The following is a 57671-nucleotide window of genomic DNA, read 5'->3' on the forward strand; positions in this document are numbered from 1 at the left end:
ATGCCAGCAACTTGCTCGCTTTGATCAGGGTGCACCATGAATACGATTTCGTAATGACGCATTGGTTGCTCCTTACGGATTATTAGCTTCCACGTTTGGCTCGGTCGTCCAGAGGAAGCAAGGAACGAATAAAAAAGACCGAGAATTAAGGACCGCGAATGTTACAGAAAGGACGGAAAATAAGCAAGCAATTTTAGAGGTTTAAGAGGCTAAGCAATACCCCTCAATGCTTAGCCATCCAAAAAGCCTTGTTATTCATCAGCATAGATCTTTACAGTTAACTCACCATGGCAATCTACCGAGGCGCGGTACATACCTGAGCTATTCATACCAAAATGAACATCACCTTGAGCATCCACTGCAATTAAGCCACCCTCGCCACCCATGGTTTTCAGTTCACCTTGAATTACCGCTTCACACGCCGTATGAACGTCTTCTTTTAGATAGCGCATTCGCGCCGCGACATCACCGGCAACGGTTTTACGGATAAAGTACTCACCCATTCCGGTGGTTGATACCGCAACATTGCCGTTTTCAGCGAAGGTACCTGCGCCGATAATCGCAGTATCACCAACGCGGCCGTACTTTTTATTGGTTACACCACCAGTACTTGTCGCGGCAGCCAAGTTGCCATGGCTGTCCAGTGCCACCGCCCCTACCGTGCCGTATTTTTTGTCATCTGGATATTTCGATTCAGACAGGGCAAACAATCCTTTCTCTTTCATCGAAAGTAATTGTTCGTAGCGACGCTCAGTAAAGAAGTAATCTTGCTCGGTATATTCGTGTTGATGTTCAAATGCAAACTTCTCCGCGCCTTCACCGATTAATAACACATGATCGCTATCGCGCATCACATCTCGCGCCAGCTCAATGGGGTTACGAATATGACGAACGCCAGCGACTGCGCCTGCATCCATAGCCGCGCCATGCATCACAGAAGCATCCATCTCAACCATTTCATCATGAGTTAATACCGAGCCTTTTCCCGCATTAAAATGTGGCGAGTCTTCCATCACTTTAACCGCTGCTACTGTTGCATCTAGAGCGTCCCCACCCGCTTCCAATATCGCAGCGCCCGCCTGAACTGATTGAGTCAGTGCTGCCAATATCTCTTGCTTCAATGTCTCAGTCATCTGTTCACGCAATATGGTTCCAGCGCCACCATGAATCGCAATTGCAAAAGGCTTAGTCATACCGTTCGTTCCTACTTCCCTACTGTTTAAAACCAAAAAGACCTCCCATAGGGAGGCCTTTCAAAACTCAACGATTAGTGAGAACCACAACCGCCGCCACCGCAGCAACCGTCTTCTTTTTTCTCACCGTGGTCGTCACCACCACAACAGCCACCTTCTTCACCGTGACCTTCGCCGCCACAACAGCCGCCACCTTGGTGAATATGACCATGTTCAATTTCTTCTGCCTTAGCTTCGCGAATCGCAACCACTTCAACATCAAACGTTAGTGTTTGGCCTGCAAGCATGTGGTTACCGTCAACCACAACTTCGTCACCGTCTACTTCCGTTACTTCAACAGGGATTGGACCTTGGTCTGTATCCGCTAGAAAACGCATGCCCACTTCGATAGTGTCAACGCCTTGGAATACATTCGCTGGTACACGTTGTACTAATGCGTCATTGTGTTCACCGTAAGCATCCTCTGGAGAAACAGTAGCTGTGAATTTATCACCCGCTTCTTTGCCTTCAAGTTCCTTTTCTAGACCAACGATTAGGTTGTTGTGACCGTGTAGGTAATCTAGAGGTGCTTCTACTGTTGATTGATCAACGACAACACCGTCTTCTGTTTTTACTTGGTACGCTAGGCTAACTACTGCGTTCTGAGTAACTTTCATGTGAGCTCCAAAGGATTGGCCTTGAGAGATCATTAAAGCAAAGCCTTTTTGCGAACAGCAAACCGACTCAAATGATCATCTCATCAAAAATTAATCCGCCTTTAAGCGGCGTGTTCGCATATTATGGGGTCAGAAATAAGAAACTCAATCATTCAGGCTTAAAAATTCCGATTAATTCCTCATCACTGCGTTCAGTTTTCTCTACAGCTTTTGGCGTGCGTTGTTCCTTGAACTCACACTCTACACACTCCACCCACTCAACATTGTTGTCTATCCACCAGCGCAAACTGTCTTGCTGGCTACACTTAGGGCAGCTTGCCCCCGCAATAAAACGTTTCTTGGTACTGCTCATGTTACTTCCTAATTCAGACCTTCAACCGCAATAGCTTTAACTTCAACGTTAATCCCAGAAATTACGCGATTGGCGATCATTTTCCATTTCACGGCCAAAGATTTCTTCGAGTTCTTTACGAGCTTCTTTCGATCTTTGTGCCAATTCTTTATCTTCACTGTGTTGAGGCAACAACTCTTTAAGCATGGCATTATCCAGCTTTCTAAAGTGCGCTTCTGCGCGCTTTGCCTCATAAGGATGAAATCCTAGCTCCACTAATGCCTGTCGACCTAAATCTAGGGCGCCCAAAAATGTCTCTCGCGAATAACATTGCACGCCATGATTCATAAGCTGATAGGCCTCTACTCGACTTCGAGCCCTCGCTAAGACTCTAAGCTTAGGAAAATGGTTATGACAAAGGTCCACCACTTCCATGATCTCCTCAGGAGAATCGGTACAGATAATGATAGCCTCGGCTTTATCGGCGCCCGCCGCTCTTAACAAATCCACCTGAGTCGCATCACCATAAAACACCTTATAACCGTATTTTCTTAACAGGTGAATTTGGCTCGCATCACTTTCTAATACGGTAACTTTGACCTTATTGGCGTACATCAAACGACCGACAATTTGTCCAAATCGTCCGAAGCCAGCAATGATCACTCTAGGCTGTCGATCCTCAACATCGGTTTTAATGGTGGTTTCTTCTACATGATTGAGTGATTTCTCAAACCATTTTTTCTGTCCCATAAGCAGCAATGGTGTGGTTACCATGGACAAACTCACCACAACTAGCAGAAAGGCAGACTCTTCGGCAGGCAATAGCCCTTGCGCACTCGCCGCCGTAAAGATGACAAAGGCAAACTCACCGCCTTGGCTTAAAATCGCCGCCATTTTACTGCGCGATTTCGGTCCGATACCAAACAAACGGGCCAGTACGTACAAGATAAGCCCTTTGATAATGACCAAAGACACCACAGCAAACAGCACAGCGAGTGGTTCAGAAATCAGTAATCCAAGGTTTACCGCCATACCCACCGCGATAAAGAATAACCCTAGCAGCAGACCTTTGAATGGCTCAATGGCGATTTCCAACTCATGCCGGTACTCACTTTCGGCCAGTAACACCCCTGCTAAAAACGTACCTAAAGCCATGGATAACCCAAGCTTTTGCATAAAGGCAGCAATACCAATCACTAGCAGCAATGCGGCCACGGTAAACAACTCACGCACACCGCTCATGACGACATAACGAAACAGAGGACGAATCAGAAAGTGGCCGCCCACCAGCAAGCCTAAAACGCCCGCTAACATCCAAATAATGTCTGCCCAGTTGCCCGCTGTGTTGCCTGCTAATAGTGGCAGTAATGCCAACATTGGAATAACCGCAATATCTTGAAACAGCAGAACGGCAAAGCCGGATTGTCCAGTCTCGCCGCCTCCTAGCCCTTGCTCTTCAATAACTCGAAGGGCTATCGCAGTAGATGAAAGCGCGAGGCCCATTCCTATCGCTAAACTGGTTTGCCAAGAGAGATTAAATAAAGAAGCAATCGCAGAAAGAATCAAAGTAGTGACGACAACCTGTGCACCACCTAAACCAAGGATGGGAACTCGCATCTGCCACAGCTTCTTAGGATTCAGTTCCAAGCCAATTAAAAACAGCAGCAGTACGACACCAAATTCGGAGAAATGAAGTATTTCATCCACATCGCTAATAAGCCCTAGCCCCCATGGGCCAATGGCAACACCAGCCAACAGATAGCCGAGAACACTGCCCAATCCAAGGCGCTGGGCAATGGGAACCGCAACCACAGCAGCAGAGAGGAAAATAACACCGCTTTGCAAGAAATCGTTAGTCATCGCCATGTTCCACCTCCGCACCTTGCAGCGTGGACATCATCAAAGATTCATCAAACGGATGCATTAACCATTGGCGGTACAATTCCGCATGTTGATATCGCTCCATATCACCGACACGTCGTGACCAATAGAGCACCAGCGGCTCCATCCACTGCATTTTACACAGGGCAGCCGTTAGCTCGAATGGCTGCAAAATCTGCTCTAACGGGTACTTGTTGTAGCCCGATTGACTAAAGGCAGACTCTTTACCTCCGGTAGTAATGACACTACGCCAGTACTTACCTTCCAATGCGCAATCATCACCGAAGGCAAAGCCTTTACCCAGCACACGGTCAATCCACTCCTTTAACAAAGAGGGGCAAGAGTACATATAGAGAGGATGCTGAAGCACAATTACATCGTGATCGAGCAAAAGCTGGTGCTCAGCTTTAACGTCAATAAAGAAGTCAGGATACAGAGCGTACAGATCTCTTAGGGTGACATTATCAAGAGATTCAATCTTCTTGAGCATTACCTGATTGGCAATCGAGTTTTGCGGCTCTGGATGGGCATAGATGACCAGAACCTTGGGGGATGTGTTGGTGCTTTCGAGTATGGAAGTCATTCCTAGACGTCTATCCTTAAACCTAGCGATACCCTTAAAGCTTAAGGGTAGATAGATATGATTGTTATTTAAATCATTCTATTTTTGTTATCAGTTTGTTCCATCATAACCCAAACTTACGCCAAGGTGCAGGTTAGTTTGCGATGAGTAGGATCGGATAATGATCGACATTTAAACACTTTGCCCCTAGTATTCGTTGGTCAAAAACTCAATAACAAGCTAGCTGTATTCATATGATCACCTTCTCTGATATTCAATTGCTTCGAGGTGGTAAACCACTCCTCGATCAAGCCTCTGCAACCATTCACCCAGGTGATAAAGTAGGTTTAGTAGGTAAAAATGGCTGTGGTAAATCCACGCTCTTTGCTCTGCTAAAAGATGAGCTTTCCATCGATGCTGGCTCGTTTAGCCAACCTGCGCATTGGGAGTTAGCTTGGGTAGCACAGGAAACCCCTGCGTTAGATCGCAGTGCTATCGAATATGTCATTGATGGTGATAGAGAATATCGTGCACTAGAACAAGCTCTGGTTGAAGCCGAGAAACAAGACAATGGCACACTAGTGGCAGAGCTTCACGGTAAGATTGAAGTGATTGGTGGCTACAGCATCCGTGCACGTGCCGCTGAACTGCTTGATGGCCTTGGCTTTAGTCAAGCACAAATGAGTTGGAGCCTAACACAGTTCTCAGGTGGTTGGCGCATGCGTTTAAACCTCGCGCAAGCTCTGCTGTGCCGCTCTGATCTACTGCTACTCGACGAACCAACCAACCACTTAGATCTAGACGCCGTCATGTGGCTAGAGCGTTGGCTGCAAAACTATCCGGGTACCTTGGTTCTGATCTCACACGACCGAGACTTTTTGGATCCGATCGTTGGTCGCATTATCCATATCGAAAACCAACTGCTAAATGAGTACACGGGTAACTATTCTTCGTTCGAAGATCAGCGTGCGCAAAAGCTGATCTTGCAACAAGCGCAATATCAGAAGCAACAAAAGCAGATGGCTCACATGCAAAGCTATATTGACCGCTTCCGTTATAAGGCGTCTAAAGCTCGCCAAGCACAAAGCCGTATTAAAGCATTAGAACGCATGGAGAAGGTGCTTCCCGCTCAGTTTGATAATCCATTCAGTTTCGAATTTAGAGAGCCAGCCGCGCTTCCTAATCCTATCATTATGATGGATGACGTCTCGGCCGGTTACGACGATAACGTCATATTAGAGAAGATTCGTCTAAATCTCGTTCCCGGTAGCCGCATTGGTCTGCTAGGTCGTAATGGCGCAGGTAAATCGACACTGATTAAGCTGCTCTCTGGAGAGCTCAACGCAAAGGGTGGCGATCTCAACTACTCGCAAGGCGTGAAAATCGGTTACTTTGCTCAGCATCAATTAGAGACACTTCATCCGGAAGAAACACCTTTACAGCACATGATGCAAATTGCGCCTCAACATACCGAGCAGCAGCTTCGTGACTACTTAGGTAGTTTTGGTTTCCAAGGAGAAAAAGCACTGGAAAAAGTCGCGCCTTTTTCTGGGGGTGAAAAAGCACGTCTGGTGTTGGCTCTGATCGTTTGGCAAAAACCAAACTTACTACTACTCGATGAACCGACCAACCACTTAGATCTTGATATGCGCCAAGCGCTAACTTTGGCACTGCAAACCTTTGAAGGTGCGATGGTTATCGTCAGTCACGACCGCTATTTATTGCGCGCGACCACCGATGATCTTTATCTTGTGCACGATCGCCAAGTGGCACCATTTAATGGTGATTTGGTGGACTACTATAAGTGGCTCACCGACCAGCAGCGACTAGAGCGCAAAGAAGCCCAAGAGAACGAGCCAGAGAAAAGCTCTAACAATAGCGCAGCAGCGAAGAAAGAACAGAAACGTAAAGAAGCTGAGTTTAGAAAGCAAACTGCACCAATTCGCAAAACACTGACAAAACTTGAAGAAAAAATGGATAAGTTATCCGCCCTTGTCGCTGAGGCAGAAGAGCAATTGTCCGATACTTCTCTGTATGATGCGGAAAATAAAGCTAAACTCAATGAAGTACTTGCCAAACAGGCTTCTAGCAAATCCGAGCTCGAAGACGTAGAAATGGAGTGGATGGCCCAGCAAGAAGTTCTTGAGCAAATGGAACAGGAATTTAATCAGTAATGACAACAGAGCACGTATCTTCCACACTCACCCTAGAACACCTTTGGCAGTTTAGCCTGCAATATTACGGTGTGCGTGAAGTGAAAGAAGCGTGCTTAAATTTGCAAAATCAATTTCATGGTAATGTGAATCTGCTACTGTTGCTGAAATGGCTCGACGAACAATCGGTTCGCTTTCAATCTGAAGACTGGCATCTAGTCCAGTCTTGTTTAGGGCGAACCGAACAGCTCCTGCACCAATATCGCGATATCCGTCGCCAACTCAAACACAACGTAGTTGATAGCCTTTATCGTGAAGCCCTAGAATTTGAACTCAGTCTGGAAAAACAACAGCAGTCCGATCTTGTTGACTGTATCAATAGCCTTGCACTGATCCCCCAAGATCACGAGCCACTAGTACTGATCTACTGTCGACAACTTGGCGCCGAACATCTGGGATTGATCTTCGCTAAGCCTATCAGCGAACTCCCTACCAGATAAACACTACACAAGAAGCTGTCAGCGCCGCCATGCTAGAGTTAAAGCGTCGCCACGCAGTGGGAGTCGACAGCCAACGACGAATAAAGGTGCCAAAACCAACCCACACAGACGAAGTTTGTAGCTGAACCACTAGAAAAATCACCGAAATGCCAATCAAGGACCACCAATAATACTCACCAGCAATGGCAAATGAACTGACCGCCGTAACTGACATAACCCACGCCTTAGGATTCAGATATTGAAACAACATGGCTTCCAAGCATGTCATGGGCTTTGCCTGCTGAGCACCATCTCCTTTGTTAATACCAGCGGTTAGAATGCGCCAAGCCAAATACAACAAGTATGCACTACCAAGCCATTTCAAAATTTCTTGCACCACTGGGTAAGTCTTAAACACCACACCTAAACCCACACCATTGAGCAAAATGAGGCTAATCAAGCCAAATCCAATACCGAAAAAATGAGGTATCGAGCGCATGTAGCCAAAGTTCGCGCCTGAAGCTGTCAACATGACATTATTTGGGCCTGGGGTCCCAGTCATGACAACGGCAAAAAGTGCCACAGACAAGAAAAATGACCAATCCATATGATTCCTCCAAAAATTGTACCGATACAATTACAAAAATTACGTTGCTTTATTGTTAATTGGCGACCAAAATAACCCTAACAAACGATCAAAACAGACGCAAAAGGTTTATTGTCACCATGACAATCGAAACAATTACGGTATACAAGCAAGATCCAACACCGATCTACAAACAGATCGCCGATCAGATCGCACATCAAATTGAGTCAGGAGAATTGGCAAGCAATAGCAAGTTACCGACCCATCGTTGGCTTGCTGATCAGTTGCATGTCACGGTTGGCACCATTACTCGCGCCTATTCTGAAATCGAGCGTCGTGGCTTAGTTGAAGCTCGAGTAGGTGCCGGAACTTATGTGGCAGATACCAATAAACCCAGCTGGGCGTTTGAAGAAAGCAGTGTCGATCCGAATGAATACAATTTTGGTTATAACATTCCACCGCAGCTGGATCGCAGTGACATGCTGAAGCAAGCGATGCAGAGGATCTCCACCTCTCCGGCTCATTTGAACCAACTAATGATCTATCAGCCTCCTTCTGGTCTGGATGCGCATCGTTCGATTGTCACTAAGTGGTTAAACAGCAAAGGCATTAAACTGCACGCCCACAAGCTACTATTTAGCTCGGGGGCTCAACATGCCATTCAAATGGTTTTAGATACTTTCACCAGAGCAGGTGATACGGTGTTGGTTGAAAAGTACACTTATCCAGGCGTCATTAGCCTAGCGCGCCAGAACCAATTGACCCTAAAAGGGGTTGAGATGGATGAGTTTGGTGTCACTCCAGAATCGCTTGAAGTCTGCTGTCAGCGCTATTCACCACGATTTATTTATCTCACGCCGACACTACAAAACCCGACCACGGCAATCATGCCTGAAGAGCGTCGACTCGATATTATTCGTGTGTGTGAGCAGTACAATGTTTACATCATTGAAGATGAAATCAACGGATTGCTACTCGAATCTCCACCAGCCCCTATGGTTAATTACGCCCCAGAACGCGTGGTTCATATTGGTGCTTTCTCAAAATGCCTCGCTCCCGGGTTGAGGGTGGGCTATGTCCATGCACCAGAAAAACTGTATCAAAAGCTATTGGTGACGCTACAAACTCATAGCTGGATGATTAGCCCTCTACTCACCGCACTAACCTGTGAAATGCTAACCTCTGGTGACGCAGAACGTAACTTAATGCTCATACACAGAGAGATGAAAGCGCGTATTGATATTGCGACACGTGCCCTCGATGGTTTTGAGCTAGGCTATCAAACAGGTGGGTTTCATATTTGGCTAACCCTCCCAGAAAACTGGCGCCTTAGTGAGTTCGTTAGCAAAGCCCAAGAGATGGGTATTATCGTTAAATCCGGTGAACTGTTTGCCCCACCCGGTGGCTCGGTAGCGCCGGCAGTGCGTTTGTCGTTAAGCTCGCCACAAACGATCGAACAACTTCAAATCGGCGTAGACAAATTAAAAGCCCTGTTATTATCCAACACAGTCGATGAATTCACCCTATGAGTACTGCTAAATTTATTGCCGCCAAAGGACTTGGTAACCCGCACATACAAACCTTGATTCCTCGCTTCGTAAGAAGAAAGCCTTTGTTTGAACCAATTTGGGAAACGTTGGACACGCCAGATGGCGACTTTGTTGAGCTTGCATGGAGTGAAGAGCCTCATTCATCAAGCGCGAAAAGCAAACCTGTTTTTGTTCTGTTTCATGGGCTAGAAGGCTGTTTCAATAGCCCTTATGCCAATGGCTTAATGCACGCTTTTGCTCAGCAAGGCTGGCTCTCTGTTATGATGCATTTTCGCGGCTGCGGTCCCAACCCGAACCGGCTAGCTCGTGCCTATCACTCTGGTGAAATTGGTGATGCTAGGCAGTTTATCGAGCTTTTGGATCATCGTTACCCAAATGCCAAGAAGGCTGCTGTAGGCATTTCGTTAGGGGGCAACATGCTGACGAATTATCTTGCTCACTACCAGAATGACAGCAAACTGGATGGCGCAACGATTGTCTCTGCACCGTTGGATCTCGGTGCATGTGCTCGACGAATTGAGCAGGGCTTTTCCAAGCTATATCGCTCATACCTACTCAGCTCAATGAAAAAGAACGCGCTAAACAAACTGCATCTTCTCAGTGATGTATTAGGTCTTACGGCGGAAAAAATCCAAAACATGCGCAAACTGTACGAGTTTGATGACCTAATCACCGCACCACTGCATGGTTTTCGGGATGCTGAAGACTATTACAATCAATGCTCTGGATTACAAAGAATGTGTGACATTACTGTTCCCACTCAATTTATCCACGCAAAGGATGACCCATTTATGAGCCATGAAGTCATTCCAAACTTCGCCCTCCCTGCTCATATTGACTATCGCCTACACGAACGTGGTGGCCATGTGGGTTTTATGTCTGGCAGTCTGCGTCAACCTAAGTTTTGGCTAGAAGAAACCTTGCCAAACTACTATCGCCACCTACTCCACTCGTCCACATGACGGTATACTCTCCCGTATCATAGAGTGATGAGGTATTTATGATTATTCCATGGCAACAAATCGCAGCAGAAACGCTGGATAATTTGATCAAAGAATTCGTATTGCGTGAAGGTACTGACTACGGCGACACTGAGTGGTCGTTGGACGATAAGGTATCGCACGTCAAAGCTCAACTAGAGAGCGGAGAGGCTGTAATTGTCTTCTCCGAATTACATGAAACCGTCGATATTCAGCTACGTCGTTCGATGTAAATGACGTGAGCATGACAATCTAGTGCTATAGTAAAACGCTATTGAACCTAAATGAGCAAACAACGTCTAAATAGTTCATAGGGTTAGCAAAACAAAATTATAACTATCATTACACAGGAAGTGTTATGTCTGCAAAACACCCCATTATTGCGGTGACCGGCTCTTCTGGAGCAGGTACAACAACAACGTCAGAAGCGTTTCGCAAAATGTTCAACATGATGAGCGTGAAGCCCGCTTTTATTGAAGGTGACAGCTTTCACCGCTTTACTCGTCCAGAAATGGATATCGAGATCCGCAAAGCCAAAGAGCAAGGAAAACACATCAGTTACTTTGGCCCGCAAGCAAATGACTTCCCTGCGTTAGAAGAATTCTTCCGCAACTACGGACAAAATGGCACAGGTCAGTTTCGTCGCTACCTGCATACGTTTGATGAAGCTGTACCATACAATCAAATGCCTGGCACATTCACGCCTTGGCAAGATCTGCCTGAAAATTCCGATGTACTGTTTTATGAAGGCTTACACGGTGGTGTTGTCGACGGAGAGGTAAACGCAGCTCAACATGTCGACTTACTTATCGGCATGGTGCCGATAGTCAACTTGGAGTGGATTCAGAAATTTGTTCGTGATACTCGCGATAGAGGGCATTCCAGAGAAGCGGTTACCGACTCTATTGTCCGTTCAATGGATGATTACCTTAGTTATATTACCCCGCAATTCTCACGCACTCATATTAACTTTCAACGCGTCCCTACGGTGGATACCTCCAACCCACTCAACGCCAAAGGCATTCCAAGCTTAGATGAAAGCTTCGTGGTGATTCGTCTACGTGGTATCAAAAACGTCGATTTCCCTTATCTACTGGCAATGATAGATGGCTCGTTCATGTCGCGACATGACACCATAGTGGTACCGGGCGGTAAGATGAGTTTTGCGATGGAATTAATCGTCAGACCAATACTTCAACAGCTCATAGAAACTGGAAAAATAGGTTAGCTTTCACGCTTTAACCGTAGATGATTTTTTATACCGTGATCATGTGCACAGTTTTGTATAGAAAAATGGTCTGATGACACGATTAAAATCAAGAAAAATGGCGCAAAAAAGGATACTATTTCTAGGAAACAGAAGATCGCTTGCGCCATCTTCAAAGTGCTTTTATGCTAGTAAGTCTTAACCAACGGGCTTGCTAACAAATATGGAAAGCAGCAAGCATACCCTGCAGAGGAAGTAAGATATATGGTTCTAGGTAAACCTCAAACCGACCCAACGTTAGAGTGGTTCCTTTCACACTGCCACATTCACAAGTATCCTTCTAAAAGCACGCTAATCCATGCGGGCGAGAAAGCGGAAACTCTTTACTACATCGTAAAAGGTTCTGTAGCGGTACTGATCAAAGATGAAGAAGGCAAAGAGATGATCTTGTCTTACCTTAACCAAGGTGACTTCATTGGTGAACTTGGCTTGTTCGAAGAAGACCAAGAACGTACGGCATGGGTACGTGCAAAATCTCCTTGTGAAGTTGCGGAAATCTCATTCAAGAAATTCCGTCAGCTGATTCAAGTTAACCCTGATATTCTAATGCGCTTATCTGCTCAAATGGCAAGCCGTCTACAAGTGACTAGTCAAAAAGTAGGTGACTTAGCGTTCCTAGACGTAACAGGCCGCATTGCTCAAACGCTACTAAACCTAGCGAAGCAACCAGACGCAATGACTCACCCAGATGGCATGCAAATCAAGATCACTCGTCAAGAGATCGGCCAAATCGTTGGCTGTTCACGTGAGACAGTGGGACGCATTCTTAAGATGCTAGAAGAGCAGAACCTAATCTCTGCTCACGGTAAGACTATTGTTGTTTACGGTACTCGTTAATTTCTAGCGACGTTACTTTTACAAAAGCTAATAGCTAAAAAGCCACCGCGAGGTGGCTTTTTTATTATTTATTGGTGCGTACTCTCAAAAATCTTATCCGCAGATGCCGCAACGAAACCTTGATAGTAACTGCCGTCCGCCATTTGATATCGCTTAGCAAACTCATAGAAGCCGCCAGGGATAGTCTGTTCACAATCGGTGAACATCACTGGAACTTTATCCGCCATTGTTGAAGACTGCTCAAGTAACACCTCTGGAGAACCTTTCACTTCGCCGCCAGATTCATTGATAGCAAAACCGGCCTCACGAAGGTGTTGGTTTACTTCTACGACTTCCTGAAAACGATCCAGCTGATTTACGCTCACCGTAAAGTGGTTAGCGCCATAACCGTGGGCAGCCAACCACGATGCATACTCGCTCTCTTCGGCTAGCGTCTGAAAATCAGCGTAACTCAAGTCCCATAGACGCCCACCATAAAGGAAGTCTGCGCTATCCAACTTCGCCGCTTCAACTTGAGCCACCAGTTTAGCGACAATATCTTGCAGCTGCTGCGAACACAGTTCGACTCTAAGCTCACTAATAAACACTTTTGGTAATAGAGCATTACTATGCTCTAAATGAATCGCAGAGAGCTTCTTAGCCTCAAACACATAATCACCAGAGACTTTGTAGCCAAGAGCGATAAAGTGCTTTGCCAACGAATCGATGCCCAGAGGGCCGACATTAAAAGTACGTAGCGCAATGTGGTCATTAATCAGCGCTTCATCCTCTTTGAGCAGAGCATGGACTTTATCAGCAGAAGGGCAAAGACGGCGAATATAGTCTTGCCATAAATGGTTAAATAGAGCGTCTACAGTCATAACAGAAGTTCCTTAGAGTTCAATACCAGGGCTTAGCGTTGCAGGAAGCACGGTATTGTCTCCTTCCATGGACGCCATAGGGTATGCACAGTAATCGGCCGCATAGAAAGCACTTGGTCTTAGGTTACCTGATGCACCAGGTCCTCCGAATGGCGCATCACCACTCGCTCCAGTAAGCTGACGGTTACGGTTTACAATGCCTGCACGAATATGGTCAACGAAGTACTGCCACTCTTCATCGCTTTGCGAAATCAAACCTGCCGACAAACCAAAACGAGTATCGTTTGCGAGTTCTACTGCTTGTGGTAGCGTTTCATAGCGTACTAGCTGTAATAAGGGACCAAAGTACTCTTCATCTGGTAGCTGATCGATATTCGTTGCATCAATCAACGCAGGCGTAACGAAAGCGGCTTGTAGGCGTTTCGCTTCCACTAAGCTATTACCACCTAGCTTCAGGAGCTCTGCTTGTGCCGCAATAATATGGTCAGCTGCCTGTTCAGAGATTTGTGGCCCCATAAATGGTGCTGGCTCAGCGAAAGGCTCATCGATACGAATCTTACCAATTGCAGAAATTAAGCGTTCAACCAGTTGATCACCTTTTTGCCCAAATGGCACATAAAGGCGTCTTGCACAGGTACAGCGTTGTCCAGCACTGATGTATGCCGATTGCAAAATGGTATAAACCGCAGCATCAATATCCCCAAAGTCTTCACTGATCACCAGCGGGTTATTGCCGCCCATTTCTAGCGCTAACATCTTGCCCGGTTGCCCCGCGAATTGCCTATGCAGAATGTGTCCCGTATTGGCGCTACCTGTGAACAGTACGCCATCAATGCCTTTAGAATCAGCAAGCGCAATGCCCGTCTCCTTGCCGCCCTGAACAAGATTAATGACACCAGAAGGAAGACCAACCTCTTCCCAAAGTTTCATGGCTAACTCGCCTACAAGTGGCGTCTGCTCAGATGGTTTAAAGACCACAGTGTTCCCTGCTAGTAACGCAGGCACAATGTGACCGTTAGGTAGGTGACCTGGGAAATTATAAGGCCCAAAGACAGCCATGACACCAAGAGGCCTGTGACGGAGGACGATTTGGTTGCCAGCGGCTTCGCGTTGGGTCTCGCCGGTACGCTGATGATACGCACGGATAGAAATCGCAATTTTGCCAGCCATCGCTCCCGCTTCAGTGCGCGTTTCCCATAACGGTTTACCCGTTTCTTTGGCGATGGCGATGGCAATATCTTCACTACGTTCTTTCACTTTCTCTGCGAAAGACAAAACGATGGCTTCACGCTCTTCAAATGGACGCTTCTTCCACTCGATAAATGCCTGACGAGCAGCTGAGACGGCGCTTTCAACCTGTTGAGCAGTAGCTGACTGACCTTCCCAAATAGTTTGATTGTTGTATGGGGATAGTGACTGAAAAGTGTCACCTTGGCCTGCAACCCAGTTACCTGCGATCCATTGAGTCATAGTGAAGTTCCTTAAATTGAATGAGATAAGAGCAGCAGAACTTCCGCTTCTCTTAAAGCGTGGTGGTAATCGACCACCATCTTATTATTTGACTGTTATTGAGCCAGCATACGCACCATATCGCCCTCGGCGACATTCAGTGCTTGTACTGCTTCTGCTGTGAGCAATACCTTGCCACTTTCTGGGTCGTATGCCGCTTTGGCCGCCACCGCTCGGAAGTTCTCAAACGAGGTATTTGCCACCAAATAATCTTGAGAGCTCGAGTGCTCTGCAATCGCTACTTGAGCTCGGAAAGAGTCGCGAACCGCTTGAATATTGCGAAGGTCACATTCAACCGTAGGGCCTGCATCGAAAATGTCGACATAGTTACGGCAAGTAAAGCCTTCGTTTTCAAGAAGCTTCAAGGCCGGACGCGTATTCTCATGCACCTGCCCAATCACCTCTTGCGCTTCTTTGCTGAGCAAGTTGATATAGATAGGAAGCTTTGGCATTAGATCTGCGATAAAACCTTTTTTACCAATTCCGGTCAGATAATCTGCCAAGGTAAAATCGATAGAAAAGAAATGCTCTTGTAACCACTTCCAAAATGGAGAATTACCTTCCGCATCGGACACACCGCGCATTTCAGCAAAAATCGTTTTAGAGAAACGTTCTGGGTGCTCTGCCATCATCAAAAAGCGGCATTTAGACATCAATCGACCATTCAATCCGCCACGGAATTCAGGGCGTAAGAACAAGGTACAAATCTCACTGCATCCAGTGTAATTATTCCCAAAGGTCAGAAGCTTAACGACATTGTTGACGTTGAGTTTTGGTGACGAGTGCACCACCGTACTAATGTGATAAGAATAGAAAGGGACATCCCAGCCAATCGCACCTTCTATACCTGTGGTACCCGCCACTTCACCAGTTTCTGTATCAACACCCACCATCAAATAACCTTCGTCGGTCGGTGTCGTCACATCTTGCTTGGCAAAACTGTATTCAGAATGGGTAATTCGGTTAGTAAGAAGCTCTTCATTCACAGGAAGAGAAGTAAAACCGTGTCCTGATTCTACCGCGCAAGTATGCAGCGCGTCGTAATCAGACATAGAGATAGGACGAACAACAAGCATCAATAATCCCTCCTGACGCAAACTCTCCCGGCACATCCAAACATCCGAGAGAGTATTTAATTGCTAACTAAGTTTACGACGCCACTAAGGTGCTGATCGCTTTATCTAGTTTAGCTAATCCTTCTTCAACTTCTTGTTTGGTAATCACTAGTGATGGGGTAAAACGAACCACATTTGCACCCGCAACCAAGACCATTAGGCCTTGTTGGCCTGCAGCTACTAAAACATCACGAGCACGACCTTGCCACTCTTCATTCAGCGCAGCACCAAGAAGTAGGCCTTTTCCACGAATTTCGCTGAAAATACCGTATTTTGCGTTTATTTTTTGTAGACCATCGCGGAACCACGCTTCACGCTCAGCGACACCAGCCAGAACATCTGGGCTCGACACTACATCCACAACCGCTTCTGCTACCGCACACGCTAACGGGTTACCGCCGTAAGTAGAACCGTGCGTCCCCACTTTCATGTGTGCAGCAAGTTTCTCAGTCGTTAGCATAGCGCCAATCGGGAAACCACCACCAAGAGATTTCGCCGTGCTCAAAATATCGGGCGTTACACCTAGACCTTGGTAGGCATAAAAGTGACCAGTACGGCCATTACCCGTTTGCACTTCATCAAAAATAAGCAGTGCATTATATTTATCACATAACTCACGAACCGCTTGAACAAACTCAGGCTGAGGAGAAACAATACCACCCTCACCTTGTAGCGGCTCCATCATCACTGCACAGGTTTTCTCTGACATCTGAGCTTCAAGCGCAGCGATATCATTATAAGGAATGTGTGATACGTCGCCCGGCTTAGGACCAAAACCGTCAGAATAAGCAGCTTGACCACCAACAGTGACCGTAAAGAAAGTACGACCGTGGAAACCTTGGTTAAAAGCAATGATTTCTGACTTTTCAGTACCATGAACATCTGCCGCCCAGCGGCGTGCTAGTTTCAGCGCCGCTTCATTGGCTTCCGCACCTGAGTTAGCGAAGAAAACTCGTTCAGCAAAGCTAACTTCCGTCAGTTTTTTCGCCAAGCGCAGTGCTGGCTCGTTGGTCATGACATTACTCAGATGCCAAATCTTGTTAGCTTGTTCAGTAACTGCATTTACCATCGCCGGATGGCAGTGGCCTAAACAACTCACGGCAATACCACCCGCGAAGTCGATATATTCATTCCCCTGCTGGTCCCAAACGCGAGCACCCTCGCCTTTTACTGGAATCATTTCCATTGGGTTGTAGCAAGGTACCATTACCTCATCAAACCACTCGCGAGTTACCGCTTTTTCCGTTGTCATAACACATTCCTTCTCATTACAGCATGTGGGAGAAAGGCGCTTCACTCTTCCATTTTAAGTTACGGACCAAGAGCGATCCCTCGAACTCATAAAGAAAGAAAAGATTTTCTATCGCTTTTCCACAGATGCAGCATTGTATTTACAATTATTTAACCATAGCAATAGTGAAAAATACTTTTTAAGTAGCTAAAGAACAAAACTCACCGCTGCCTCATGAGTATTTATGCATCAAAATTGAATGGGAATGAAGCGTTTTTTCCTGCATCCACCAAGAAAGTCAGCAAATAAGGTTTTGCTCACTTTGACATCAGTAAAGACGAATAATTTTTCAATTTAATAAGTAAAACTTATGATGGATAAGAAAACAGAAAAGAGTGATCAAGATCGACTATTTTTGAGACAGGAAATTGTTAAGAAGCTCGTGACCTTGTTCAGTTTTGATAGATTCTGGGTGAAATTGAACCGCATGTAGACAAAGCGACTTGTGCTGGTAACCCATAATTTCGTCGAAATCGCCACTCTCTAACTCAGTCCATGCCGTTATTTCAAAGCAATCTGGAAGCGATTCTTTTTCGACGATTAATGAGTGATAACGGGTAACAGTTAATGGGTTATTGAGGCCAGCAAACACACTTTTGTTGTTATGACGAATGGGTGAGGTTTTACCATGCATCACTTCACGAGCACGGATCACCTTACCACCAAAGACCTGAGCGATCGCCTGATGACCTAAACAAACACCGAGTAGTGGCAATTTACCTGCAAAGTGCTTGATCACCTCTAAGGAGATTCCTGCCTCATTAGGTGTACAAGGTCCTGGAGAGATAACTAAATGAGAGGGGTTTAACGCTTCAATACCAGCAATATCAATTTCATCATTGCGCACCACTTTTACTTCGGCACCCAGTTCAGAAAAATACTGAAACAGGTTAAAAGTAAAGGAGTCGTAATTATCAATGATGAGTAGCATAGCGCTCGCTGTGGTATTGAGTTTGCGAAAAATAAGGCGGTATTTTGCAACAAGATGGCAGAAAGGCAAGTAAAAATGGGGAGAAAAAAAGCAGCAAGGCTGTAAACACCTTGCTGCAGAGGATAATTATCCTTGTTTACGTCGACGTAGACCTAACAGCAGCATCGCTGATAAACCCACTAAGCCAACCGAACCACCACGCATATTCAGATCAATTACCGCAGGATCATGGTCAGAAGAACGATAATGGTCTTGATACTTAGGCAAATCACCTTTGTATTCATCGTTATAGTCAAACAGCGTCGACTCCGCCGCATTGATGTGCCACTCAGTGGCATCAACGACACGCTTCGACAAGCTTGGACTAATAAGGATATGGTCGAGCGCGCCGACTTCATCATTGTATGAGTAACTCCAACCTTGTGGATGCATCTCTCCCAGTACGTTGACGTAACCATAGCTGTGGTCAATGACCGCACCGTCATCACCAAATTGCTCTTGCTCACCAATAAAGGTATTGCGAGCAGCACGAATGGTTTTGCCATACTTCTCTTGACTGTAGTCAGTCAGAATTAGCAGTGGATCTTCTTTTCCATACGCATTGAAGTCACCCAAGACAACTTTATGTCCTTTAATCGCTTCCAACGCATCACCTAACGCAACAGCCGCTGCGACACGGAAGTTTTCACATGACCCTTGCTGATCAGTATCTTTGCCTGCTTGACCACCTTCAGCAACAGGAGCTGCATCTTCCCAACATTTAGAGCCTTTTGATTTGAAGTGATTGACCGCTACCGTCAGCTTCTCCTTCGCCCCTTTCACCTTAAAGGTTGGTGCCAGAGTATTACGTTGATAGTTCTTACCGTCTTCAATGACTTTGCCATCGTCATCCAGCACTTCAGGCGCAACCTGACGAGGCATTTCCAGTACATTAACTTGTTTTAGTTTCACTTGCTTAGGACGATAAATAACGCCAGTTGTAATGGCATCGCTACCCACTGCATCAAGCTTATCAATGACACCATCTTGATTGCTGTCTACCGAAACGAAGTCATAGTGCAATTTCTTGTTATCTATACGAGCGTTAAGCTCTCTGACTAACTGAGCAATGGCTCCATTGTCACCAAAGCCGTTGTTCTCTATTTCCATCAAACCAACAATGTCGGCATCAAGCTTGATAAGCGCATTGAGTATTTTCTCTTGCTGGACTTCAAACTCAGCAAAGTTGCTAGCACCTCGATTGCTGCCGAAGCGGTTTTCATCACCACCGAATGGCGAGGTAAAGTAGTTAAGAACGTTAAAGGTCGCAACACGTAGGTCTTTCTTGTTCCATGGCTGCTCTGCAAGCTCAGGAACTTCAGTGCGCGGTGTATTACGAACGAAGTTATCAGCAGAAATAGTATTCGTCACAAACAGGCGGTAATCACCGTAGCTGTACCCAATGATCCCTTCAATATCGAACAAGGTATCGTTGATACGAATGTAATCTTCAGTGCTGCCATCTTGGTCCACGTCGGTACGACCAAATTCTGGGTAGTACGGCACTTTGCCATTTGGTGCTGCCGTTGGTGACTCAACAAATAGTCGACGTAAGCCGTTATCTTCGCTTTGCGCTTTAGCTTCATCAGAACCTGCGGCAAACTGCTGATTTGGATGTAGATTCACGCGTTCATGCGCCAATACCATATTGTTGCGACGTGCGCCATAGTCATAGCCAAAGGTGCGACTAATACGCATATCAAGCGCTTTTGGTAGGCGTACTAGCATGCCTTCGTAACGCTCTAATGTCTGCTCAAAGTTCTCATCGGACTCAAGCACTTCAATTGCTGTCGCTTGTGGGGCAGCTTGTTCTCCTTGCTTAAACCAATCTTGTTCATTGAGCTTAAGCTGAGTCTGTCCATAGAACTCTTGGATTTGACCACGAACACAAACCACATCGCCAGCAGCTAGGCTTGGATTTGCTTGAGTGTAAACATACAAACCATTAGACGTTAACGGGTTATGATCATCCTGCAATGCCTCTAAATAGAAGCCTTGATTAATGCCCGTGCTTACCGCCGAGACCACGCCTTGAACAAAATACTGTTCACTAGTGATGTATGGGTAGCCATTGATATAAGGAGAACTGCTACCTTCACCCTGAATCGCTTGAATGTCAGTAAAGGTTGGTGCAGAACCGTTGTCGAGACATTGGAAAGGTGCTGGTGGTGTTAGGTCCTCCAACTGACCTAAACCGGTAACATCGTTCTTACTCAGTGTTGCCCATTGTTCTGGTTGGTAAGTCACCGATGGTTGATGATAAGGCGTGTAACGCACTAAGGTTTTATCTGCACCAAAGTTGTCGCCCATCGTGCCAATCATATCGATGATTTGGCCATTGCTATCCATCAGTGCAATCGGGTCGTCACCATTAAAATTCAATACTTGATCAGAGGTTGAAAGCGTTGCGACACCCAGAATGGCATCGTCTGCGCGAGAGTTTGCGAACACAAGTACTGACTTAGCTGGAATGACATAACTAGAGAGATCTAGTGTGCTCCAACTGCCGTTCCCATTTGGCGATTTAGCCAGTTGGTAACCCACCAACTGAACTTCTGAGTCACCAGAGTTGGCTATCTCAACTGCCTTGTTATAACCACTTCCCTCCACATATTGCGAAAGAAAGATCTCTGCGTTGGCACCTCCGGCTAATGCGGACGCTATCGCTAACGCTAACCACTGCTTTTTATTTGTGCGTGTCATCATTCACCTCGAATTAACTGGCAATGTTATCCCTTGCCTTTATTGCACTTTGTTGAATATAAAAATGATTATTTTCGAGACGAGTGTTGTCATTTAGAGTGCAAATGAACAATGAATATTCAGTTAACTGAGATACAGCTCTCATTCAAAGTTTGAACAATTTAGCCTGTGCCAAAAATTCAACAGGAAACGTTAGTAAGAGAATGCAGTGCGATAACACAAAAAAAAGCCCTTTGGCGAACCAAAGGGCTTTTCAATATCTGGAGTATAACTTGTGCTATGGGCGAGTCACAAAACCTACCGCTTTGTAGGCTTCAGCCAGTGTCACTGCTGCACGAGCAGAGGCCTTTTCAGCGCCTTGGCGCATGACTTCATCCATATAAGTACGGTCGGCACGAATACGGTGGTATTCCGCTTGAATTGGCTCAAGCATAGCAACCAGCGCTTCACCGACATCTTTCTTAAACGGACCGTACATCTCCACACCAGCATATTGCGCTTCAATTTCTTCAAACGTTTTGCCCGTTGCTGCAGAGTAAAGGCCCATTAGGTTAGAGATGCCCGCTTTGTTTTCCCAATCGTTGGCAATGCGTGGCGGTGTCTCTGCATCGGTTTGCGCTTTATTGATCTTCTTGATGATCGACTTAGGCTCCTCGAGCAGAGTAATCACGTTCTTACGGTTATCATCCGACTTAGACATCTTCTTAGTCGCATCTTGTAAGCTCATAACACGAGCGTTCACCGTTGGAATATAAGGCTCAGGAATAGTGAAAATCGGCGCTTCAGGGCTGTAGATATTGTTGAAACGAGTCGCGATATCACGCGCTAACTCTAAGTGCTGCTTCTGGTCACTACCCACTGGTACTTGGTGTGCACCGTAAAGCAGAATATCTGCAGCCATTAGCACTGGATAATCATAAAGACCAACGTTAACGTCATTAGCGTAACGCTGTGATTTGTCTTTAAACTGAGTCATACGATTCAGTTCGCCCATTTGGGTATAACAGTTAAGAAGCCAACCAAGTTGAGCATGCTCAGGTACGTGTGACTGTACAAATAACGTGCTCTTCTTCGGATCAACACCAACTGCAAGGCAGATTGCGAGTGCGTCTAATGTCGCTTCATGCAGTGCTTTTGGATCTTGACGAACCGTAATCGCATGAAGGTCAACAACGCAGTACTGGCAATCGTAATCATCTTGCATCTGTTGCCATTGACGTAGAGCACCCAAGTAGTTTCCGATACTTAGTTCACCTGACGGCTGAACACCACTCAATACGATGGGTTTGCTCATGATAATGATTCCTTCGACTTCTTAACGAGATAATTAGGATAATGAAAAACCGCGTAATTCCTTACGCGGTTCTAGCAGTGTACTCATTGGCGAGTATATTTCTAGTACTTTACTTGGCTTTTCACTCAGCAATGCACTTTTTGTCGCGATTTAGCCGTCAATTCCTACGGCTTCAAGCACGTTCGACACGATATCAGCAACAAAGTCAGGGTTCGCATTGGCAATAGGTTCACCGTGGTTGTAACCATAAGTGAGTCCGAACACTTGGCAACCTGCGTTACGCGCCGCCAAGATATCGTTTTTAGAATCCCCGACCATCAACACTTGTTCGGCAGATAACTGCTCTTGCTCCATCAACCAATGTAATGCAATTGGATCCGGTTTGCGTTTCGGGAACGCATCGCCGCCCAGTACATGCTTAAAGTACTTATCGAGCTTATGTTGCTCTAGCAATTCTGGAACAAACTTCGATGGTTTGTTGGTGAGCAGAGCTAAAGTAAAGCCATTCGCCACCAAGGTATCCAAGGTTTGATGTACAGCTGGATATAAGTGACTTAGCTTATGCCCACTGGCTTTATAAAAGTCATCAAACAAAGTACGAGCCTTCGCGAGCAACTCCGGCGACAGCTCAGGGTCAACAGTGATGCTTTGGCTTAATGAGCGACCAATTAAAATATCGGCACCGTTACCTACATAGTCACGAACTTGCGCTTCGGTGACACTCGGATAACCTAACTCTTGAACCGCCTGATCAGCCGCTAATGCCAAATCTGGTACGCTATCGAGTAACGTCCCATCTAAATCAAAAACAACGAGTTTAATTACGCTCATGTCTACTAATTCCAAATCTATTTGCTGTTTACTTTTGCCAGTTCAGCACGCATCTCGTCGATAACTTCTTTGTAATCTGGACGATTAAAGATAGCGCTACCGGCAACAAACATGTCTGCGCCCGCTTCGGCAATTTCTCGAATATTATCGACTTTCACGCCACCATCAATTTCTAAGCGAATGTTACGACCAGAAGCATCAATGCGTTTACGAACTTCACGTAACTTGTCTAACGTCGACGGAATGAAAGATTGACCACCAAAGCCTGGGTTCACTGACATCAGTAGAATCAAGTCCACTTTGTCCATGATGTAATCAAGGCAAGAAAGAGGCGTTGCTGGATTGAGTACTACACCAGCCTGACAACCGTGTTCTTTAATAAGCTGCAGTGTACGATCTACGTGCTCAGACGCTTCAACGTGGAAAGTAATCATACTCGCACCAGCTTTAGCAAAGTCAGGAACAATGCTATCGACAGGTTTAACCATTAGGTGAACATCGATTGGAGCGGTAATGCCGTAGTCGCGTAGTGCTTTACAGATTGGCGCACCAAACGTCAGGTTAGGAACATAGTGATTGTCCATCACATCAAAGTGAACCACGTCAGCACCCGCAGCGAGTACTTTTTCAACGTCCTCACCTAGGCGAGCAAAATCTGCAGAGAGAATGGATGGAGCAATTAAAAAGTCTTTCATACCTAACCTCAGTTGAATTCAAAGCAAGCGAGTATCGCCAAGTTCGCGCAATTCTACCGAAGCGGTTGATTAAATCCTAGCCCTTACCAAGCAGTTATTGATCTTGCGGCTCAAATAACGCCAATAATTCGTCAACCTTATTACGACCTGCGCCATTACGGCTGATGGTTCGCTTAACCTTGACCACATTCAGTTGCGCACCGTGATATAGACGGCGTGTCAAAGTAGTGTCGTGGTTAGAAATCAGCACCGGAATACCACGATCAAACGCAGCATGCTCAGCAACGTCAGCAAGTGCAGCTTGGTCATCAAGACTAAAACCATTACCCGCATAAGAGGTAAAGTTGGCCGTGTTCGATAGTGGTGCGTATGGCGGGTCGCAATATATAACGCTGCCTTTGCGCGCTCGTTTAAAAGTGTCGTGATATCCCTCGCAAACAAACGTGGCTTTCTTCGCTTTCTCAGCAAAGAAAATCAGCTCATTTTCTGGGAAATACGGTTTTTTATAAGAGCCGAAGGGCACGTTAAAGCCACCTTTTTTGTTGTAACGGCACAAGCCGTTAAAACCAAAACGGTTCATATAAAGAAAGGCGACGGAGCGAAACAAGACGTCGTCAGTCTGATTAAACTGGGCGCGAATATCCAAATACACTTCTTTGCGATTGTGTTCAGCAGTGAATAGGCGCTTTGCTTCAGCGACGTAGGTCTCGGGATCTGTTTTTAACAGATTATAGAGGTTAATTAAATCGGGATTGATATCGGCAAGTAAATACTGATCGTAGTCCGTATTTAGGAAGATAGACCCTGCACCAACGAAAGGCTCTACCAGCTTTCTTGCGTCTGGCAAATGCTTTTGAATGTCTTCAACCAAGCCATATTTTCCACCAGCCCACTTAAGAAAGGCGCGTTGCTTTTTCATTACTTGCTCTATCTACTGCCACCCCAAAAATTAAGGCTGGGGAATATATCATAATTCAATTTGTTATGTTGACCTTTCTAGCAGAAAGGTCAGCGAAAATCACCCACAGTGTTCACTGGAAGGTTACTCTTTCCAACGAGTAATTTCTCGCTGTACTTGGCTAAGAGATTTTGGCCAAGGTCCAAGAGACTGGATTTCTTCCGGTAACGCCTCCGCTGCATCACGTGCCGTTTGAATACTTGGATACACATCGTAAGTCACGATGTACCACTTCTCATCTCCACGCAACGTTGGATAAACACGGACTGGTTTGTCAAACGAGTGTTGGTTCAAAAACAACTGAACGTCTTTTAGCTCAGTCATCGCGGCGATTTGTAACGTGTAGTTGTTTGCAGGTAGGGCATTGAGTTCTTCACGAGCGAAGGAAAACGTAATTGGAGTCTGCAGTTTCTGCGCACTATCCACATCAACTACTTCCACTTTTGGTGTGACCACATTTTGAACCTCAGCCGCTTTTGCCACTGCGACAGCAGTATTGTCATCTAATAAGGCATCTACAACGTCCGAGGTAATTACTACGCGCTCACCAGATTCTGCTACACCGACACTCGCGGTTTCTGATGTTACCGAAGGTGGTAGCGAAGCGGTATCATCCGTGGGCTCTAACTGGGACGGCATTTCTTTGTTAGCCCCTTCCGCTTGTTCTTCAGTAGCGGCATCGACGGGCCCATCTAAGGTAGGAATCACCGTTTGCTCAATCGGTACTTCGCTAGGCTCTGTGCTCTGCGGCGTTGGCGATTTTAATAGCCAGCTGTAACCTAAAAATAGCAGCAAAACGATAACTGCCACAGTTGCTGCAATCTTAGCAGGTGAACCAACCAATGAACGAATAATCACCTTCTTTTCCATTTTTTGCTCTCCTAACGCCAAAATTTCACCCGGAAGCGGTTTAATGCTAGTAAACGCGCTTTTGACTCTTTTTTCAACGCTTTCATCAATATAGCGCAGCACAAGAGTATCAAAAAAACGCTCAGCCTCCGCGTCGGTCAGTTCATCAACATCCAACTCTACCGGTTTACTATCAAGGCCATGACTCAATCGCGCTAGTCGAGAACTGAGCGAATCGCTAGCACTGAATAATACGATACTGATGTTCTGTTTAGTGACATGCAAAGAGGCGGTATACAACAGCCATAGCTCGGCGAGTAAGGCTTGTGAGATGTACTGAGCATCATCGACAACAATCACAATATTGCTCGCCTCACCCTCCAGAATACGCTCAACACTGTCATGCAGTGAGTCGGTAGCGCTGTACATTGAATGAGGAAAGAGTTGACGAAGAATATTACTGCGGTTCACTTCATCATCTTGATTCGCGAAACAGGTAATCAGTGATTGGTTTTTGCCATGTGCCCAGGCTTCGAGATAGCGGTGTGCAAGCCAAGTTTTTCCGGCGCCAGACTCACCTTTGATAACGACAAAACTCGACGCAAATTGAGTCAGTAGCTGCACACGCTCTAGTAGTTGGGTCTGCGAATCTAATTCCAATACTCGCAGCTCATACGACAAACTCATTCTGATCCTATCTACCTAGTCATTAAACCTAAAAAAGGCCCCATTACGGAGCCTCACATCTAACTTACCTTCAATAGCATCGACAATATCGAACTACTGTCGGCACAAGTCGATAGCTTGTTTGATGATGTCACTCGGAACGTCAGAAACCACCTGAGCAATACCAACAGACGTTGGTAGCACAAGGCGTAACTTACCCGATAAGACTTTTTTATCACGCATCATATGCTTGATAAAGTCTTCAAAACTCATTGATTCTGGAGTGTGTACAGGCAATTTAGCGCGCTCTAGCAAAGTGATAATACGGGTCACTTGCTCTGCGGTTATATCACCAAGCAAATGCGCGGTATGGGCGGCCATAGCTGTACCGGAAGAGACTGCCTCTCCATGTAACCATTTACCATACCCTAGTTCTGCTTCAATCGCATGACCAAATGTATGACCTAGATTCAATAACGCGCGAATACCCGACTCTTTCTCATCTTGAGCCACAACCTCAGCTTTAATCTGACAGCAGCGAGCAATAGCATAAGTCAGGGCTTGTTGATCCAATGCATAAAGCTTATCGAGGTTTTGCTCTAGCCATTCAAAGAAGGCTTCATCATAGATGATGCCATACTTGATCACCTCAGCAACACCCGCGGCGAATTCACGCGCTGGTAAGGTCTTAAGACAGTTGGTATCAATGATGACAGATTGAGGCTGATAGAAAGCACCAATCATGTTTTTGCCAAGCTCGTGGTTAACGGCGGTTTTGCCGCCCACAGATGAGTCGACTTGGGATAATAGCGTGGTTGGGATTTGAACAAAATCCACGCCACGTTGATAGCAAGCGGCAGAAAAACCGACAAGATCGCCAATCACACCACCACCAAGGGCAACAACTACTACATCACGACCATAGTTACCTGACAGTAAATGTGTCATAACCGTATTGAAGGTGTCTAGTGTCTTGTATTGCTCACCATCAGGCAGTTCGAGTAATGAGGTTTTGCAACCTTTGTTATCAAGCTGCTTCAGAATAGCATCAGCGTAGAGGGGGGAAACGGTGGTGTTAGTGATAACAACCACTGATTTTCCATCTGGAATTTGGGCAAATTGAGCCGAGTCATTAAATAACCCGGCACCAATTGAAATTGGGTAGCTACGCTCACCAAGTTCGACCGTAATCCGTTCCATGGTTTGCTCTCCTATTGAAGAAAGAAAGTTAGACTTGACCTTCTTCTAGCATTTTTACGATCTGGTTGGCTACCACTTTTGCACTTTGATCATCAGTACGAACCACATAGTCCGCCACATCTTTGTAAAGATCATTGCGCTCGTCCGCTAAAGACTCAAGTACTTCGCGCGGGTTGTCCGTTTGAAGCAGCGGGCGTTTTTTGTCGCGATTTGTGCGAGCAAGCTGTTTTTCGATGGTTGTTTCCAGATAGACAACAATACCACGCGCAGAAAGGCGATTACGGTTGTCTTTACTTTTAACTGAACCACCACCTGTAGCAAGTACAATACCTTGCTGTTCGGTTAGATCGTTAATAACGGTTTCTTCGCGTTTGCGGAAACCTTCTTCACCTTCAACGTCAAACACCCATGCGATGTCTGCGCCTGTACGCTCTTCAATTACTGTATCAGAGTCAACAAACTCCATGTGTAGTTGTTGAGCTAGGTGTCTACCGATTGTACTTTTGCCGGCACCCATAGGGCCAACAAGAAAAATATTACGTTTCTCAGCCATGTTTAGCATTAATTTACAACGTTAATTCAATGACATCGCCACAAGAAAAGACCGAAAAGGAGCCTCGGAAAAAGGGCTTGTGGCACCAATTCCTCACAGATAAGTCGTGATAAGACCCGAAATTATCAAGGTAAGGTGCCTTGAATGCAACTTTATTTTTAGTCCTTTTGAATTATTTGATACTTTACAGATAGTTACTGAGTAATAATCTTAGGAGTTACGAAGATCAGTAACTCATTCTTACCGATGTTTTCATAGGTTCGTCTAAATAATGCCCCTAACCCCGGAATATCACCAAGAACTGGCACTTTATCTACCTTGCTGGTCATGGCATGTTGAAAAATACCGCCTAGCACCACAGTTTCGCCATCGTTAACCAGAACTTGAGTCCCTATCCTTTGAGTATCAATCGCCACAGTTTCACCCTCTAGGGTTTTCAGCACTTCACCAACCCTGTCTTGAGTCACATCTAAGTCGAGAATAAGTCGATTGTCGGGCGTGATCTGCGGAGTCACCGTCAAGGAAAGCACCGCTTTTTTGAACTCAACTGCTGTCGCTCCACTCGATGTCGATTTCAAATAAGGAATTTCTGTTCCCTGCTCTATATAAGCAGACTTCTTATTGGTAGTGATAAGACGTGGACTGGATATGATTTCGGCTTTCGATTCACTTTGTAATGCGGACAACTCTAGATCAAGTAACGTATTTGAGCCGAGGCTTGCTACTTGAAATGCGATACTGGCGGCATTGTCAGACAGCGCCCCCAAGTTAACATTAAGGAAGTCATCAATGTCCACTTCTCCCCCACCGATGCCAGACGAAGCAAGGTTGCCTTCTATCGTACTGCCGATCGTGGTGTCACCATTTATCGATGTATAACCCCACCGTATCCCCAACTCTTCAATATTACCCTCTTTGATAGTGACCACTCGCGCTTCAATTTGTACCTGTTTCACGGGTATATCGAGTGAGGCAATAATCTCTTTAATCACGCGAAGATTTTCAGGCAGTTCTCGCACCAATAAGGCGTTGGTGCGCTCATCGATAGCAACTGAACCTCGTTCAGATAACATACTGACATCACTATCTCCACCAATCATGGCCGCTACATCCGCCGCTTTAGCATAGTTAATATTAATGATTTCCGATTTTAGTTGACCGATTTGCTCGGCCAAGCGACTCTTTTCTAACGCCTGCTTCTCTTGTAAATCTAACTCTGTTTTAGGGGCCACCATGATGATGTTGCCCTTGACCCGTTTATCTAACCCTTTTACTCGCAGGATAATGTCGAGGACTTCCGTCCATGGCACGCCATCTAAACGCAAGGTTAAGTTGCCTTGGACACTATCGGATGCCACTAAATTGAAGTGGTTATAGTCAGCCAGAAGCTGTAATACACTGCGCACAGGAATGTCTTGGAAATTGATTGAAGTGAGCTTGCCACTATGACTACCAAACAATTTTTGTTCATCACTTTGTTGCTGAGACAGAGGTAAAATTGTCACTTTCAGTTGTTTACCATGCATCGTATATTGATATTGAACTGCCATAGCGGTCTCGACAAAGATCCGAACATCGGGACTATCATCAAATAGTTCTATCTGATTCACTGCGGTAGAAAAATCCGTGACATCCAAAATCGCCAGCTTGTCTGACGCTATTTGGGTTTGCTTTACCACAATCTTTATTCCTTGCGACTCTGCGCTAATATCTACGACACTGCCAACATGAGAAAGCTCAACAACGACTACTGCGCGCTTCTGTTTATCCAGTTCAAATGAGACATCAACAAGTTGATTAGTTTGGGGCGTGGCGATCAAATCAGTACTGATGATTAACGCCCACAAATAGACAGTCCCCCTCCAAGTGGACAACATTTTTCTCGCCACTGTTTGTATCTCCATTACTTCAGTGCCAATGTAATTTGCCTTTGACGCCAACACCCTAATCCATCGGGAAGCGTCTCATGAATAATTAGCTTATCTGCTGTTATCTGTTTAATTAGGCCGCTGTTTTCACCTATGTATTGTCCCGCGCTAACTGTCACTATTCGATTTATAGGTAAAGCCACTAGTCCTCTGCGCTGCTCCCCTTTCCCCATCACTCCTTTCAATTGCATGTCATTAAGCGAGTAACGCTCTAAAGGCACTTTGCTACGGATCTTAGGCTGCCAGCAAGATAAGTTGGCCACAGATTGAGAGTGATTCTGAATCATTGCAGGCAAGTCAAAAGGCGAGCTCCGATTTATGGGCGTAAACTTAATAACCTCGATAGTAGGGAAAAAAGGCGTATCGGCTTGTGTTGTTTTCGCTTCTCGCAACACCTGAGTAACGAACTCATTCAATGGGTCCTGTTTTGCTCGACAACCCATTAACACTGAGGTGCTGATAAGCATTAAACTAATTCTTACCAGCATCGCCTTTCTCCCCAAAATCCTCATGCAATTGATAGGTTGCAGCTTGAACTCGGAAATGTAATACACTGCTTTCCTGACTCACTCGCTGCCACTCAGCATCTTCGATAAGCACCATTCGAGATAACTGTGCAATGGCCTGACTAAAGTGACCAATGTCGTTGTAATTTCCAGTGAGTTCTATATTTATTGGCAGCTTATAGAGAAAGTGCTCCGAAGCGCGCTTGCCCCAGTCAATTCGAGTGAAAGTGAGTTGGTTGTGCAGCCCTTCTTGGTTGACACCGGCAAGTAGTGTCGCGAGTTCTTGTTGAACTGGTAGTAAATGAAGTAACCGTTGATAGCGACTTCTCACCAGCTCAAGTTGCTGCTTTTTATTAGGCAGGTTCGCCGTTTGCGCAACTACTGTTTTTAGCTCTAGTTTTAACCGTTGTTCCAACTGCACAGCTCGTTCTAACTCATCAGAATTAGACTTTGTTGAAAACCAAAACCATGCATAAGTCGATGACATAAAAACCAATAGGCCGATAACAAGCTGGTAGTTAAATGGCCAATCTTTTATGTCATCCAGTTCAAAGTCCAACACTTGTCGTTACCCCACTTCTTTCGACTGAAATATCTTTAGTGCTGGCGGCAACAAAGTACTCAGAGATACTTGAAATGAGAGTTCAAATGCTTGGTAGCTTTTATCAAACCGCTGACGACCATGAACAATAGAGTGAATTTCGACATAACTAACGGTGGGTTCCTGTTCAAATCGTTCCAACATTTCGGCCAGCAGCGCTGTATTTTCACTGATACCAAACAATTTAAAGCGCTGTCCTCGCATACGAATCTTATCGATGTACACACCTTGAGGAATCAGGGCTGGAATCAGATTCATTACTGCTGTTGTTTTTCCCCGCTCCGCTTGCAGTGTTTGCACCAACTCTAGACGCTGCAGAAGATTTTCGTATTGAGTGGTTACATCCGATAGCTGATTCATCCGCAGCCTTTGCTCAGTGATAGCCTTTTGAAGATAGACAACACGCTGATTCTGAATCGCCACCTCCGACTCGAAATGGTGCAGCGCCAATGCAGAAATAAAGTAGCCACCTAATACAGCAGTGATGATCAATATTACAAAGCGCTGTCGGTGATGACGACGCTGTTGCTCACGCCAAGGCAGTAAATTAATCACTGACATTTAGTGCTCCTGAGTCCAGTGAATCGCGTTAAGCGCGATGCCCAACGCAGTAGCATAAGTACTGCCTAATTTATATTGGTTATCACTCAGCGAGGTGAGATAGTCACTGATGCACTCAACGCTCATATTGGTGCGGGTGGTAATCAAGTCCACCACATCGCTGTCTTGAACATGACCACCGGTAAGGAACAGCCCTCCAACTTGATGTCCTTCAAGCATGGAACGAAATAATTGTAATTGCGCACTCACTTTATGCAGCACGGTCCCAAACTGCGTTGAAATAGCGGAGTTATAAGGCGCTTGAATAGCGAGATGAGCGTCTTGATCGCACGCTATGCTCCAAGCTTTGTGTAGCTCTAAAGGCAGTTGAAGCGGCGGCAGTAATGACACATTTTTCTGTCCTACATCTAGTAACACCCAATTACTGAACTGTGGGTAGGTCGTCAACACTAACTTCTGAACACTGCGCAACGCATGAATATTAGTGCTAATCAGTTGTGGTTTAAAACCAAGTGCTTTCACTACTTGAATCCGATTATCAATGATATTGTGACGCGCTACATGAACTTGATAGGCTGCTGTCTCTTGATTGGGATTTGGCTCGTTTTGGGGTGGCACAGCGACATAGTCAATCGCTAAAGCCTCTGAATCATACGGCGTTTGATAGCTCATTGCTTGATGAACGGCGTACTCAAGTTCATCATTAACAAGTCTAGCGTCCAGGTTAATCACTTTGCTCACCACGGTACTTTCTGGAATCGCTATGGCTGCCTGTTTACGAAAAATGGGCACGATCTTTCGGAGAATTTTAAGTTTCTTAACAGTTTCTTGATGTTTGAGCGTATAGGGATCAGCGAAAATGGCGGCGCAACCATTAAGCTCTAGTTGGTTTACAATTTTGATGTCAGAACCTTCATACGCCAGCACGACTGCTTTCGTACTGTGATGACCGATATCGATACCTGTAATCCATTTTCTTGCCATTTAAATAACCTCAACGAATGCATTAACAACGTGAAAAGGTTGAGATCGACGCTCAAATAAGCGTTAATTAACCCTAATAGGTAAATTTTTGGTCTAGAGTACAAGTAATTGCCTACCCATAACCTTAATTAATCAGGGAATCTCCGGTGAAGTTCATAAAGAGACTGTTGGTTTTTGCATTGATTTGCATGCTGCTTGGAGTCGGTACCATCTTCGGGTTTTACTACTACGTAAAACCTGAGTTACCCGACGTTGCAACGTTAAAAGATGTACAGCTACAAACTCCAATGCAGGTGTTTAGCCAAGATGGGAAGTTGATCGCACAGTTTGGCGAAAAGCGTCGTATTCCAATATCTTACGATGAGATCCCTCAAGAGCTTATCGATGCGCTGATTGCGACGGAAGACAGTCGCTACTACGACCACTATGGTTTTGACCCAATTGGTATTACACGTGCTGCAGTAGCCGTCATTGCTTCTGGTAGCGCGTCTCAAGGTGCGAGTACCATTACCCAACAGTTAGCTCGTAACTTCTTCTTATCTAACGAGAAGAAGGTCATGCGTAAAATTAAAGAGATCTTTATTGCGGTACACATTGAGCAATTGCTAAGCAAGCAAGAGATCATGGAGTTGTACGTCAATAAAATCTTCCTAGGTTATCGCTCATACGGCTTTGGTGCAGCAGCACAAGCTTATTTTGGACGCGACCTTAAAGATCTAACGCTAAGTGAAATTGCTGTGCTGGCTGGTTTGCCTAAAGCGCCATCAACAATGAACCCGATCTATTCGGTCGAACGTGCAACGCAGCGCCGCAACGTGGTGCTGTCTCGTATGTTGTCAGAGAAGTACATCACTCAAGCGCAATTTGATGAAGCTCGTGCCGAACCTATTATTTCTCAATATCATGGTGCAGAGATCGAACTCAGCGCACCTTATGTAGCAGAAATTGCTCGAGCTTGGATGGTAAATCGCTATGGTGAAGCAGCATATGAATCTGGTATGCGCATCACCACAACAATTGACTCTAAGCTGCAAAAAGCGGCTCATATTGCAGCCATCAAAAACTTGCTTAGCTACGATGAACGTCACGGTTATCGTGGTGCTGAAAAAGTACTTTGGAAACCAGACCAAACAGCAATGAGTCAAGAAGAGATCGCCAAACATCTTCGCAGCCAACCAACGTATGGCGAGCTACGCCCAGCCGTTGTTGAGAAGGTCGAAGGTAAAACAGCTACGGTATACGTTAAGAGCTACGGCGAGCAGACCATTGATTGGGACAACATGAAATGGGCACGTAAGTTTAGAACCGATGACCGTCAGGGCGATGCACCAAAAACAGCGTCAGATATCGTAGCGGTTGGTCAGCAAATTTGGGTACGCACTGCCGATTTAGACGGTACGCCAGATGTGGCCCCTGAGGATAAAGAAGTACAAGCCGAAGAAGGCGAGACACCAGAACCTGTAGCGATTACATGGCGCTTAAGCCAAGTTCCGAATGCAAATACCGCTTTCGTCGCTATCAACCCTGAAAATGGTGCTGTGCTTTCTTTAGTTGGTGGCTTTAACTTTGTTCACAGCAAGTTTAACCGTGCTACTCAGTCGGTGAGGCAAGTAGGTTCTAGTATCAAACCATTTATCTATGCCGCTGCATTGGATAAAGGGATGACACTGGCAAGCCTAGTCAATGATGCCCCAATCAACAAATGGGACAAGAGTGCAGGTACCGCATGGCGCCCGAAAAACTCACCACCGACCTATACTGGCCCTACTCGTCTAAGAATTGGTCTAGCACAATCTAAAAACGTCATGGCTGTACGCGTACTACGTGAAGTTGGTTTAGATGAAACTCGTGATTACCTGACTCGTTTTGGCTTTGATAAATCGAAGCTACCACGTTCAGAAACGATTGCTTTAGGTGCAGGTAGTTTGACACCTATCCAGATGGCACAAGGTTTCTCAGTGTTTGCCAATGGTGGCTACTATGTAGAGCCTTATTACATCAGTAAGGTTGAAGACCCATTTGGTAAGGTCGAGTTCGAAGCGAATCCAAAAGTAGTGTGTCACCAAGACTGTCCAGAAATGCAAGCACCAGAAATGAACAGTGCAAGCAATGATGACAACAGTGCAGCACCAAGCATTGAAGAAGCGACAAATGCGACAGAGCTAACACCAGTCGACATCGCTCAGTTCAATGAGGAGGACATGAACTCGGACGAACCACGCTATGCGCCAAAAGTTCTGTCGGAACAAACTGCGTTCTTAACTCGAGAAATGCTCTACAGTAACGTCTGGGGTGGTGGTAACTGGAGAGAAGGTACTGGCTGGAACGGTACTGGTTGGCGAGCTCAGAAGCTCAAGCGTCGTGATATCGGCGGTAAAACCGGTACGACTAATGACTCGAAAGATGCATGGTACAACGGTTATGGTCCAGGTATTGTTGCCACTGCGTGGGTTGGCTTTGATGACCACCAGCGCAAGCTAGGTCGTACCACAGCAAACCCGAACCTAGGTAAAGACCAAATTACTGGCGCAGAAGCTGGTGCTAAGACTGCGCAACCAGCTTGGGTTGACTTTATGCATGTTGCTTTAGAAGGTCACCCTCAACAAGCGAAGCAAATCCCGAATGACATTACTCGTGTTCGTATTGATCGTGATTCAGGAATGCTAACCAATAAGACCGATGGTTCTACCATGTTTGAATACTTCAAAATTGGTACCGAACCAAAAGAGTATGTCCAAGACAGCCTTACTGACACCTTATATTCAAGCGATGAATCGGGTGGCGATAGTCTGTTCTAAGTTTGAACGATAAATAAGAAAAAAGGGGCGTTTACGCCCCTTTATGATATCTGAGAGTTGCCATTTAGAGCAGTCTCAAAGCTAGCCTGATCGTTAGCTTAAATACTCGGTAATCGCCTTAGCCAACTTTTCAAACCTTGCGCGAAGCGGCGAGCCTGGTCGATAAGCAAGGACAATACTTCGAGAAGGCGTTGGATTAATAGCAGTCACATAACAAACACCATCTTTCACTTTTTCTGTCGGTAAGGAGAGCTCCGGCAATAAAGTAATACCTGCACCAGCTGCCACCATATTTCGTAGAGTCTCAAGGCTCGTCGCTTTAAAACGCTCATCATCCCGAGCGCCAGCAGCAAAACAGAAACCTAACGCTTGGTCGCGTAAACAGTGTCCATCGCCTAATGAGAGTACGGTCTGGCCATTCAACTCTGCCATTTCGATCTGGTCCTTGTTAGCCCATTCATGATCACAAGGTACAGCCACACTCATTGGCTCGTTATATACTTCAATTTCTTTAAAAGGTGCCGTTTCGGGTACCGAAGCCAGAACTAAACAATCCAATTTACCTTCTTCCAACTGTCTTACTAGCTGATGAGTTTGCGCTTCATGCAAATAAAGCTCTAGCTCCGGAAACGCATCTTTCAGTTTAGGGATGATTTTAGGAAGTAAATAAGGTCCAACGGTGGGAATGAAACCAATGTGCATAGGTCCAGTCATTTCACCACTCTGCCCTGCCGCCATCTCACGAAAGGTTTTTACTTCTTTTAACACACGCTTAGCCTGCTCCACCAACTGCAAACCCGCATCGGTGAATAACACTCTTCGACTGCTGCGTTCGAGCAGTGAAGTGCCAATTTCATCTTCGAGTTTACGAATTTGACCACTTAAGGTCGGTTGACTGACAAAACATGCCTCAGCAGCCTTACGAAAATGCTTATGTTCCGCTAGAGCGACGAGGTACTCAAAATCGCGAATGTTCATTGCTGACTCCGATAGAATATAGCTATCGATACCATAACAATAAACGATTAGAACTATCAATCCATTTTTTTGATAATGGTCTCAACGAAGCACAGCAGTAAGCGCTAAGCTCACAGAGATTTTCAAGTTAATCGAATTTAAGATTCCATAAGGACAAGATTATGTTTGCATCTAAAGAAGGCCAAGCCGTTCCTCAAGTGACATTTCCAACTCGTCAAGGTGACGCATGGGTTAATGTAACCACTGATGAACTTTTTAAAGGTAAAACGGTTATCGTATTCAGCTTGCCGGGTGCTTTCACACCAACCTGTTCTTCTAGCCACTTGCCACGTTACAATGAACTGTTCCCAGTCTTCAAAGAACATGGCGTAGATGAAATTCTTTGTGTGTCTGTAAATGATACATTTGTAATGAACGCTTGGAAGAACGACCAAGAAGCAGAGAACATTACCTTCATCCCAGATGGCAATGGTGACTTCACTGAAGGCATGGGTATGCTGGTTGAGAAAAACGATCTTGGCTTTGGTAAGCGCTCATGGCGCTACAGCATGTTGGTGAAAGATGGCATCGTAGAAAAAATGTTCATCGAACCAAACGAGCCGGGCGACCCGTTCAAAGTCTCTGACGCAGATACTATGTTGGGCTACATTGCACCTGATTACCGAACTCAAGAATCAATTACAGTATTCAGTAAGCCTGGTTGTCCGTTCTGCATGAAAGCAAAACAGAACCTAATTGACCACGGCTTGCAGTATGAAGAGGTCATTCTGGGTAAGGATGCAACAACGGTAACACTGCGCGCTATTTCTGGTCGTACTACAGTTCCGCAAGTCTTTATCGGCGGTAAACACATTGGTGGTAGCGAAGAGCTAGAAGCTTATCTAGGCTAAAGCTTCTTACACTCAAACAGACACTAAAAAAGCGAGTCCCATATGGGCTCGCTTTTTGGTTTCATCTAAGGGTAGCTTTTGGCTTACTTTGTCTCAATTTCAGCAGCAATAACAGAAATCTCAACCAACAGCGCTTCACGCGCCATATCACCAGTCACACACGCACGAGCTGGAGCAAAACCAGCGGGAACCCAAGCATCCCATACTGCGTTCATTGCTTGGAAATCTTGCATGTCTTTTAGGTAGATAGTTGCCGACAGCATGTGCTCTTTGTCACTACCTGCTTCCAAAAGCAACGCTTCAACCTTATCGAGCATGGTTTGTGTCTGCTCTGTAATATCTTTCGTCGCGTCTGCACAAACCTGACCACATAGGTAAATAGTACCGTTGTGCTTAACAATGCGGCTCATGCGCTCTTTCGTATGGATGCGTTCAATCATTCTTCTCTTCTTAGTCTCAGAGGACGGCTTATAGTGAAACAGGAAAGCGTATTCTAACGGATTCGATAGAAGTTCAACACGGCTACACTGTGACATGCTTGGCGATAACAGAATTCAATCAAGGATTTGCCGAACGGCAGAAAGAAAAAAGCCCCGCAGTCAACCTTGACTCGGGGCCTTCTTAGATTCTTCTAAGAAAAAGCAGTGGTACTTTAATAGACCGCGCCTTTTCTTATTTGTTCCCAGAAAAATGATCTTTTTTTAAAATTTTTTCGATCTTTTTCTTACTCAGTTATTTTTCAATGATTTAGGCAACATTCATCTTAGTAATTATTTGCTCTACTAAGTTAACTTCCAACGCTACCTCATCACAAGCATGCTGTCTTGGACACTGATCACAGTCTTTCAGAACTTTCTCAGGCAATAGCGTCTTCGACGTTGGAATGAAATCATGCTTCATAAAGAACTCTGGCGTACGAGTTAGTACAAAGACCTTCTTAATCGCCATCTTACGCGCTTTCTCAACCAGGTGTTGCACAATAGCAGTACCTTGCCCTTGACCTTGCCAACCTGCTTCGACACCTAGTGAGCGAATTTCAGCCAGTCCTGAGTCATACACATACAAGGATGCACAGCCTGTTACTTCCCCATGATGTTCTGCTACCGCAAATGAGCCAATGTCACGCACCAATTCATTACGACTGCGCGGTAAGTTCTCTCCAAGGTTGGCCCAATAAGCCACCATGCTTTCCAACGCATCGATATCAGTGAGTCTTGCAGAACGGACTTTCACTGCCGAGTTATCACGAGCACTTAGACGCTTTTCTGCCTGATCAACTGCATAAGCCACTTGCTGAGGCGCAACACCACCTAAGGCACTACGTTTCTCAAGACAGCTTTCAATAGTAAGAATGTCATACACGTCTTGTTCAATGACTGGAGAGAACTCTTGCAGCTCAGCAATAGATAATTCTTCTAGAGCACAGCCCTTAGCAATTGCACTCACCACCGCAACGCCAACAATATGGTGCGCCTCACGGAACGGAATACCTTTAGCTACCAGATAATCAGCAAGCTCGGTCGAGTTTGCGTAACCTTGCTTCGCCGCTTCAAGAGTACGTTCACCATTTACCTTGATACCATCAAAACACAGTGCTGCCATTTCCATGCAGTCGTTCCAGGTATCTAGTGCATCGAATAGACCTTCTTTGTCTTCCTGCATATCTTTGTTGTAAGCAAGTGGCAACGCCTTTACTGTCATCATCATGCCAGCCAATGAACCGTAGACACGGCCCGTTTTACCACGAATTAACTCAAGCGCATCCGGGTTCTTTTTCTGTGGCATTAGAGAAGAGCCAGACGTCACTGTATCTGCGAGCTCAATGAAATTAGATTCACCAGAATTGTAGAAGATCATGTCTTCAGCGAGACGAGATAGGTGCAACATCGAGATAGATGCGATAGACATCAGCTCCATAACATGGTCACGGTCTGATACGGAATCCAGACTATTACGTGTTGCTCTTCTGAAACCAAGGTTATGAGCTAGCTGCTCACGATCCATCGGATAAGCCGTCCCAGCAAGTGCTCCTGAGCCTAATGGGCATGTATCCAGACGCTTGATAGCATCTTCCAAACGCGAATAATCACGCTCAAACATCTCTACGTAAGCCAAACACCAATGTGCAAATGTCACCGGTTGAGCACGCTGCAAGTGAGTGTAGCCAGGAAGCACAGTATCTTGATGGACTCTCGCCACCTCAACCATTTGCGATTGCAGTCTATCTAAACCGAGTAATAGCTGTTGACCTTGCTGACGACACCATAACTTTAGATCGGTCGCTACTTGGTCATTACGAGAACGTCCAGTATGCAGTTTTTTGCCGAGGTCGCCGACTTTGCCAATAAGCTGTTGTTCAACCCAGCTATGAATATCTTCCGCATCAGAGCGTAAGATTTGCTTAGGATTTTCCATGACCTCAAGCTTAAGTTCGTTTAATGCTAACTCAAGCTTTTGCTGTTCTTCCTCAGTTAATACATCCACCGATACCAACGCTTTTGACCAAGCAATTGAGCCAACAATGTCTTGCTCAGCAAGTCGGTAGTCAAAGCGCAATGAATCATTAAAGTCTTTGAATCTCGTATCTGCTGCTTGGGTAAATCTTCCGCCCCATAATGCCATCGTGTCTCTCCTAACTGCTCAATCTTCACTGCTTTGTTCGGCTTAAATCTGATGCAACTCAGTTTCTTTATTGTTAGGGTTCAACTTACGGCAAATTGAATTAAAAATAAAGTAAAAATTCATTTATTTCACATAAATATTCAAAATAAATCAATTTAGTGACTGACGTTGCGGCAAAAAACAAGAAACCCATTTGATATCAAATGGGTTTCGTTATTTCAATCAGTATAGCGAAGCATGCGATCTCATGCAGGGTGATATGAGATTACTTTCTCTTCACTTCGTTAAGAGCACGGATACGGCTTGAAAGTGAGTACAGGCGGATAAAGCCTTCTGCATGACTTTGGTCATACACTTCATCTTCACCAAACGTCGCAAACTCTTCGCAGTACAGGCTGTTCACACTGCGTTTTTGCGTCACAATCGCTTGACCTTTGTATAGTTTGATAACAACTTCGCCGTTAACGTCTTGAGCAAGCTCTTCTGACGCCGCAAGAATTGACTTACATAGCGGTGTAAACCAACGACCATCATAGACAAGGTGCGACGCTTTAATGCCTAGCTCTTCACGGAACTCAAACGACGTTTTATCCAAAACAAGTTGCTCAACCGCACGTAGCGCTTCCATCATAATAGTGCCACCCGGAGTTTCATAACAGCCACGAGACTTCATACCAACCAAACGGTTTTCAACGATATCAATACGACCAACACCGTGCTTCGCACCTTTTTCATTTAGGTACACTAGCGCATTGTATGGCGTCATTTGCTCGCCATCGACAGCAACGACTTCACCTTGTTTCACTTCTAAAGTCACATACTCCGCTTCGTTTGGCGCTTGCTCTGGGTCAACAGTCCATACCCAGCAATCTTCATTTGGTGCATTCCAAGTATCTTCTAGAACACCACCTTCTGTAGAGATATGCCATGCGTTCGCATCACGTGAGTAAATCTTGGTCAGAGAAGCAGTACACGGAATATTACGCTCTGCCAGATAGTCTAAGCACTCCTCACGGCTAACGAGATCCCATTCACGCCAAGGTGCTATCACTTTTAGGTCAGGGGCAAGCGCTGCAAATGCACCTTCAAAACGAACTTGGTCATTACCCTTACCTGTACAGCCATGACACAGTGCGTCCGCGCCTACTTTACGTGCCACTTCAACCTGAGCCTTCGCAATGATAGGACGTGCCATTGACGTGCCTAGTAGATATTTGCCTTCGTAATACGCACCCGTCTTTAACGTAGGGAAGATATAATCTGCGACCATTTCTTCTTTAAGGTCAGCGATGTAACACTCTGATGCACCCGATGCTTTGGCTTTTTCTTCAATGCCGATAAGCTCTTCTTCGCCCTGACCAACATCCGCCACAAATGCTACAACTTCACAGTCATAGTTTTCTTTTAGCCATGGAATGATCACAGACGTATCCAGACCGCCGGAATAGGCTACAACAACTTTTTTTACAGATGGTTTGCTCATGTTTCTCTCCTTGTCCGAGCCTGATTTTGGCGGTCAGTGCCTCGGGTTACTCAACTATTCAGATAACTGTTTTAACAAAAATTAATTGGGTACGAACTGGGTGCCGATGCTTTTACCAGCAAACAATTCGACTAACTTATTCGGATAGCGCCACGTGGCGACTTCAATTGGACGGCCAAGATCGTTCGCCGCTTCCAGAGCAGCTTGAACTTTAACGATCATGCCGTCGGTAATCACTTTGCCTTCAATCAAGGCATCCGCCTCTTGCTGAGTTAAGCTCGGCAACAAATGACCTTTGCCATCTAATACTCCACTCACGTCAGAGAGCAGGACTAATTCCGCATCTAATGCACCTGCTACAGCAACAGCCGCTTGGTCCGCATTAATATTCATTAGCTGACCTTGATTATCAAGACCGATGGAGCTAATGATAGGCAGAGCACCGGTTTTGAGGACAGCTTGTAATACCGCAGGGTTACCTGGTTTCGCACTACCAACAGCACCTAGTTCAGGATCTAACTCGCTCACCTCACACAAGCCGCCATCAGCAAGACTCAAACCTACCGCATTAATACCCGCTTTGATGGCATCACCTTGAAGCAACTTGTTGGCCGTACCAGCCAGTGCGCCAGCAATTAATGGAATTTGGTCGTAAGGAGTAACACGTAGCCCTTGCTTTTTTACTGTTGGAAGATTCAATTGCTTCATTAAATCATCCACCAGGTAGCCACCACCATGAACAATCACAATCTCGCGTTGTGCTTGTTTCTGATAGTCGGAGATTGCTGCAAACAGTTGCCCCAGTGTCTTTGAACAAGACAGCGCAGCACCACCTAATTTGATAACTAATGGTGTATTTTGATTACTCATTCCGCGTTCCTCGCTCTAGATAAGTGCCGTTAACTGGGCAAACTGGTTTTTAATGTTTAGGCACTGCATTGCTTGGCTCGATGCCCCTTTTAGCAAGTTATCAATGGCTGAAACAACGATGATATGTTGACCCTGTAGCTTCCAACCTAAGTCGCAGAAAGGGGTGTTCTCAACATCTTGAATTCTTGGAATCACATTACCTTTAACGCGTACACCAGGCTGTCCTTGATACGCTGACGCGAATGCAGCTTCAACTTGTTCCTCAGTCACACCCTCATTGAGCTTCATGGTAATCGTTGCAAGGATGCCACGTTTAAAGTTGCCTAAATGAGGCGTAAAGATCACATCACAACCTAAGTGTGTGGCAATCTCTGGCTGATGTCTGTGATTGAACAACCCGTATGGTTGCAGGCTCACTTCACAAAAACTATTGGTCATGGTCGCTTTGCGGCCCGCACCTGTCACTCCACTAGTGGCGTTAATCACTGGCCACATTTGGGTATCGATAATGCCAGCTTCCAGCAAAGGCTTAATCGCCAGTTGCGAAGCGGTTGGATAACACCCCGGAACAGCAACTAATTGAGCATGCTCGATATCTTGTGCATTCCATTCAGCTAAGCCATACGCCGCCTTGTCCAACCAGCTTTCATTTTGATGCTCAAAGCCGTAGAACGTGGTATAAAAATCGTCGGCTTTAACCCTATAAGCACCTGATAAGTCAAACACTTGGCAACCTTGTTCTAAAAATTCTGGTGCCAAGTCATGACTGACTTCATGCGCTGTGGCAAGAAAAACAATATCGCATTCACTTGCCGCCTTTTTGACGTCGTTTAATGGTTGAACCGACATATCGACTAAGCCTGCAAGTTTGCCATGCAGTTGTGAAATCGGCTTACCTGCATCCACACTATTGGCGGACACGTATAAACCTGATAGCGTGAGTTCAGGGTGTTTTGTGACCATAAGAGCGAGCTCCGCTCCTGTGTATCCTGTTGCGCCAATAATGGTGGTTTTCAGCATTTCTCTACATCCGTTAATGAGTCTGTTGAACTAGGCTTGTTATATCGGTTTATGAATACGGCAATTAATGACTATAAATATAAAAAAAAGCTCTTTAATTGATTTTTTATTCATTAATTTTGATTTAATATATGTTTTACCGTCTTAAGATTAATCTGTCAACAGTAGAAGCGAAGATAATATGCAATTACCCAGTTTTTTAGAGGTCTACAAAGGCCTAATTAGCACTCCTTCGATCAGCTCCACCGATCCGAGTTGGGACCATGGCAATGCAAAAGTCATCGAAAAGCTGGCGACTTGGATGAAGGATCTTGGCTTTGACGTTGAAGTTATCGAGGTAGAGCCAAACAAATTCAATATGATTGCGAAGAAGGGCCAAGGTGAAGGTGGCTTACTCTTAGCTGGCCATAGCGATACCGTACCTTTTGATGAAGGCCGTTGGAGCTTTAACCCTCATGAGCTAACCGAAGCCAACGATCGTTTCTATGGTCTAGGAACGGCAGATATGAAGGGCTTCTTCGCCTTCGTTTACGAGGCAGTGAAGAAAATTGATTGGAGCAAACAGACCAAACCTCTTTATGTCTTAGCGACCTGCGATGAAGAAACCACAATGCTTGGCGCACGACACTTTACGGATAATGCACCTTTCAAACCTGATTATTGCATTATTGGCGAACCAACCAGTTTAGTGCCTATCCGCGGTCATAAAGGGCATGTGGCTAACGCCATTCGTGTAACAGGAAAGTCCGGTCACTCGTCAGATCCTGCTCTTGGTGTTAATGCGATTGAGATTATGCACGAAGTGTTGTTTGCCATGATGAAGCTGCGTGATCGCTTAATCAAAGAATACCATCACCCTGGATTTGCGATACCTAGCCCAACCTTGAACCTTGGACATATTCACGGTGGCGACAGTGCCAACCGCATTTGTGGCTGCTGTGAGCTGCATTATGACGTCAGACCGCTACCGGGAATTAGCTTAGATGGACTGGATAATTTGTTACGAGATGCATTAAAAGAAGTCGAAGCTAAATGGCCAGGCAGGTTATCCATCACTGCGTTGCATGAACCTATTCCCGGATACGAGTGCGATCACCATCATCCGTTTGTTGGTGGCATGGAGGCACTGTGCGAAATCCCGTCAGAAACGGTTAACTACTGTACTGAAGCACCGTTCTTACAGCAATTGTGCCCAACTTTGGTGCTTGGACCTGGCTCTATTGACCAAGCACACCAACCTGATGAGTTCTTGAGTTTCGATTTTATCGATCCAACCATCGATATTTTAGCTAAATCTATACGCCAATATTGTTTCGAGTAACTTACAAGCTGTAATAAAATTTCAACAATTCAATGAATAAAGTTCACTAAGTGTGCGGATTTCGTGCCAACACGATAAACGCAAACTTGGTTTACTTTATTTGACTCGCACTAGCATTTTTAGCTAGATTGTGAGGCTGAGAAGGAATAATGGATGTAGTTAAATTACAAGGCAGGACGACTATGAACGAAAAATATGCCCCATTGAAGAGCAATGTTAGGATGCTAGGGCACTTGTTGGGTAACACCATCAAGGAAGCGCATGGAGACGAGATTCTCGAGAAAGTAGAGAAAATTCGTAAGCTTTCCAAATCCGTTGTGCGTGCAGGCAATGAAGCCGATCGTGAATTACTAATTGAAGAGATTACCAACCTGCCGAATGAGCAACTCACACCTGTCGCTCGTGCATTCAACCAATTTCTAAATTTGACCAACATTGCCGATCAATACCACACCATTTCACGTAGCTGTGAAGCAGATGTGTGTGAACCGGATCCAATTTCGTCATTATTTTCAAAACTAAGCCAAGAAAACATCAGCAAGCTCGATAGCGCTCAAGCGGTTCGTGATCTTAATATCGAACTTGTGCTAACGGCTCACCCAACCGAAATCACTCGTCGCACCATGATTAACAAGCTGGTGAAAATCAATGAGTGCTTATCTAAATTAGAGCTAAACGAACTTTCGGTTAAAGAACGTAAAAGAACCGAGCGTCGTCTGGAACAATTGATTGCCCAAAGCTGGCACTCAGATGTAATTCGTCAGCAACGCCCAACGCCACTTGATGAAGCAAAATGGGGCTTTGCGGTTGTTGAAAACTCGCTTTGGGAAGCAGTACCAGAATTCTTACGTGAATTTGATGAGAAGCTGAAAGGCTTCCTTGGTGAAGGTCTGCCTATTGATGCGCGTCCAGTGCATTTCTCATCTTGGATGGGGGGCGATCGCGACGGTAACCCATTTGTGACTCACAAGATCACGCGTGAAGTCATGCTTCTCTCTCGCTGGAAAGCAGCAGAACTTTACCTGAAAGATTTCCAAGAGCTGATCACTGAGCTCTCGATGGTCAAATGTAACGACCAAGTTCGTGAGCTTGCTGGCGAACAGCACGAACCATACCGTGCAATTCTAAAACCAGTACGTACGTTGTTAATGAATACCCTTGAAGTGATTGAAGCACAAATCAATCGTCAAGAGGTGCCAAACAAACCGATTCTCGAAGATGCCGACCAACTTTGGCAACCGCTAATGGCGTGTTACAAGTCACTGCGTGAAAGCGGTATGGCTATCGTTGCCGACGGTTCACTGCTGGATACCTTACGCCGTGTTAAAGCGTTTGGTGTACACCTAGTACGTCTCGATATTCGTCAAGAAAGCACTCGTCACTCAGACGTTATCTCTGAGCTTACTCGCTACCTAGGTCTAGGCGACTACGACCAGTGGAGCGAGCAAGACAAAGTATCATTCCTTATCAATGAGTTGAGCTCTAAGCGTCCATTGCTTCCTCGCGATTGGGAGCCATCGGAAGACGTTCAAGAAGTATTGGATACTTGCCGTGTTATCGCTTCACAATCTCGCGAAGCCTTCGGAGCCTATGTCATTTCTATGGCACGTACTGCCTCAGATGTACTGGCTGTACACCTAATTCTTCAAGAGTGTGGTTGCAAGTTCCGTATGGACGTGTGTCCGCTCTTTGAAACGCTAGACGACCTGAATAATTCTGAAGCTGTTATGAAGCAGCTGTTCGATATCGACTGGTATCGCGGCTACATTCAAAACCATCAAATGGTAATGATTGGTTACTCAGACTCTGCTAAAGATGCCGGTGTTATGTCGGCGGGCTGGGCTCAGTACAGCGCTATGGAATCCTTGGTCGAAGTGGGCGAACAGGCCGGTATCGATATTACTCTCTTCCATGGTCGCGGCGGTACCATCGGTCGTGGTGGTGCGCCTGCACACGCAGCACTGTTGTCTCAGCCACCTAAGAGTCTGAAAGGCGGCTTACGCGTAACTGAGCAAGGGGAGATGATCCGCTTTAAGCTTGGTTTACCAGAGATTGCCGTAAACAGTTTTAACTTATACGCTAGTGCGATTCTAGAAGCTAACCTTCTGCCACCACCAGAGCCAAAACAGGCATGGCGTGACTTAATGGAAGTGCTCTCTGAAGTGTCTTGCGAAGCTTATCGTAAAGTAGTTCGTGGTGAACCTGACTTTGTTCCGTACTTCCGTCAAGCTACCCCTGAACTTGAGCTGGGCAAACTACCACTAGGTTCTCGTCCTGCGAAACGTAACCCTAATGGCGGCGTAGAAAGCTTACGTGCGATTCCTTGGATTTTCTCATGGAGTCAAAACCGCTTAGTTCTGCCTGCTTGGTTAGGGGCCGGAGAAGCGATTCAATACTCCATTGATAAAGGTCACCAAGCTCTGCTGGAAGAAATGTGTCGTGAATGGCCATTCTTCTCAACTCGTCTTGGTATGTTAGAGATGGTGTACACCAAGTGTAATATGGAAATCTCACGCTATTATGACCAACGCTTGGCTGCACCAGAGCTATTACCATTGGGTGATAAGCTGCGAGCTCAACTGCAGCAAGATATTAAAGCGGTACTTAATGTAGAGAACCATAACCACCTAATGCAGAGTGATCCTTGGGGCCAAGAATCGATTCGCTTGCGTAACACCTATGTCGAACCACTCAATATGCTTCAAGCTGAGCTGTTGTATCGCACTCGTCAAAGCGAAGACACTGAAGCTGAACTAGAAGAAGCACTCATGGTAACTATCGCTGGCATCGCAGCTGGCATGCGAAACACCGGTTAGACGATATATTATTTTACAAAAAAGACAAAAGGTCGCACATTGCGGCCTTTTATTTTTAGTGGCATACTTATTGAGAGTTTTGTTAGTTTTTTGAAGTGGTATCACGTTCTATTCCACTTCTTGCTTATAGAATTCGATATACTTACTTACCACTGTTCGATAAAACAAAAATACTATTATATCGACAGTGCGGGTCACGTGATCACGTGACTTCCTAGGTGACAAAGGCTTAAAACAAGGTTACACGTGCCAACAAGATTGGCATTGCTCTTTTGCGCGAGTTTCCTGGAATCATTTTTGAATTCCAAGGCGCTTTCGCAGTCGTACATCTGCGACGTGGAGCAACATAATTATTATTACGTTATTGACCATTTGGACTTAAGACATGTCACTACCACACGTAATCCTTACTGTTCTTAGCACTCGCGATGCGACTGGCTATGACATCACTAAGGAATTTTCTGCGAGCATCGGTTACTTCTGGAAAGCAAGCCACCAGCAAGTTTATCGTGAGCTAAACAAAATGGCCGACAAAGAACTGGTTACTTGCAAACTTGAACCCCAAGAAGGCAAACCAGATCGTAAAGTTTACTCAATCACTGACTCAGGCCGTAGCGCGTTAGGCGAATGGTTTGAACAACCAACGGTACACCCTACCGTACGTGATGAATTCTCAGCGAAGCTAGCGGCCTGTGCGGTACAACCATCAGCTGCATTCCGCATTCAACTTGAAGAGTTAATCGAAGAATCGAAAAAGCTTATTGCACACTACCGTGAAATTGAAGCAGCCTACTACGCTACACCAAACACATTAGACAAACACGCTCGCCTTGAGCGTCTAACACTGCGCCGTAACCTACTTGCTCGTCAAGCATGGTTAGAATGGGCAGAAGAAGCGCTGTCTGAATTAGAAGCGTTAGCGTAAAACAAATAGACAAGCTAGGGTCGCTATCGACCTAGTTTGGTTCTTGAGTTCAAAAAAGCGTCAGGAGTATCGTAATACACCTGACGCTTTTTTGTTGCAATTGAGGAAGTCTTAAGAGATCACTAAACTTGGGGGCGTACGCCTAGTGTATGGCACAGTGCGTAAGTCATTTCAGCACGGTTTAGTGTGTAGAAATGGAAGTCCTTTACTCCTTCACGACTCAATACGCGAACCATATCAATCGCCTGACTCGCACCGACTAATTGGCGAGTCACAGGGTCGTCATCCAAACCTTCAAACTGCTTCTGCATCCAACCAGGTACTTTTACCTTGTTCATGCCGGCAAAGCGTGACGCCTGCTTAAAGTTTGAAACTGGTAGGATACCTGGAACAATTTCCACATCGATACCAGCGGCCACACAACGGTCGCGGAAACGCAGGTAACTTTCTACATCAAAGAAGAACTGAGTAATCGCTCGGTTTGCACCTGCATCCACTTTGCGCTTTAGGTTCAGTAGATCTGCTTGAGCACTCTTCGCTTCTGGATGTACTTCTGGGAAAGCCGCTACCGAAATATCGAAATCATGACGCGACTTTAGCAGTTCGACCAGATCAGAGGCATACATATCCGGTTGGCCACCACCTGCTGGGATATCACCACGTAGCGCAACGATGTTCTTGATACCGTTGCTCCAATAATCCTCAGCAATATCAATAAGCTCATCACGAGACGCATCAATACAGGTCAGGTGGGGCGCCGCGACAAGTCCAGTCTCTGATTTAATTTCTTTGATAATTGAATGAGTACGATCGCGCTCGCCAGAGTTCGCTCCATAGGTCACAGAAACAAACTTAGGTTGCAGCGTTTTTAGACGGTGAACAGATTTCCAAAGGGTTTCTTCCATTGTTGGCGTGCTCGGTGGAAAGAACTCAAATGAAACGTTGATATTGTCAGAAAGCTCAGCAATATTCTGGTTCAAAGCATCGATGTGTCCAGCGTGTGTGTATCCCATGGTTCTCTCCCTAAATACCAAGGTTGGTTATCCCATCCAACCTTAGATAAAACCTGTCTGTCTATATCTAAATTTTATGTTTTGACGTTTAGACGTCTATATGTCTACAGAATGAAATGAATGGCATTTAAAGTCAATAGAGTCATTATGAATTTTTTTCATGTGCTTAGTTAAGGAAACTAAAGCAGAGTCACGCGTTTCAGGAGATCTTCACTTTCGAGAAAGTAACGAGTGCTGGGGTAAGAAGGGACATAAGGCAAAAGCAACAAATAAAAAGGCTAGCGGTTATCGCTAGCCTAGAGATAGAACTAATTTAAAACCAACAACTTGTTGTGCGCTAGAAGAAACTCGACATTAGATTTAAATCCGACTGAATCGCACCGGCAGTTACTTCACGTCCCGCTCCCGGACCACGAATTACTAATGGGTTATCTTTATACCACTTACTTTCGATAGCAAAGATATTGTCACACGGCAGCAGATTGGCAAGTGCATGCTCTTTAGACAAAGCTTCAATACCGACACGAGCTTTACCTTGGCGATCAAGACGCGCCACATAACGCAGCACTTTGTCTTCACGCTGCGCCTTCTCTAGACGTTCTTGTAGGATTTCACTCAGTAGCTCTGCCTTTTCAAAAAAGCCATCCAGAGACAACTCCTTAAGCTCTTCCGGAACCAGTGACTCCACCGCTACTGCATCAGGCTCAATATCTAACCCAGATTCACGAGCAAGAATAACCAACTTACGCATCACATCTGAGCCATCCAGATCGGCGCGAGGATCCGGTTCGGTCAAACCTTGTTGCCAAGCCAAATCCACCAGCTCACTGAAAGGCACACTGCCATCAAATTGCTGGAACAACCAAGATAACGTCCCAGAAAAAATACCAGACAACGCCACAATATCGTCACCGCTTTCACGCAAATCGCGCACTGTATGGTTAATTGGTAACCCTGCGCCTACCGTCGCGTTATACAGCCAGTGACGTCCCGTTTTCGAGAATGCATCTTGCACTGCGTGATAACTAACACTTGGTGCAGAACCCGCTACTTTGTTGGCCGAAATTAAATGCATGCCATTTTCCGCAATGCTTTGATACTGCTCTGCTAATGCAGGACTCGCCGTCACATCAAGAACAACAACTTCATCGTAACCTTGAAGATTAGCAAGCTGCTGTAACCAAACGTTGCCCTGGTACGCCACAGCTTCATCCTCGTAGCGCTCCAGCACGGTTTGCTCATTAATGCCTTGGTCATCAAGCCAATACGTTTGGCTATCCACTACGGCAACTAAGTTAAAACTCATTCCACGGCGCTTTTCTAGCTCGCTTTTCTGCTCTTTAAACAGCGCCAACCAACTAGAGCCAATATTACCCTTGCCACATAAGGCGACAGCAACACGTTTTTGAGCTTGGAACAACTGGGTGTGCACGGACTTAAGTAGAGGTTGAATGTCAGACTTTCTCAACACAGCAGCAAGACTTAACTTAGATTCTGCTTCCGAGAAAAACTCTACCGGTGCATGTTTAAGCTGCTGATAAAAACCAAAACAGTGGTTGGCATTCTTAGTCACACCAGCCCCTACAGCAGCCAGCATGGAATACCCTTCTCTTAGCTTAATCTCCCCTTCAATTGCTAGGTCTTGCAACTCATTGAGTGCCCCGGATGCAATTTCTGCCGTATAAGCAAGGCGCAAACGTGCTTGATCAGACTGCGCTTCAAACGCTAGCGGCTCAAGCTGTGCTCGCTTCAAACCATTCAGCACTTCGTTTTGCGCGCGAGCAAAATCATGACCACTGGCGAATGCGAGGTCAATCAACAGTACTTCATCTAGCGAGGTAATGATCTTAGCACCGCGCCCAGACGCCAGCACTCGTTCTATACGCGTAGAGCCTGACTCAGGTTGATAACTGCAACGTAAGTTCAAATCCATAACACTTTGCGCCACAGGTTGAAGCGTACGGCTATGTAGCACAGGGGCGGCCAAGCGAGCCAATTCACTGGCTTCATCCAGCCTTAATAATGGGAGAAGACAGGCATCGCTCACCACACGAGGGTCAGCACTATAGACCCCTGCAACATCACTCCAAATTGTCACGCAAGAGACTTCGGCAAGTGCTCCAATCACAGTCGCCGAATAGTCAGAACCGTTTCGCCCTAACAAAACCGTCTCACCTTCATCGCTTTGCGCCATGAAACCGGTAATCACAATACGATGATGAGCATGCTGAGCTAACACATCTTTAATCAAGGCATAAGACTTCGCACGATCGACTTCCGGCTGCGTGCCAAATTCTGCTCGTAAGAAAGCGCGAGCGTCTTGCGCCACCGCAGGCAAATCAGATTGACGTAAAAGCGCAGCCAGTAATCTAGAAGACCATACTTCACCGTGACCAAGCACGGCCGCACGCTGCGCCTCACTCAAGGGATAGCCCAGTTCACCTAAAGTACTGAACTCATCACTGAGCAGCGATTTAAGCTGCTCTGCTTCATCACCTTGCAACAACTCATCAATGAGCTCGTTTTGGAACTGTCTTAAAAACTGAAGGTGTTCATGAGCAATACGACCATCTTTATTAAGCGCATCGAGAAACTCAATTAAACGGTTTGTGGTTTTGCCTGCAGCAGACACCACAATTAAATCTTCATTGTGTGAGTAATCTTTAAGAATGGAAACGACACGACGATAACACTCAGGATCCGCCAAGCTACTGCCGCCAAATTTATGTAGTTGCTTCTTCGCCGGAGCGGGTGTGGTACTCATAACTCAACTTATCCTTGGAACGTTTTCGCTTTATCAAATGCTTGCTGTAAATCGTCAATCAGATCGGAGGCATCTTCCAGCCCCACAGACAGGCGCAGTAATTGCTGAGAAACGCCCGCTTCTTCTAAGGCTGCTTCTCCCATTGCTCGGTGTGTCATAGAAGCGGGGTGACAAATCAAACTTTCAACACCACCAAGTGATTCAGCCAATGAGAACAACTTGAGTTCACCCACAAAGTACTTAAGCTGTTCAAAACTTCCTGCAAACTCAAAACTCAACATAGAGCCAAAACCTGACTGCTGTTTCTTGGCAATGTCATGTCCTGGATGTTCAGGCAAGCTTGGGTGATAAATCACTTTGACCAGTGACTGCTGTTTTAAGAACTCGAGAATATGTTGAGAGCTCTCTTCATGCACACGCATACGAGCACCTAACGTACGAATACCACGTAGCGTCATATAACTATCAAAAGGTGTTCCCGTTGCTCCAATACAGTTGCCCCACCACGCAAGCTCTTCCGCGTGCTCTTCTGTTTTGGTGATCACAACGCCACCAATCACATCAGAGTGACCATTGATGTATTTGGTGGTTGAATGGATAACAAAGTCAGCACCCAGCTCTAAAGGCTTTTGGTACACAGGCGTCAGAAAGGTATTATCAACCGCCACTAGCGCGCCGACTTGTTTGGCTTTTTCGCAAACAGCAGCGATATCGACGACACGAACCAACGGGTTGGACGGCGTCTCAAGTAAAATGAGTTTTGGTTTCGCTTCAAGTGCAGCATCTAACGCCGCCTCGTCGCTTTGGTCGACAAACTGAACTTTAAAATCACCCTTTTGCGCACGAGTATTGAATAGTCGATAACTACCGCCATAGCAGTCATGCGGAGCCACGATAGTGTCTTCAGGCCCTAAAAAAGCCGACGCCCACAAGTTTAGCGCAGACGTACCACAGTTAGTGACAACGGCTCCTTTACCAGATTCGAGCTCATACAATGCTTGCTCCAGCAAACCACGGTTTGGGTTTCCAGAGCGGGTATAGTCGTAAGTAGGCACTTCTCCAAACGCAGGGAAACCATAGTTAGTAGAAAGGTAAATTGGCGGTACCACAGCATGGTGCTGGGTATCTGATTCGATACCAGTACGTACGGCTATTGTCGCTGGCTTCCGATTGCTCATAGAAACTTCCTTTATCAAATCGCATTGGGCTGATGGGCTGTTATTCAGTGTCTACTTTTGTCAGTGAATATGGAACCAACAAAAGTGGCAAACATTAAAAAATTAACATTGCGTTAAAATGAATGTCCACTTTACTTTCCATTTTGTGAGACGTCAACACTTCTAGACGTCTATATGTCTTTGCTTATGGCAGTAAATCCCGCTAAAATTGCAGCATTCTTATTACTACTACTTATGATTAACAGAGCGAAGGTGTGCAATGGCAGATTGGAACGGCGAATACATTAGCCCATACGCGGAGCACGGAAAAAAAAGCGAACAAGTAAAAAAGATCACGGTGTCTATTCCGTTGAAGGTGCTAAAGGTATTGACTGATGAACGTACTCGTCGCCAAATCAATAACTTACGCCACGCAACCAATAGTGAACTATTGTGCGAAGCCTTCCTACACGCCTACACTGGTCAACCGCTTCCAACCGACGAAGACTTGAGAAAAGACCGTCCAGACGACATCCCAACAGAAGCTAAAGAGCTGATGACAGCAATGGGAATTGAGTTTGAAGCGTTCGATGAAGAGTAAATTCTGACGTAGAATGAAAAAAGACGGCATTTATGCCGTCTTTTTTATTTGCTCGAGTATGAGAAATTAAGCCATATAATTTTCTGGCATCTCAATTCGCGCAACACCGGAATCGACTGCAGCTTGAGCAACCGCTTTGGCTACACGTGGCAGCAAACGTGGATCCATTGGTTTTGGAATGATGTACTCCTTGCCAAAAGTAAGTGACTCTACACCAGCCGCTTTTAGCACCTCTTGTGGTACTTCTTCTTTGGCAAGCTCACGAATTGCCTCAACCGCAGCTAGCTTCATTTCGTCATTAATTTCACTTGCACGTACATCAAGCGCACCGCGGAAGATAAATGGGAAGCACAGGACATTGTTTACTTGGTTAGGGTAGTCAGAGCGCCCTGTGCCCATAATCAGGTCATCACGTACGTCATGAGCAAGCTCAGGTTTGATTTCTGGATCTGGGTTTGAGCAGGCAAACACGATTGGCTTATCCGCCATCAGTTTCAAAGCTTCTGGTTCAAGTAAATCAGGGCCCGATACACCTAGGAACAAATCTGCACCTTCAATGACGTCTTCTAAGGTACGCATGTCGGTGTTGTTAGCAAATAGCTCTTTATACTCGTTCAAATCGTCACGGCGAGTATGAATCACACCTTTACGGTCAAGCATGTAGATCTTCTCACGCATCGCGCCACATTTAATCAATAGCTCCATACACGCGATAGCTGCTGCACCAGCACCAAGACATACAATGCGCGCTTCTTTCAAATCTTTACCTTGAAGTTCAATCGCGTTTAGCATACCTGCTGCCGTTACAATCGCAGTGCCGTGCTGGTCATCGTGAAACACTGGCACATCACAGCGTTCAATCAGTCGACGTTCAATCTCAAAACAGTCTGGGGCTTTAATATCTTCTAGATTGATACCACCGAAGGTATCAGAGATGTTTGCTACAGTATCAACAAACTCATCAATCGTGCGATGTTTCACTTCGATATCAATAGAGTCTAGACCAGCAAAACGCTTGAACAGTAGCGCTTTACCTTCCATAACAGGTTTCGACGCCAGTGGGCCTAAGTTACCTAGCCCCAAAATCGCAGTACCGTTAGAGATGACCGCAACCATGTTGCCTTTGGCTGTGTACTTATAAACATTTTCAGAGTTTTGTGCGATTTCACGCACTGGCTCAGCCACACCTGGGCTGTATGCAAGGGCGAGATCAGCCGCTGAGTCAGCAGACTTAGTCAGAGCAATTTCAATTTTTCCAGGGACGGGGTTGGCATGATAATCAAGCGCTTGTTGGCGAAATTCGTCGATTTGTTGGTCATCGGACATGGTGGCAATCCTGCTTATTCTACGAGTATTAAAGACTGAATGTGTGAGTATAAACCGCTTTGTAATTATTAGCTTTGTAATTATTAGCTTTGCTTCTAAAGGGTTACAGACTCAACAGAGTGGACAACACGAACGGGGATACTGACGCATGGTCTGTGCGACAGCGGTTCGTCACTCTGATTTATTAATACTACGCTAGATAGTTAGAATTTTGAATGGATTGTATACAGAATTGTTTTATTTTTGCCTCAAAACAAAAAGGACGCCGAAGCGTCCTTTTCTAGAATCTGCAAAAGTAAGATTACTTCTTGCTAGATAGAGCACCGAAACGCTTGTTGAAGCGATCAACACGGCCGCCTGTATCAACGATACGTTGCTTACCAGTGTAGAATGGGTGGCACTTGTCACATACGTCTAGGTGGATAGAATCTTTACCTAGAGTAGAGTTGAATTCGAATGTGTTGCCGCAAGAGCAAGTTGCTGTTACTGCTTTGTATTCTGGGTGGATACCAGCTTTCATGGGGAAACCTCAAAGTTTAGGCCGTGTCGCCATCCGATTCTAAGCCGGACACCACACGTAGTTTAATAAAAGACTTATGATATCGCTGTTACTGCAATAAATGTAGAACAAGCCATACCATCAAGGCGCAGTATAGTAATGAATAGTGCCTTTAGGATCAACTAAAATTGCCACTTTTTTCGCCACCTTTAGGTGGATTGACTCAGTTTATTCAATTAACGGTTTCTCCTAACGGACATAGCTAGGTAGAATGGCGCTCTCTTTGAACAATACCGATTCCACTATGCGCCCAAACGTAGCTCGTGTTGCACTGCCAGTGCCACTGGATAAACAGTTCGATTATCTAGTCCCAACGCACCTTTTCCCTGTGGTGGGCGGCCGAGTATCAGTGCCTTTTGGACGCCAGACCTTAGTTGGTATTGTCACTCAATTCAGCCACCAATCAGACTTCCCCATTGATCAGCTCAAGCCCATCAAAGCGGCACTTGATACCAGCCCAGTCTGGCCAAAGCCACTGTTCGAGCTAATCTCTTGGTGTAGCCAATACTATCAATACCCATTGGGCGACACGTTAAACAACGCTCTACCCTCGTCATTGCGCAAAGGAAAGCCTGCAGAGTTTGCTGCTACCGTTGAGTGGCGTATTACAGAAGCAGGCAAGAATCAGCTCATGGCTGGGTTTGGACGAGCTGTGCAACAAGCAAAAGTCATGCATATGCTGGAGTCTGGCCCTTGTGCTCATCAGGCGTTCATTGATAATGAAGTCAGCTCTAGTGTCTTAAAAACACTGACTGAGAAAGGCTGGATTGAATCGCATGAGAAGCTAGCCCCTGCTCCACGTTGGCCAGAAACGATGACCAACCCACCGACAGAGCTGAGGCTGAATGCTGAACAAGCTGTAGCGATCGCGTCAGTAAATAGCCAAACCGAATTCGGCTGCTACCTGCTAGAAGGGGTGACAGGTTCGGGGAAAACCGAAGTTTATCTGCAAATGATCGCACCAGTACTTGAGCGCGGCCAGCAAGCGCTTGTCTTAGTGCCAGAGATTGGTTTAACACCACAAACCATTAACCGCTTTAAAAAGCGTTTCAACGTGCCTATTGAAGTAATTCACTCTGGGCTTAACGATACCGAACGGTTGAATGCATGGTTGAGTGCTCGTGATAAAGTCGCGGGTATTGTTATTGGCACACGCTCGGCGTTACTCACACCATTTGCTGATCTCGGCATTATTATTGTCGATGAAGAACACGACACATCATATAAACAGCAAGACAGCCTGCGTTACCACGCGCGTGACGTCGCCGTTATGCGTGCCAATAAAGAACAGATTCCAATTGTACTAGGTTCTGCAACACCATCGATAGAAACTCTGCAAAACGCGCTGAGTGGTAAGTATCACCATCTGATTTTGAGCCAACGCGCAGGTCTTGCAGTGCCAACGACCAACAAGGTTATCGATGTCAAAGGGCAATACTTAGAAGCGGGCTTGTCCGCTCCCCTTATTGCTGAGATACGTCGCCACTTAGAACTGGGCAATCAGGTAATGCTGTTTCTTAACCGTCGAGGTTTCAGCCCAGCGTTGATGTGTCATGAATGCGGATGGACCGCTGAGTGCCGTCGCTGCGACGCCTACTACACCTACCATCAATCTAGTAATGAGATTCGCTGCCACCACTGTGGTTCACAGCGACCCACGATTCATCAGTGCGAAAGTTGTGGCTCCAATCAGCTTGTCACCGTTGGTGTGGGGACCGAGCAGCTTGAAGCACAGCTTGAAAGTCTATTCCCTGATTTTAATACCATTCGAATTGATAGAGACAGCACTCGTCGTAAAGGCAGCCTTGAGAGTGCTCTTGAGGCGATTAAAAAGAATGAATACCAAATACTGATTGGCACGCAAATGCTCGCCAAAGGTCACCACTTCCCGAACGTGACCTTAGTAGCATTATTAGATGTGGACGGCTCGCTATACAGCAGCGATTTCAGAGCGTCGGAAAGACTGGCACAGCTCTTCA

Annotated in this window: 49 protein-coding genes and 1 pseudogene (1 of these 50 running past the window's edge); 14 read left to right on the forward strand and 36 right to left on the reverse strand. The window is 45.7% G+C overall.

Features of this window, described 5'->3' with window-relative positions; all coding sequences use genetic code 11:
* The 6 genes and pseudogenes from rpsF to kefG all read right to left on the reverse strand — a co-directional run.
* Positions 1-62, reverse strand: a pseudogene (rpsF, locus tag L2W36_RS18305) (30S ribosomal protein S6); the annotation flags it as partial.
* A 189-nt stretch (positions 63-251) separates the two neighbouring features.
* Positions 252-1193 (reverse strand): isoaspartyl peptidase/L-asparaginase family protein, encoded by a 942-nt coding sequence (locus L2W36_RS18310; protein ID WP_198558373.1) that lies wholly within the window; start codon positions 1191-1193, stop codon positions 252-254.
* A gap of 74 nt (positions 1194-1267) precedes the next feature.
* Complete coding sequence (gene slyD / locus L2W36_RS18315) at positions 1268-1849, reverse strand: peptidylprolyl isomerase (RefSeq protein ID WP_038223079.1); 582 nt, start codon at positions 1847-1849, stop codon at positions 1268-1270.
* A gap of 148 nt (positions 1850-1997) precedes the next feature.
* Positions 1998-2201, reverse strand: a complete 204-nt coding sequence (locus L2W36_RS18320) for a YheV family putative zinc ribbon protein (protein ID WP_006074807.1) — start codon at positions 2199-2201, stop codon at positions 1998-2000.
* A gap of 48 nt (positions 2202-2249) precedes the next feature.
* Positions 2250-4046: a glutathione-regulated potassium-efflux system protein KefB gene (gene kefB, locus L2W36_RS18325; RefSeq protein WP_006074808.1), complete on the reverse strand. Its 1797-nt coding sequence runs from the start codon at positions 4044-4046 to the stop codon at positions 2250-2252.
* Positions 4033-4644 (reverse strand): glutathione-regulated potassium-efflux system ancillary protein KefG, encoded by a 612-nt coding sequence (gene kefG / locus L2W36_RS18330; RefSeq protein WP_236110939.1) that lies wholly within the window; start codon positions 4642-4644, stop codon positions 4033-4035. Before kefG ends, kefB begins: the two co-directional genes overlap by 14 nt.
* Positions 4645-4877: 233 nt before the next feature.
* On the opposite strand from kefG, the gene L2W36_RS18335 reads away from it, so the two are divergent.
* On the forward strand, positions 4878-6797 hold the full coding sequence (locus L2W36_RS18335; protein WP_038230927.1) for an ABC transporter ATP-binding protein: 1920 nt from the start codon (positions 4878-4880) through the stop codon (positions 6795-6797).
* Complete coding sequence (locus L2W36_RS18340) at positions 6797-7276, forward strand: TIGR02444 family protein (RefSeq protein ID WP_031494156.1); 480 nt, start codon at positions 6797-6799, stop codon at positions 7274-7276. The genes L2W36_RS18335 and L2W36_RS18340 overlap by 1 nt, the downstream gene beginning before the upstream one ends.
* On the opposite strand, the gene L2W36_RS18345 is transcribed toward L2W36_RS18340, so the two are convergent.
* Positions 7266-7862 carry a LysE family translocator gene (locus tag L2W36_RS18345; RefSeq protein WP_006074812.1) on the reverse strand — a complete coding sequence of 199 codons (597 nt, stop codon included), beginning with the start codon at positions 7860-7862 and terminating at the stop codon, positions 7266-7268. The two genes, L2W36_RS18340 and L2W36_RS18345, sit on opposite strands and share 11 nt — an antisense overlap.
* A gap of 119 nt (positions 7863-7981) precedes the next feature.
* Here L2W36_RS18345 and L2W36_RS18350 point away from each other — a divergent pair, with 119 nt between their 5' ends.
* The 5 genes from L2W36_RS18350 to crp all read left to right on the forward strand — a co-directional run bounded on the left by L2W36_RS18350 (position 7982) and on the right by crp (position 12475).
* Positions 7982-9370, forward strand: coding sequence for an aminotransferase-like domain-containing protein (locus L2W36_RS18350; protein WP_236110946.1), 1389 nt, complete (start codon positions 7982-7984; stop codon positions 9368-9370).
* A complete protein-coding gene (locus L2W36_RS18355; RefSeq protein WP_006074814.1) occupies positions 9367-10353 on the forward strand; it encodes a hydrolase in 987 nt (328 codons plus the stop codon). Before L2W36_RS18350 ends, L2W36_RS18355 begins: the two co-directional genes overlap by 4 nt.
* A gap of 38 nt (positions 10354-10391) precedes the next feature.
* Entirely contained in the window at positions 10392-10604 is a 213-nt protein-coding gene (locus L2W36_RS18360; protein WP_031493588.1) for a YheU family protein, read from the forward strand.
* A gap of 125 nt (positions 10605-10729) precedes the next feature.
* Positions 10730-11599, forward strand: coding sequence for a phosphoribulokinase (locus L2W36_RS18365; protein ID WP_006074816.1), 870 nt, complete (start codon positions 10730-10732; stop codon positions 11597-11599).
* A gap of 243 nt (positions 11600-11842) precedes the next feature.
* Positions 11843-12475 (forward strand): cAMP-activated global transcriptional regulator CRP, encoded by a 633-nt coding sequence (gene crp / locus L2W36_RS18370; RefSeq protein WP_004410522.1) that lies wholly within the window; start codon positions 11843-11845, stop codon positions 12473-12475.
* 68 nt (positions 12476-12543) lie between these two features.
* On the opposite strand, the gene L2W36_RS18375 is transcribed toward crp, so the two are convergent.
* From L2W36_RS18375 to pilM, 18 genes are all read right to left on the reverse strand, one after another.
* Complete coding sequence (locus tag L2W36_RS18375; RefSeq protein ID WP_236110953.1) at positions 12544-13335, reverse strand: DUF1338 domain-containing protein; 792 nt, start codon at positions 13333-13335, stop codon at positions 12544-12546.
* A gap of 12 nt (positions 13336-13347) precedes the next feature.
* The gene (gene astD, locus L2W36_RS18380) at positions 13348-14805 is read right to left on the reverse strand and encodes a succinylglutamate-semialdehyde dehydrogenase (protein WP_236110954.1); all 1458 of its coding nucleotides are present in this window, start codon (positions 14803-14805) and stop codon (positions 13348-13350) included.
* A gap of 95 nt (positions 14806-14900) precedes the next feature.
* Positions 14901-15920, reverse strand: a complete 1020-nt coding sequence (gene astA / locus L2W36_RS18385; protein WP_236110955.1) for an arginine N-succinyltransferase — start codon at positions 15918-15920, stop codon at positions 14901-14903.
* A 73-nt stretch (positions 15921-15993) separates the two neighbouring features.
* The gene (locus tag L2W36_RS18390) at positions 15994-17211 is read right to left on the reverse strand and encodes an aspartate aminotransferase family protein (RefSeq protein WP_006074821.1); all 1218 of its coding nucleotides are present in this window, start codon (positions 17209-17211) and stop codon (positions 15994-15996) included.
* Positions 17212-17599: 388 nt separating this feature from the next.
* Positions 17600-18181 (reverse strand): aminodeoxychorismate/anthranilate synthase component II, encoded by a 582-nt coding sequence (locus L2W36_RS18395; protein ID WP_031495532.1) that lies wholly within the window; start codon positions 18179-18181, stop codon positions 17600-17602.
* A gap of 126 nt (positions 18182-18307) precedes the next feature.
* Positions 18308-20923 (reverse strand): ExeM/NucH family extracellular endonuclease, encoded by a 2616-nt coding sequence (locus L2W36_RS18400; RefSeq protein WP_443088402.1) that lies wholly within the window; start codon positions 20921-20923, stop codon positions 18308-18310.
* A gap of 277 nt (positions 20924-21200) precedes the next feature.
* Positions 21201-22217 (reverse strand): tryptophan--tRNA ligase, encoded by a 1017-nt coding sequence (gene trpS / locus L2W36_RS18405; protein ID WP_006074824.1) that lies wholly within the window; start codon positions 22215-22217, stop codon positions 21201-21203.
* Between the two features lie 150 nt (positions 22218-22367).
* Entirely contained in the window at positions 22368-23048 is a 681-nt protein-coding gene (locus L2W36_RS18410) for a phosphoglycolate phosphatase (RefSeq protein ID WP_236110964.1), read from the reverse strand.
* Between the two features lie 17 nt (positions 23049-23065).
* Positions 23066-23743 carry a ribulose-phosphate 3-epimerase gene (gene rpe / locus L2W36_RS18415; RefSeq protein WP_006074826.1) on the reverse strand — a complete coding sequence of 226 codons (678 nt, stop codon included), beginning with the start codon at positions 23741-23743 and terminating at the stop codon, positions 23066-23068.
* 94 nt (positions 23744-23837) lie between these two features.
* Positions 23838-24662 (reverse strand): Dam family site-specific DNA-(adenine-N6)-methyltransferase, encoded by an 825-nt coding sequence (locus L2W36_RS18420; protein WP_006074827.1) that lies wholly within the window; start codon positions 24660-24662, stop codon positions 23838-23840.
* Between the two features lie 123 nt (positions 24663-24785).
* Positions 24786-26237, reverse strand: coding sequence for an SPOR domain-containing protein (locus L2W36_RS18425; protein ID WP_236110966.1), 1452 nt, complete (start codon positions 26235-26237; stop codon positions 24786-24788).
* Positions 26238-26330: 93 nt separating this feature from the next.
* Positions 26331-27416 carry a 3-dehydroquinate synthase gene (aroB, locus tag L2W36_RS18430; protein ID WP_236110968.1) on the reverse strand — a complete coding sequence of 362 codons (1086 nt, stop codon included), beginning with the start codon at positions 27414-27416 and terminating at the stop codon, positions 26331-26333.
* 28 nt (positions 27417-27444) lie between these two features.
* Complete coding sequence (gene aroK, locus L2W36_RS18435) at positions 27445-27969, reverse strand: shikimate kinase AroK (RefSeq protein WP_038231065.1); 525 nt, start codon at positions 27967-27969, stop codon at positions 27445-27447.
* 194 nt (positions 27970-28163) lie between these two features.
* A complete protein-coding gene (locus L2W36_RS18440) occupies positions 28164-29846 on the reverse strand; it encodes a type IV pilus secretin PilQ (RefSeq protein ID WP_443088403.1) in 1683 nt (560 codons plus the stop codon).
* 26 nt (positions 29847-29872) lie between these two features.
* The gene (locus L2W36_RS18445; protein WP_236110972.1) at positions 29873-30385 is read right to left on the reverse strand and encodes a pilus assembly protein PilP; all 513 of its coding nucleotides are present in this window, start codon (positions 30383-30385) and stop codon (positions 29873-29875) included.
* The gene (locus tag L2W36_RS18450) at positions 30369-30965 is read right to left on the reverse strand and encodes a type 4a pilus biogenesis protein PilO (protein WP_236110975.1); all 597 of its coding nucleotides are present in this window, start codon (positions 30963-30965) and stop codon (positions 30369-30371) included. The genes L2W36_RS18445 and L2W36_RS18450 overlap by 17 nt, the downstream gene beginning before the upstream one ends.
* A gap of 6 nt (positions 30966-30971) precedes the next feature.
* A complete protein-coding gene (locus L2W36_RS18455) occupies positions 30972-31565 on the reverse strand; it encodes a PilN domain-containing protein (protein ID WP_236110978.1) in 594 nt (197 codons plus the stop codon).
* Positions 31566-32549: a pilus assembly protein PilM gene (gene pilM, locus L2W36_RS18460; protein WP_236110990.1), complete on the reverse strand. Its 984-nt coding sequence runs from the start codon at positions 32547-32549 to the stop codon at positions 31566-31568. It lies immediately after the preceding gene.
* Positions 32550-32695: 146 nt separating this feature from the next.
* Here pilM and L2W36_RS18465 point away from each other — a divergent pair, with 146 nt between their 5' ends.
* Positions 32696-35347, forward strand: a complete 2652-nt coding sequence (locus L2W36_RS18465) for a penicillin-binding protein 1A (protein ID WP_236110991.1) — start codon at positions 32696-32698, stop codon at positions 35345-35347.
* A gap of 93 nt (positions 35348-35440) precedes the next feature.
* Here the strand turns inward: L2W36_RS18465 and oxyR are convergent, their stop codons facing one another.
* Positions 35441-36325, reverse strand: a complete 885-nt coding sequence (gene oxyR, locus L2W36_RS18470; RefSeq protein WP_006071140.1) for a DNA-binding transcriptional regulator OxyR — start codon at positions 36323-36325, stop codon at positions 35441-35443.
* Positions 36326-36486: 161 nt separating this feature from the next.
* Here oxyR and L2W36_RS18475 point away from each other — a divergent pair, with 161 nt between their 5' ends.
* Positions 36487-37215 (forward strand): redoxin family protein, encoded by a 729-nt coding sequence (locus L2W36_RS18475; protein WP_006071142.1) that lies wholly within the window; start codon positions 36487-36489, stop codon positions 37213-37215.
* A gap of 83 nt (positions 37216-37298) precedes the next feature.
* Here L2W36_RS18475 and L2W36_RS18480 read toward each other — a convergent pair whose 3' ends face one another.
* From L2W36_RS18480 to argC, 5 genes are all read right to left on the reverse strand, one after another.
* Positions 37299-37655, reverse strand: a complete 357-nt coding sequence (locus L2W36_RS18480) for a RidA family protein (protein ID WP_006071144.1) — start codon at positions 37653-37655, stop codon at positions 37299-37301.
* A gap of 307 nt (positions 37656-37962) precedes the next feature.
* The gene (argH, locus tag L2W36_RS18485) at positions 37963-39837 is read right to left on the reverse strand and encodes an argininosuccinate lyase (protein WP_006071145.1); all 1875 of its coding nucleotides are present in this window, start codon (positions 39835-39837) and stop codon (positions 37963-37965) included.
* A gap of 265 nt (positions 39838-40102) precedes the next feature.
* Positions 40103-41320 carry an argininosuccinate synthase gene (locus tag L2W36_RS18490; protein WP_006071150.1) on the reverse strand — a complete coding sequence of 406 codons (1218 nt, stop codon included), beginning with the start codon at positions 41318-41320 and terminating at the stop codon, positions 40103-40105.
* Positions 41321-41401: 81 nt separating this feature from the next.
* The gene (gene argB, locus L2W36_RS18495) at positions 41402-42190 is read right to left on the reverse strand and encodes an acetylglutamate kinase (protein ID WP_006071152.1); all 789 of its coding nucleotides are present in this window, start codon (positions 42188-42190) and stop codon (positions 41402-41404) included.
* A gap of 15 nt (positions 42191-42205) precedes the next feature.
* Complete coding sequence (argC, locus tag L2W36_RS18500) at positions 42206-43210, reverse strand: N-acetyl-gamma-glutamyl-phosphate reductase (RefSeq protein WP_236110992.1); 1005 nt, start codon at positions 43208-43210, stop codon at positions 42206-42208.
* Between the two features lie 181 nt (positions 43211-43391).
* On the opposite strand from argC, the gene argE reads away from it, so the two are divergent.
* From argE to L2W36_RS18515, 3 genes are all read left to right on the forward strand, one after another.
* Positions 43392-44531 (forward strand): acetylornithine deacetylase, encoded by a 1140-nt coding sequence (gene argE, locus L2W36_RS18505; RefSeq protein WP_006071156.1) that lies wholly within the window; start codon positions 43392-43394, stop codon positions 44529-44531.
* A gap of 182 nt (positions 44532-44713) precedes the next feature.
* On the forward strand, positions 44714-47347 hold the full coding sequence (gene ppc / locus L2W36_RS18510) for a phosphoenolpyruvate carboxylase (protein WP_038222284.1): 2634 nt from the start codon (positions 44714-44716) through the stop codon (positions 47345-47347).
* 385 nt (positions 47348-47732) lie between these two features.
* On the forward strand, positions 47733-48272 hold the full coding sequence (locus L2W36_RS18515) for a PadR family transcriptional regulator (RefSeq protein ID WP_236110993.1): 540 nt from the start codon (positions 47733-47735) through the stop codon (positions 48270-48272).
* A gap of 122 nt (positions 48273-48394) precedes the next feature.
* Here L2W36_RS18515 and metF read toward each other — a convergent pair whose 3' ends face one another.
* From metF to L2W36_RS18530, 3 genes are all read right to left on the reverse strand, one after another.
* A complete protein-coding gene (gene metF / locus L2W36_RS18520; RefSeq protein ID WP_006071160.1) occupies positions 48395-49285 on the reverse strand; it encodes a methylenetetrahydrofolate reductase in 891 nt (296 codons plus the stop codon).
* Positions 49286-49622: 337 nt separating this feature from the next.
* Positions 49623-52049, reverse strand: a complete 2427-nt coding sequence (locus L2W36_RS18525; RefSeq protein ID WP_236110994.1) for a bifunctional aspartate kinase/homoserine dehydrogenase II — start codon at positions 52047-52049, stop codon at positions 49623-49625.
* Positions 52050-52057: 8 nt separating this feature from the next.
* Positions 52058-53227 (reverse strand): O-succinylhomoserine (thiol)-lyase, encoded by a 1170-nt coding sequence (locus L2W36_RS18530; protein WP_236110996.1) that lies wholly within the window; start codon positions 53225-53227, stop codon positions 52058-52060.
* A 259-nt stretch (positions 53228-53486) separates the two neighbouring features.
* Here L2W36_RS18530 and metJ point away from each other — a divergent pair, with 259 nt between their 5' ends.
* Positions 53487-53807 (forward strand): met regulon transcriptional regulator MetJ, encoded by a 321-nt coding sequence (metJ, locus tag L2W36_RS18535; RefSeq protein WP_006071165.1) that lies wholly within the window; start codon positions 53487-53489, stop codon positions 53805-53807.
* A 66-nt stretch (positions 53808-53873) separates the two neighbouring features.
* On the opposite strand, the gene L2W36_RS18540 is transcribed toward metJ, so the two are convergent.
* Positions 53874-55133: a malic enzyme-like NAD(P)-binding protein gene (locus L2W36_RS18540; protein WP_006071167.1), complete on the reverse strand. Its 1260-nt coding sequence runs from the start codon at positions 55131-55133 to the stop codon at positions 53874-53876.
* A gap of 301 nt (positions 55134-55434) precedes the next feature.
* Positions 55435-55653, reverse strand: a complete 219-nt coding sequence (gene rpmE / locus L2W36_RS18545) for a 50S ribosomal protein L31 (RefSeq protein WP_006071169.1) — start codon at positions 55651-55653, stop codon at positions 55435-55437.
* 283 nt (positions 55654-55936) lie between these two features.
* Here rpmE and priA point away from each other — a divergent pair, with 283 nt between their 5' ends.
* Positions 55937-57671 carry the 5' portion of a primosomal protein N' gene (gene priA / locus L2W36_RS18550; RefSeq protein ID WP_236111187.1) on the forward strand. Its footprint extends 467 nt past the window's final position, so only the first 1735 of its 2202 coding nucleotides appear in the window; the start codon lies at positions 55937-55939; its stop codon lies off the right edge, out of view.

The sequence above is a fragment of the Vibrio sp. McD22-P3 genome (assembly GCF_021568915.1).
Taxonomy (GTDB): domain Bacteria; phylum Pseudomonadota; class Gammaproteobacteria; order Enterobacterales; family Vibrionaceae; genus Vibrio; species Vibrio mediterranei.

What these genes read in the sequence shown, in the direction of transcription:
- L2W36_RS18310 (WP_198558373.1), bottom strand. Translation starts at nt 1,193, where the DNA reads ATGACTAAGCCTTTTGCAATTGCGATTCATGGTGGCGCTGGAACCATA.
- slyD (WP_038223079.1), bottom strand. Translation starts at nt 1,849, where the DNA reads ATGAAAGTTACTCAGAACGCAGTAGTTAGCCTAGCGTACCAAGTAAAA.
- L2W36_RS18320 (WP_006074807.1), bottom strand. Translation starts at nt 2,201, where the DNA reads ATGAGCAGTACCAAGAAACGTTTTATTGCGGGGGCAAGCTGCCCTAAG.
- kefB (WP_006074808.1), bottom strand. Translation starts at nt 4,046, where the DNA reads ATGGCGATGACTAACGATTTCTTGCAAAGCGGTGTTATTTTCCTCTCT.
- kefG (WP_236110939.1), bottom strand. Translation starts at nt 4,644, where the DNA reads ATGACTTCCATACTCGAAAGCACCAACACATCCCCCAAGGTTCTGGTC.
- L2W36_RS18335 (WP_038230927.1), top strand. Translation starts at nt 4,878, where the DNA reads ATGATCACCTTCTCTGATATTCAATTGCTTCGAGGTGGTAAACCACTC.
- L2W36_RS18340 (WP_031494156.1), top strand. Translation starts at nt 6,797, where the DNA reads ATGACAACAGAGCACGTATCTTCCACACTCACCCTAGAACACCTTTGG.
- L2W36_RS18345 (WP_006074812.1), bottom strand. Translation starts at nt 7,862, where the DNA reads ATGGATTGGTCATTTTTCTTGTCTGTGGCACTTTTTGCCGTTGTCATG.
- L2W36_RS18350 (WP_236110946.1), top strand. Translation starts at nt 7,982, where the DNA reads ATGACAATCGAAACAATTACGGTATACAAGCAAGATCCAACACCGATC.
- L2W36_RS18355 (WP_006074814.1), top strand. Translation starts at nt 9,367, where the DNA reads ATGAGTACTGCTAAATTTATTGCCGCCAAAGGACTTGGTAACCCGCAC.
- L2W36_RS18360 (WP_031493588.1), top strand. Translation starts at nt 10,392, where the DNA reads ATGATTATTCCATGGCAACAAATCGCAGCAGAAACGCTGGATAATTTG.
- L2W36_RS18365 (WP_006074816.1), top strand. Translation starts at nt 10,730, where the DNA reads ATGTCTGCAAAACACCCCATTATTGCGGTGACCGGCTCTTCTGGAGCA.
- crp (WP_004410522.1), top strand. Translation starts at nt 11,843, where the DNA reads ATGGTTCTAGGTAAACCTCAAACCGACCCAACGTTAGAGTGGTTCCTT.
- L2W36_RS18375 (WP_236110953.1), bottom strand. Translation starts at nt 13,335, where the DNA reads ATGACTGTAGACGCTCTATTTAACCATTTATGGCAAGACTATATTCGC.
- astD (WP_236110954.1), bottom strand. Translation starts at nt 14,805, where the DNA reads ATGACTCAATGGATCGCAGGTAACTGGGTTGCAGGCCAAGGTGACACT.
- astA (WP_236110955.1), bottom strand. Translation starts at nt 15,920, where the DNA reads ATGCTTGTTGTTCGTCCTATCTCTATGTCTGATTACGACGCGCTGCAT.
- L2W36_RS18390 (WP_006074821.1), bottom strand. Translation starts at nt 17,211, where the DNA reads ATGACAACGGAAAAAGCGGTAACTCGCGAGTGGTTTGATGAGGTAATG.
- L2W36_RS18395 (WP_031495532.1), bottom strand. Translation starts at nt 18,181, where the DNA reads ATGCTACTCATCATTGATAATTACGACTCCTTTACTTTTAACCTGTTT.
- L2W36_RS18400 (WP_443088402.1), bottom strand. Translation starts at nt 20,923, where the DNA reads ATGACACGCACAAATAAAAAGCAGTGGTTAGCGTTAGCGATAGCGTCC.
- trpS (WP_006074824.1), bottom strand. Translation starts at nt 22,217, where the DNA reads ATGAGCAAACCCATCGTATTGAGTGGTGTTCAGCCGTCAGGTGAACTA.
- L2W36_RS18410 (WP_236110964.1), bottom strand. Translation starts at nt 23,048, where the DNA reads ATGAGCGTAATTAAACTCGTTGTTTTTGATTTAGATGGGACGTTACTC.
- rpe (WP_006074826.1), bottom strand. Translation starts at nt 23,743, where the DNA reads ATGAAAGACTTTTTAATTGCTCCATCCATTCTCTCTGCAGATTTTGCT.
- L2W36_RS18420 (WP_006074827.1), bottom strand. Translation starts at nt 24,662, where the DNA reads ATGAAAAAGCAACGCGCCTTTCTTAAGTGGGCTGGTGGAAAATATGGC.
- L2W36_RS18425 (WP_236110966.1), bottom strand. Translation starts at nt 26,237, where the DNA reads ATGAGTTTGTCGTATGAGCTGCGAGTATTGGAATTAGATTCGCAGACC.
- aroB (WP_236110968.1), bottom strand. Translation starts at nt 27,416, where the DNA reads ATGGAACGGATTACGGTCGAACTTGGTGAGCGTAGCTACCCAATTTCA.
- aroK (WP_038231065.1), bottom strand. Translation starts at nt 27,969, where the DNA reads ATGGCTGAGAAACGTAATATTTTTCTTGTTGGCCCTATGGGTGCCGGC.
- L2W36_RS18440 (WP_443088403.1), bottom strand. Translation starts at nt 29,846, where the DNA reads ATGTTGTCCACTTGGAGGGGGACTGTCTATTTGTGGGCGTTAATCATC.
- L2W36_RS18445 (WP_236110972.1), bottom strand. Translation starts at nt 30,385, where the DNA reads ATGCTGGTAAGAATTAGTTTAATGCTTATCAGCACCTCAGTGTTAATG.
- L2W36_RS18455 (WP_236110978.1), bottom strand. Translation starts at nt 31,565, where the DNA reads ATGTCAGTGATTAATTTACTGCCTTGGCGTGAGCAACAGCGTCGTCAT.
- pilM (WP_236110990.1), bottom strand. Translation starts at nt 32,549, where the DNA reads ATGGCAAGAAAATGGATTACAGGTATCGATATCGGTCATCACAGTACG.
- oxyR (WP_006071140.1), bottom strand. Translation starts at nt 36,325, where the DNA reads ATGAACATTCGCGATTTTGAGTACCTCGTCGCTCTAGCGGAACATAAG.
- L2W36_RS18475 (WP_006071142.1), top strand. Translation starts at nt 36,487, where the DNA reads ATGTTTGCATCTAAAGAAGGCCAAGCCGTTCCTCAAGTGACATTTCCA.
- L2W36_RS18480 (WP_006071144.1), bottom strand. Translation starts at nt 37,655, where the DNA reads ATGATTGAACGCATCCATACGAAAGAGCGCATGAGCCGCATTGTTAAG.
- argH (WP_006071145.1), bottom strand. Translation starts at nt 39,837, where the DNA reads ATGGCATTATGGGGCGGAAGATTTACCCAAGCAGCAGATACGAGATTC.
- L2W36_RS18490 (WP_006071150.1), bottom strand. Translation starts at nt 41,320, where the DNA reads ATGAGCAAACCATCTGTAAAAAAAGTTGTTGTAGCCTATTCCGGCGGT.
- argB (WP_006071152.1), bottom strand. Translation starts at nt 42,190, where the DNA reads ATGAGTAATCAAAATACACCATTAGTTATCAAATTAGGTGGTGCTGCG.
- argC (WP_236110992.1), bottom strand. Translation starts at nt 43,210, where the DNA reads ATGCTGAAAACCACCATTATTGGCGCAACAGGATACACAGGAGCGGAG.
- argE (WP_006071156.1), top strand. Translation starts at nt 43,392, where the DNA reads ATGCAATTACCCAGTTTTTTAGAGGTCTACAAAGGCCTAATTAGCACT.
- ppc (WP_038222284.1), top strand. Translation starts at nt 44,714, where the DNA reads ATGAACGAAAAATATGCCCCATTGAAGAGCAATGTTAGGATGCTAGGG.
- L2W36_RS18515 (WP_236110993.1), top strand. Translation starts at nt 47,733, where the DNA reads ATGTCACTACCACACGTAATCCTTACTGTTCTTAGCACTCGCGATGCG.
- metF (WP_006071160.1), bottom strand. Translation starts at nt 49,285, where the DNA reads ATGGGATACACACACGCTGGACACATCGATGCTTTGAACCAGAATATT.
- L2W36_RS18525 (WP_236110994.1), bottom strand. Translation starts at nt 52,049, where the DNA reads ATGAGTACCACACCCGCTCCGGCGAAGAAGCAACTACATAAATTTGGC.
- L2W36_RS18530 (WP_236110996.1), bottom strand. Translation starts at nt 53,227, where the DNA reads ATGAGCAATCGGAAGCCAGCGACAATAGCCGTACGTACTGGTATCGAA.
- metJ (WP_006071165.1), top strand. Translation starts at nt 53,487, where the DNA reads ATGGCAGATTGGAACGGCGAATACATTAGCCCATACGCGGAGCACGGA.
- L2W36_RS18540 (WP_006071167.1), bottom strand. Translation starts at nt 55,133, where the DNA reads ATGTCCGATGACCAACAAATCGACGAATTTCGCCAACAAGCGCTTGAT.
- rpmE (WP_006071169.1), bottom strand. Translation starts at nt 55,653, where the DNA reads ATGAAAGCTGGTATCCACCCAGAATACAAAGCAGTAACAGCAACTTGC.